Raw genomic sequence first — 57538 nt, forward strand, 5'->3', positions numbered from 1 at the left:
ACGAAGTGCCGAAGTCACGAAGTCCGGGAGCGGCCACACAGCACGCGCGACGACGGGGCAACAGGGACGCCCAGAGCGCAGGAGCACGAGAGCGGCGAGCGGCCACACGTCGGCACAGCAACAGGGCAGGAAAGGGGCGAGGGCACTGTCGGGGGTGATGAGAAGCTGACCGGTGAGGATGAGGTTCGCGGTATCCGCGATGTCCTCGCCCCGGGTGGTGGCGTGTGCCTCGATCAAGAGATAGGCGTCGGCGGGTGCGAGCGCGAGCTGGGCGAGCACGACGCCGGCCGCTTGATGGGTAGCTCGTTGGTGGAACCGGTGTCGGGAGCGGTCGTTGTGGCGGGTAATGACGCGTTGTAGCAGCCATCGGCTGATGGTGCCGGCGAGGACCCTGGCGGCTTCTGCCTGCACCGGGTGCACTTGCAGCGAGCGTTGTGCGTACACGTCGACGGCGCCAAGGAGGAACGGTCCGAACCGGAGGGGCACGGCGAACAATGCTCCGACCCCCGCGTCATTCGCGGCCGGGAGAAACAGGGGCCACCTGTCCGTCGGGTGGTCACGGACGTCCGGCTCGAGAACTGGACGGTTGTTGTGGAGCGCGTCCCAGCAGGGGCCTTCGCCGAGACTGAACTGAAGCTGGTCGATGTGGCATGCGCGGCTGTCGGTGGCCGAGATGGTTTCGTTGCCGGCGAGGTCACCGTACGACGCGACGGAGGCGCCATCACCCGGAACCAGGGTGAGGAACCGGGTTGCAAGCTCCGCCCCGGGCAGGGACGCAGCTGCGGGGACAAGGGTAGATCGTGGTGCATTCATGACGTGCTCTCTGACGCCAACTCACCGGGGCCGGACGGAAACGTCCAGCAACACGCCACGCAACGCGAGCGATGCCCTGACGCTACGTCGCGCACACTCGCCCACGCGCCGTTCATCCCCGATCCGCATACGCGTTACGGCTGGCAGGTTCGCGAACTGTCCCACAGTACAGTCCGACCATGACCAGGTCAGAGGCACATCGAGGTGAGGACCGTTTCGAGCGCCTCTCCAAAGGCCTGAGCAGTGTTCTGAACCCCGACCTCGAGGTCCTCGACGCCATGGACCGCGTGATCACGGCGTGCGTGGAGCTCACCTCAGCAACGGAAGCGGGGATCGTCCTGGCCGATGCGTCCGGGACCCTGCACGTCATCGCTTCGACGAGCGAACGCACGAGCGACGCGGAAGAGGCGCAGCTCGGCACGAACGAGGGCTCCTGCCTGGACTGCTTCCGGACAGGGAAGACGATCGACGTGCCCGACGTCACCACCCACGAGACCGTGTGGCCGACGTTCGCTGAGACGATGCACGAGAGAGGGCTTCGCGGGACATTAGCCGAGCCGATCCGCCTGCGCGATGGGACCATCGGTTCGATGTGTCTGTTCGCCGACCACACCGACGGACACGACGACCGCGACGTGGTTCTGATCCAGCTGCTCGCCGACGCGGCATCCGCCGCGCTCGTGCGGCAACGCGATGCCGGCCGGTTGCGCACCTTCGAGGAACAAATCGACGACGCAATCCAGGCACGAGTACTCGTCGAGCAAGCGAAGGGGGCCTTGGCCTACCGACGCGGCAATGCTCGGCTCCTAGACGCCGCCCTTGGTCAACGCTGACGGCGTTCGTCTTGGAACCGTCCCACTGACTAGTTCTGCTCAGGCACATCCTTGTAGGCAGTGACACGGATCGGTGTTGCAATCAAGCTGCGCACTCGGACGCGGAGATCCAAGACGTGTGACATTGCTTTCAGAACCTCGTACGGATCCACATCGTGAATGAGGAAGCTCGTGACAGGGAGCTCTCCGCCGTGCTGTTCCGCGATGCGCGGGTAGATGATCCCGCCTTCGGGAGCGAGACTTGCGTCGATCGCCAGGACGCGCAGCTCGTGCTCGCCCTCTCCCCCGCCGACGTCAATGCCAACGATCATCCACTCGTCTGCATCAAGTCCAACAAGCTCGTGCAGCGACGCGCCGGTCATGCGTTCGTCGATCTGCACCGAGCCCTGCCAGTCGGGGTATGTGACCTCAGCATCGCCCCAAATGTAATCCGCCATGCAGTGAGGATCGCATAGCTACCCCCGGCCGGCTGCTGTCTCGATAGCCGATCGTCTACCGAGACAGCCTCCTGACCTCTGTACAGCACTTCCGGGGATGACAGTGCGGCCACACCCGCAGAGCGGGTGTGGCCGCACTTGGCACGTTGGAGGTCAGCGGCCGTTGGGCTCGACGTGGTCACGCCAGGTGTGCTCGGGTGCCCAGCCGAGGTCGCGCTTCGCTGCGGCGTTCGAGAGCAACGATCCGAACTCGGCCAGCGTGCCGTTGACGGAGGCGTTCGGGTACCGCTCTGCGATGATCTTGGCGGTGGGGATGGGCATGACGGTGTCGTCGGCGACGATCAGGTACGGGTGGAAGCCGCGCTCGGTCTGGTGCAGGGCCTTCTCGGTGGCGGTTCCGACGTCGCGGCCGTCGATGTAGGACCAGATGTCCCACGCACGGGTGTCGAGGTTGTCGGCGAAGGAGGGGTACTCGTCGTACTCGTCGACGTTCTGCACGTAGGACAGGCGGAGCCCTGTGACGCGCAGCTCGGGGTCGTTGTTGGTGTACTCCTCAGCGAGGTGCTCCATGAACAGCTTCGACAGACCGTAGGCGTTGCGGCCATGGCGGGCGGAGTCGTCGTCCAGTGGGAGGTAGTCGAGGTTGGCGGGGAACGGGACGCCGAGGACGGTCTCGCTGGATGCAAGGACGATGTCTTTCAGGCCGTGGCGGTGGGCCGCCTCGAAGACGTTGTAGCCGGCGATGACGTTGTTCTCGAACGTCTTCGCGTTGCTGTAGAGGCGGGGGTGAGGGACGGCTGCGAGGTGGACGACGACGTCGAAGGCGTTGTCGACGGTGTCGCCGAGGACGTCCCAGCCGACAGAGCCGAGAGCATCGAAGGTCTGGCCGTAGTCGGTGAGGTCGGCGACGATCGAGATGATGTCGGTGCGGGTGGCGGGGGTCTGGTCGATCCCGAAGACCTCGTGCCCGTCCTTGAGGAGCTGGTCGACGACGTGTTGGCCGACTTTGCCGTTGATGCCGGTGACGGCGACGCGCTTCTTCGTGGTGCTCATGGATCAGCCCTCCTGGGACTCGATGGGGCGGGTCAGCTCGGCCTGCTTGGCGGCTTTCTCCGGCTCGGGGATGGTGCGGTTGCTGATGACGATCTGCTTGGTGTCGTCGTCGCCGCCGACGACGTGGTCATCCCCGGCGAGGAGGGCTTCGTAACCCTGCCGGGCGACTTCGGTCTTGTCGTTCTTCTTGAAGTCAGGGCCGAGCTTGGTGTTGTTCATCCCTGCGTGGGCGTGGAAGTCGCTGTCGGTGGCTCCTGGCAGGAGCGCGGTGACGCTGACACCGGTGTCCTTCAGCTCTTCGCGGAGCGACTCGGCGAAGGAGAACCCGAACGCCTTCGAGGGGCCGTACACGGTCTCGAACGGGGTGGGGGTGGTGGCGGAGATCGAGGAGACGATGAGGATGCGGCCGTGACCGTTGGGGACCATGTGCTGCACGACGCGCTTGGCGAGGTGGACGGTGCCCTTAATGTTGATGTCCAAAACGCGGAACTCGTCCTCGAGGGTGTTGTCGACGAACGCGCCGCCGAGGCCGATCCCGACGTTGAGCGCTGCCGCGTCGACGGGGCGGCCGAGGTCTCGGACGAAGGTCCAGAAGCCTTCGACGCCGTCGAAGGTGCTGGCGTCGGCCTGATGCGGATAGGCGTTGACGCCAAGGGCTTCCAAGGTTTCCGCGGCAGTGAAGACGCGGTCGCTGGAACCGGTGAGGGCGACGTCGTAGCCGCCGGTGGCGAACTGCTTCGCGAGCTCGAAGCCGATACCGGATGAGCCGCCCGTGACGAGGGCGAGGGGACGGGTGTCAGTCATGGGATCTGCCTTCCGACGTGATCGTGGTGCGCGTCCGTTCGGTCGTCATTCGGGGGCCGAACGGATGCATGGAACGAGTGGTCCGTGCCGTGAAATGTCGCTCTGGTGTCGGGTAGGTCATCGGTCGGCGCTGCGGCTGACGTGCTCGCGGGCGGCGATGTCGTCACGAACCATGTCGAACTTCTCGAGGATGCCGTCGTAGGCGATGTTCCCGAGAGGCAGACGCTGCGGCGGATTGTCGTCTTGGGCGACGTCCACGATCGCGACGGCGGCCTTCGCGGGGTCGCCGGGCTCCTGGCCGGCACCCCGGCGAGACCCCTGACGATTCGCGCCGGCGGTGCTGGCGTAGTCGGAGATCTCCCGGTCGGGCTTGGTCTCGGCAGCAGAGTTGCCAGCCCAGTCGGTCGCGAAAGGTCCGGGCTCGACCAGCACCACACGGATGCCGAGCGGAGCGACCTCCTGCGCAATGGCTTCCGAGAGGCCCTCGACGGCGAACTTGGACGCGTTGTACCAGGACAGCGCGGGGAACGAGCGAAGGCCTCCGACCGAGGAGACGTTGATGATGGTGCCACTGCGGCGTGCGCGCATGCCGGGCAGGAGCGCCTTCGTGACTGCAGCGAGACCGAACACGTTGATCTCCATCAGGCGACGCTCTTCGGCCTCCTCGCCTTCCTCGAAAGCGGCGAAGTAGCCGATGCCGGCGTTGTTGAACAGGACGTCGATGCCACCGGTGCGCTGCTCCGCTTCCGCCGTGACGGAGCGGATCTGGCCGGCGTCAGCGACGTCGAGCTTCATCGGGATGACGTTGTCTCCGCCCGCGTCGATGATGTCGGAGAGTGCGTCCGTGTTCCGTGCGGTGGCGACGACGGTGTCGCCCCGCCGCAGGGCCTCGAGTGCGACCTCGCGGCCGAATCCGCGCGAAGCGCCAGTGATGAGCCAGGTAGCCATGAAACAGGTGTCCTCTCGATCGGGGCCGGAAGATCTCCGGCGCCCATCCAGGACACCGGGGGCGGGGAAGGTGTGTCAGGGCCGCGGTGTCGTAGGACATGGAGGCCCACCCACCTCCGTGCCGCCGAGAGTGTGTCTCGGGAACAATGAGCACATGGCGAAGAACGAAGCGCTCAGCGAGTTCCTGACGGGCAAGCGGGCCGCCGTCACCCCGGCACAGGTCGGTCTCTCCGCCACGGGTCCTCGACGCGTTCCCGGGCTGCGCCGCGAGGAAATTGCCTTCCTGGCAGGAGTCAGCGTCGATTGGTACATCCGCCTCGAGCAGGGCAGGCAGGTGACGCCTTCGGAGTCGGTGTTGGCGGCGATCGCGAAGATCCTGCTCCTCGACGACGCCGAACACGACTACCTCGTGAACCTCGCCCGGCCCGCGGCCGGGATCACGGGAGGCCCCGCCGAGGCTCCGGTGCGGCCTGGGATCGTGAAGATGTTGCGTTCCTTCGACCGCCAGGCAGCGTTCGTCGTGGGCCCCCGAACCGAGGTCCTCACCGGAAACGACCTGGCTTGGGCGCTCCTGACGGACTTCCCGAGTAGGGAACCCGACGACCGGAATCTGCTGCGCTGGATCCTTCTCGACCCGGATGCCAGAAAGCTCTACGCCGACTGGGCCGTCGTCGCATCAGAGATGGTCGGAGTGCTCCAGCTCGAGGCAAGCTCCTACCCCAACGACCAAGCCATGGCTGCCTTCCTCGGAGAGCTTGCAACCAAGAGCCCGGAGTTTCGAACGTGGTGGAGCATCCCCAACCCACTTGGGCGCACATCGGGCCGCAAGCTGTTCCTGCACCCGGCCGTCGGGGAGATCCTCATCGACTGGGAAGCCTTCGTGGTTCCCGGCCCCGAAGGACAGACGATGTTCGTCAACAGTCCCGCGGACGCAGCCGCAGAAGAATCACTGCACCTGCTTGCCTCATGGTGGGCAACCAAGACCAAGCCGCGCGCAGAGCCACGACCCACTGAGCCGACGACCTTCACGCGACTGTCTCGGTAGCCGATCGCCTACCGAACGAGTCCACTTGCATCCATTGACAAGATCAGGCGGACAATCCGTACCCCTCGGAGTCGTTCCGGTGTCTATTGGGTCATGACGCCGCGCATCCCGAAACTGCCGCTGACAACCACCGTCAACCGCCATGAGCTCCACATCGACTACGTGCCAAGCACCACAGCGCACCGCAGCTGGACCGTCACCGAGCACTTCAGCTCCGTCACCGTCGGTCACCCCTCGCTGCGCTACGAAAACGGCGTGTTCAGCACTGACACCTCAACCGGAGTCGTGTCCGACCCGGACTGGCACGTCGTGCTCGAACATGCCTTCGCTCGCGCCTGACCGATCAGTGAGGCCCGGGGCGAGCTGCTCCGATCAGGTGGCAGCCCGCCCCGCTGACAGCGGGAACCACCCTGCTGCTCCCTCCAGGATGCTCCACAAACAGCCCGGGTACCGTGCCGACGATGACAGCGGCACGATCCCGTCGTCGGAGCATCCGACGCCGGCAACGGCCACCGCGCGGAGCCCGGCGGACGACCTGGTGGGAATGGGCAGGCCTTGGCACCCTGGGCGCCATCGCCATCGCCATCGCCATCGCACTCGGCCTCGGCCTCGGCCTCGGCCTGACCGTCGCAGCACTCATCCTCCGCTGAACCAGGCGACCTCAACTACGTCGCGATAGCCGATCCTCTACCGGCCCCATCGGCCCCCAATCGGCCACGGGCGTTCGCTTCGATCACTCACTTCTGAACGCATCGCAGTCGGTCAGGAGAAGCCCGGCGATGCCAGCGACGTGTGCACGCCTCTGCGGCGCAGTCCAGGGTCGTGCATGACCTTCTCGACTGGAGGCCCCGCCGTCGGCAGAACCATTCCTGGTGTGGAGCATCATCTCGTCGACGCGAGCGGAGTCCGGTGGCACGTCGTCACGGCTGGCGCCGGCCCCGTGGTGGTGCTCGCTGCCGGATTCCCGCAGAGCTGGTGGGCCTGGCGGCACGTCATCCCCCTGCTCGCCCGGCACCACTCGGTCCTCGCGATCGACCTGCCCGGGCAGGGTGACTCCGGTCCGTCCCCGGTGGGCTACGCACCGTGGGATGTGGCCGGCCCCATCGCCGGGCTTCTCGACGCGCTCGGGCTCGCCGAGGTCACGTTCGTCGGTCTCGACGTCGGCGCCTGGGTCGGCTTCGCGCTCGGCTATCGCAGCCCCGATCGGCTCCGCGCACTCGCACTCGTCGACGGCAACATCGCAGGGATCAACCTCAACCTGGACGACGACGACGGTCACGGCGGCTGGCACTTCCTCTTCCAGCGCGTCCCAGAGCTCCCCGAAGCGATGCTGGTCGGGATGCTCGAGTACTACCGGGCCGCCCCACGAACGAGCGTGTCAACACGGCGCTGACGACGCCGATGCCGGTGCCGGTGCCGGTGCCGGTGCCGGTGCTGACGATCAAGGGCGCACGGTCCGGCTCCTCAAAGCTCGCCGAGGGCCTGAGGGACCGCACCGCTCATGCGACCTCGATCGTCCTCACCGACACCGGGCACTACGTCCCCGAGGAGCGACCTGCGGAGGTCGCCGCCGCCATCACCACCCTCGTGAAGTCCGTGGCGGCCACGCCCTGACGCTTCCTACGTCACGAGGCGTTGTTGCGCGTCTTAGACCGTCTCGATAGGCGATGCGTAGCCACGCACGAAGGCCAACCCCACAAACGCAGAACAGCCGGCCACCATGGAGGTGGCCGGCTGTTCTCGTTCACGCCGATACGGCACCATCTTGTCGCGGCCGAGCTCCGCAACTCATCGGTGGCCCATTCAGACCGCGCCTTAGCATGCTCGCCAGACAACACCCACGTGAGTCGACCGAGTTTGCAACGGAACCTAGAACGTCATGCCGGCGCCTGCGTCCGGACAACCTAGTAGGCTCGTCCTGCACAGGATGCAAATATTGGTTGCTCGGCGCGTTTCACGTACCTCAGAATACCCCACTCCGGGTACACCATGCCCAGAGCGACGTATTAGATAAATCAGCGATCAGGACGAGGAGCCATGCCATTGAACACAGCCCATCGAGTTGCTGTAGAGCTGTTCACATACCCCTGACCACCGGCGTACTGGAAACCGAGATAGCACCCTGGTTCAGCATAACTTGTGACCTCATAGGTAATATTGGCAATCAGCTTCACGCTGACAGCGCGATCTGGAGCGTCAACGGCTACGCAGCGCTCGAAAGAACCACGTACCTGCTTGATTTTGATTGCCTTGATCTCCCTAGGGGAATCACCCACCGGTCGGAAGGTGAGTACGACTGAGGGCTTCGTGATCACGGACGGTGACGGAGCAGCCAGGGCCGCCCCGTTCGCAAAACCGCAAGCTCCAGTGACCGCAGCAGCAGAGACCACGGCCAACGCAACGAGGCGATGTCTGATTGATCGTGTGCCAAGCATAATATCTCCCAATCTATTACTTTCTGCGCCCTACCTTTTTGACGCTTCGCTCTCCAGCGGAAACAATCCAATTCGATGAAGTAGGCCACACTCTGCGCGTCTTCCACCCCGCATCCCCCATTTCTGACTGACGAACGCCAGAACTGCACGGAGATGACAATCTAACCCAATGTGCCGTCACTTCAGAGCATAAGGAGCCGGCGGACGCCCAGCGTAAACTGTCCAATGGCTCGACGTGTTACTATTGATGATGCCCCTCGAACCAATATAGAAATTGCCGTCGGGGCAATTCAACTTTGAGAAGCTGTACACATTATAGTCCGTGTCAGGAAGGATCGAATTGGTCACGGGCACCACCTTCCACTGACCCCCCGTACCGGGAACGGAGAACGCATCGAAGTTGTAGCAACGGCCAACATTGCCACCCGGTTCCCTAATCAGGATGGACTTGACGGGGTGTGGATTGTTCCCCCAATAGGTCTGGAATACCATTGGCACGGCCGTACTCATGCTTCCGCGCAAGTCGTAATCTCGAGTCGCTGCCGAGGCCGACCCAGTTCCAGTGCCGACAGTTGTAAGCAAAACAAGCGCAAGGGCAAGAACCGGCAGAAACAGTTTGAATCGGTTGATTGCGTGATACACAGGTAACTCCTTTTTTTCGGCCCCAATGGCCGGGATGTTTCTCGCGGTTTGAAAGAGATCTGGTCAGCTCAAGAGAGCCGCATTGCTAAGAACGTACATATGGACCGAGGCGTGAGAACATGCTGGCTACTTCTGCTGGTAAAGGTGCACGGAAGTGTGCTGCAATTTGCCCGGCTCGAGCCGAATGCCACGCACGACTGCCCGATGCGCCAGCCGATCTCTCACGACAACAATGAATGGGCCGGTTCCTGCTCCCTGAGGAGCGAGCCAATATCCGTACGCAGTTCTGACCAGGGGTTGCAGGTGCGTGGATCGCACGAGTTGCACACTGCTCAGTTCGTTACCGTTGTTGAGGATTTGGAGTGCCATCCACGATGCAGAGGAGCCCTCTTTAACTCGCACTGTCAGACTCGGAACATCGGGATTTCGCACAACGTGGTAGGAGACCTTCACGAGGCCCGCGTTATAATTATCGATCCGTCGAAAGGCCTTGGAACTGAGATCGATGTGTCCCGGCTCGCAGCCAGGACACTGGTCCACGACGATAACTCGGACCTTCCCTCGTGCACCTCGGACTTCGAGGTACTCACCACAAGCCGCTCCATGCTTGTACTCCGACGGGCTCACAGCGACGTATAGATCGCCTGCAGGAACCTCGGGAAAAGAGCAATTCCCGTTGGCGACATGTTGACCAGGTCGTAATGAGTCGCAATTTTGTGCGCTGGTTGAGGTTGCGTTTGGTTCTCAGCTGATCCATTTGTGATGAGAGACAGGATTATTGCTGCACTCCCCGTGAACGCCGCCCCTGACGAATCGACCACATCACACGCACGTCGATGACCGCTGTTCGACCCAATGATGCACCGTCGCAGAACCGGATCCATTGTCTACTTCGATGCCAAACTCGGTTCCTACCAGGCGCAGCGCGGGGTCCGCGCCTTGGCCAGCGGCCAGCCGCATGAATTGCATCAGATCGAGTTGCCCTCTGAGTGCACTGTTGTCCGATACAAAGGAAACGACTGGCCCGCCGAACGCGCCGTCCCCCTTCCAAACTGACCACACCCGGCCAGCTATGCGCGCTTTTCCCACCGGCGAACCAGCCGGAGTGGTTCCTTCGTGCTCTCCCCAAATCATGACCTCAAGGGTTGGGTGGGTTTGCCAAGAGAGGTTTGGCGACGTTGACGCCCATAGGTCATATGCAACGTCGTAGCTGCCAACAGCCTTAACTTCATAGCCTACTTTGCTGCGCAGAGCGCATGACGACGGGCTACTGACATGAATCGGCAGAAGACCGTTATGCAGCTTCGGGGTGTCCCAATGCCACCCTCGCACAATGGACGGATAGCCTTTTACGTTCTTTGTGGTCCCAGGCCAGTTCCACTCAAAGAGCGCTCGCTCTTGACGTTTTCGGATGGTTTGCCTGCCTGCTCCGTCGCTGCCCCACATGTTGTTATAGATGTAACTACCGTCGTTATAGACGGGAATCTTCGCGCCCGCGTCACTACTAGCTTGTGCAGTGCCTGCTACGAGGTTGAGAGCTGAGGCGGCAGTGATGATCAGTGCAACGGTTTTCGTAATCAGCATGAATATCTCCAGGTGAGTCCGAACGTCGGCCTTGTCGGACCCGCACGACCGAACGGTCGGTTTTCGCTAGACGATCGTCTAGGCTGGAAAGCTAGACGCCCTGGGCCGACCTTGTCTAGGGGGCATGGCGCGAAAGGGCCCGCCTGTATGAATTCGCAGAACCTGCAACCTCACTCCACGGGGCAACGACTCGTTGGCACGGCTCGTCGCTCGTCGGAGCGGGAGCGCACCCCGTGAAGCGGGTACTGTGACCGAACAAACGCAGTACAGAAGAAAGGCAACGCTCACTCATCATTGACCGGCGTCCCTGCCCTGTTAACGACCTAGCTGTAGTTCCCGGTGAGGTTGTGGATGCGTTCTTGTGGGGTTTCGCCGCCGAGGCCGGTGTGTGGTCGGTGGTGATTGCAGTGATGCAGCCAGTCCGCGTAGGTCGCGGTCCTGGCTGCATCCCTGTCGTAGTGGCGGGCGTACGCTCACTCCGCCGCGAGGGTTCGGTTGAACCGCTCAACCTTCCCGTTCGTCTGGGGTCGGTAGGGACGTGTGAAGCGGTGCTTGGTCTGACCGAGCGCGGCCGCGGAGGCGTGGGAGCGGTAGCAGGCGCCGTTGTCCGTCACCATCGCGTCGACCTGGATGCCGGCGGCTGTGAAGAACATCTTCGCTCGGTCCCAGAACCCGACCGCGGTGTCGCCGAGCTCGTCGTCGTGGATCTCTGAATACGCCAACCGGGAGTAGCCATCGACCGCGTGGTGCAGGAACCGGAACCCGCGACAACCGCGCATCCCGCCGAGCTGCGCGGTCCCGATTCACGCCAGCGGCGCAGTCCTGCGCTGATCTGCGGCCATGGGCCCGCCACCCGCCACCGTCCGGGATCCGGCATTGCTTCTTGGTGTCGACGTGGACCAGCTTGCCAGGACGGGTTCTTTCGTATCGGACCGGTGCCCGCCGGCGCCCCGCCAATCCGGTGGCCTGGTCGATGTTGCGCAGTAACGGCATTCGGAACCGGGCCAGGACCCGCCCGACCGTTGATCGGGCCAGATGCAGATGAAACGCGATCCGGTGCGGCCCCCCACCGCTGTGTCAGACGCAGCGCGATGATCTGCCGCTCGGTCCGCGACGGCAGCCGGCTCGGACTGCTAAGGGACGTGATGACCGGTCCCGCATCGACAACCCGGCCCGATACCGGCGAGCCCATTTCGCTGCGGTCGCGGGTGAGCACTGGAACCGTTCCGCCGCTCGACGGATCGGCCAACTATCCTCGACGATCAGCCGGGCAAGACGTTCCCTGCCAGTCGGGATGAACGGGGCATTAGCGTGAGTCATGAAGACCTCCGGTGCGACGTGGTGTGTAGTAACTCACATCGCCCCGGAGGTCTCCTTCTCACGTCACCCGATCACAACGTCCCGAGGAACTACACCTAGCGCTGGGTAGCTCAGAGGCGCTGAACACCACGCAACGATCGAGCACCGCATCAAACGGCGCGCAGCCAAGACGACGACCAAGGTTCTCCCGGATCGCCAGCAATGCGGCCGTCTTGAGCGCAATGTACCGTCCCAAACCACGGCAATCACTCGCCCGCCCAGGGCGCCAGGCAACGAGGCCGTCTGCATGGCCCCTTCACCCCGCTGGCCCCCCTCCCCCGTTTGCACGTCCAGCGACGAAGCCACGACACCGACCGCGATGCAACAAGAACACTGAAGCGCCGTTACACAGGGCCCGACTCATGAGTCGACCGACTTGGCGCCTTCAGTTACACCGACGACGCACGACGACACGGTCGGCAGCGCCGGGCACGACCACGACTCGCCGAACCAGACAGAGCCGAGAGCAGCGAACCGTTCAGGGCACGAGATCCCCCGATATGGGTCGAGAAACGGAACCGGAAGGCCAACACGCACCTGAAGCAATCTTCAGAGACGTCGTCCGCAAGTCCGCTATACGATCGTCTGGCGAGCCACGGTAACGACAGCGCTACTTCTTCGTATGCCTCGGAACAGGACGAAAGCGAAAAGGCTTTTGCTTCGCATGTCTCGATGCACGCCTGCGTCTTTGGCGACACCGGGAACATACGTGGACGGCGATACTCACGCGATTGATCGGTTACTGTCAACACTAGACAATTTATGCACCTCCAGCCAAATTAACTGCTCTGAAATACGTCCGGAGCGTTGACAATACCCGCGGGCTCTCCGGCGCCCAGCTCGCCCTTCGGTGACATATCACAATTCATAGGCGGGATTGCGACACGACCAATCCACCATTTCGGCCCGGAACAGATTGAATGCCATGCACAATCCCCTGAAGAGGAACCCGCCGCTTGCACCGAGTATGCGTGGCAAGCGGATAACACTCGCCGTCGCCATTTCACTCGTCGGTGCCATCGTGTTGCCGGTTGCGTGCAGCTCACCCTCCTGGGGTGTTCCCAACGCCCCTCTTCGGGAGACACTGCCGGTGCGTGCCGGCACCGTCCTAACCTTCACGGGGCAGCAGGTCGGTCCGGCATATGTACCTGACAAGTACTGCACGGCTGGGGCAGTCACGCAATGGAACAGTGCACTAGCTCGACTCACCCAGTACGTAGCCGCAATCCGTTATGTGGTCACCGCTGCCCACTGCGCATCACGAGTCGGGCAAACCGTGCAAGTAGCGGGAGAAAGTGTCGGACGCGTCTACTGGATTTCTCATGAATCCGACCTAGCCCTCGTTCGCGTGGAACCGACGCAGATTCGGCGCCTTCAATGCTCCGGGTCCGTGAGCGGTGCTCCACACTGCACAATCGTCTCACACGTCGTGCCCCGGGCAGTCGGACAGATTGTTTTCGGATCAAGCGGTGTTCCAAACTCCGGCGTACTCACCGTAACCGGCTCTAGTATTCCCGCTGATCGCGAGTACTTCTGCATGAGTGGTATCGCCACAGGAACCAACTGCGATCAGATTAACACTACAGTACCCTTCGGCTTGCAGCTACCGCCGCACCAGCAGATAGCGTACTCCACGGGAGTGGTTATCCGAAACGGGGACTCCGGAGCCCCGGTTTTCAGCAGATCGGGAAAGCTGTACGGCATTCTAAGCGCTTCATATAACGACGCCTTCGAACGATACTCGACATACGTTCCCATCGGGCGATTCTTCGACGAGCAACCGGCATACGGCCTGGTACTCGGATGAAGACGGGGCAGCGGCCCGTTCGACACGCAAATTTCTCGGGCAGTTAAAGGACTCGAGGGCCTCGTTACCCGGCCGCAGTCCTCAAACCTATGTGGATGGAACCTTCCATGCTGAAACAAGCTAGAACGAACATTCCCTACAAATCAAAGCGCCGCCCCCGGAGGACAAACAAGGGTCCGAGAAACACTGGTTCAGCTCAGACCAGGCCGGCTGCAATGGTCCGTCTCGGCGCGGCAGCAGTCGTCGGTTCCCTGCTTCTGTTTGGCCTCGAAGTGTCAAACGCTTCTGCCGTCGAACCTACAATCCCACGTAATCCAGATCGTGCCGCCCTACCAATTATCTCCGGAACGAAAGTCGTCGGACCGGAGAGCTATGGGTCTTGCACAGTGGGAGCAGTACTTACACCTTCGAGTTGGTTCTCGAGAATTACACCCTATCAGCAAGCTACTAGATGGATTGTGATTGCGAAGCATTGTGCACCGATGTACGCGAGTATTCACGTAGGAAGCAGAACGGTTGGGAACGTGGTCTGGCAATCCGCAACCTCCGACATCGAGCTCGTCCGAGTTTCGCCACAACCCGAGAATATGCGCGCTGTGTGCGTGGGTTCGAGCCACCCCGAGACCTGCGTGCTGCATCCTCGGTACATGCCACTGGCGAATAATCGAGTCTTCTTTCTTTCTGGTGGACGAGAAAGCCGCATGACCGTAAGCGGCTGGGAAGATGCACCAGATGAACGATTCTGTACCAGCGGGTTTGCAACCGGAGTCAGATGCGAATTCAACAAATTTGAGCTCGGTCCCGGTATGTACGAGGGGCCCTACCAGCACCTGCAGGCAGCAAGTAGCTCCGTCCTCGACAGCGTAGCGCCAGGCGACTCGGGTGGGCCTGTCCTCACCTATAGTCGGAACCTCATTGGGGTCATCTCGAGCGGGTTGAGCGGCCACCTAGCTCGACACTATGGGTTCTACTATACGCCAATGCGGCAAGTTATGACTGAACTTCACTCCTACAGTCTCGGCCCGTCCGAATTTCCGGCGGCTGACGGTGAGTCGAACCCGTTAGTGAAGGCTGACGAATCCGTCGATGCGGGATGGACACTAGCACCGACGGAACCAACGACTCACAATAGTGAGACACGCCCCGTACGGATGCAAACGACCGATAGCTCCATGTATTTCGGTCCTGCAGTTAGTCAGCAACGGACGCGCGCCGAGCGGTAGCAGCAACTATCGCCACGCCGCGAACTATTCAATCAATTGCCGCCACCCGGTCAACTGAACACCGGGAACATCCGTACCCGTTAATGATTACCGATTGGCCCGATCGAAACACTCCCGTGCACCGTCTGATCAAAGACAGACACCCTGACCCCGTCGCTCAATTTAACTTTTTGAAAGGGAAGCTCTAATGAGTGTCACACATTTCTTCACGCAACGCTCGACCCGTGTGATTAACGTCTTCATTTTGCTTACCGCTACAACAGCGATCGCGTCGTCCGCCATGGTTGGCATGACCCCTACAAGCGCAAACGCGGCAACCGTCCATACCTATTCGGCCGAGACACAGCGGAACCAGCCCAACGGATCGAATGCGACAGGTTCGGCGCCCCAGGACACGACCACGGTGACTCCCGGTTCTGCAACTACAAGTGATCCGACGGGGATTGAAGACAGCAAACGATGGGTCGGTGTGAACAGCCACGGCCCGTGGATCAACCTGTCGATTACCGCGCAGAAGGTCATCCTCGCAATGACATCGGCGGCCGTTACATCGGCGGTTTGTCGTCTGCCTGAAGTCGGTTGGGCTTTGTGTGCCCTTTCCGCTGTAGCCTTTACGGGACTGTTCGAGCTGCTGAAGAATCAGCATATTTGCCCGGACGATAAGCCTGTTTTCAAGTGGTACCTCAGCGATCACCCTTCGTACTGTCATTAACTGTATCAATATGGCCAATAGTCGAGTACACCTCGCGTCGTATCGCGAGGAGGGCCCATGATTCCAAGGAGTATTGAGATGGCATTACCGACCAAACGGCGACAGAGCGTTCACCCTATTTCACGATCGCTTATCGCCGCAGTCACCCTACTCGTCCTTTCATCATTAACAGCGTTCATTGCCCCAGCGACTCCGGCACAGGCAGCTGCGCCCAACCGGCAGGGACTTCCTGTGGTCGCGGGAACGCGAATCGATATGCAGTATGGCGGCGAATGCACCGCGGGACTCGTCCTCAGAAAAAGCGGTATACTCGCGTTCCTGTCGATGAAGGAAAGAGCGACCCGCTACATAATCATCGCTGCCCACTGTGTTAACCGCCCTCAAGAAGGGATTCTTGTCGGCGACACTCTGGTCGGCGAGGTCCTGCAGCGTGACCCGGAATACGACATCGCGATTGCACGGGTTGAGCCGGTGGCGCATCAGCAAACATATTGTAGCCGGACTTCATTTGGCGGCGTTTCCTGTACACGTTCGTACACGTACACCCCGAGAGCGGTCGGGCGTGTGATTCTAGCGGACCCCCGGACTCGCGGAGATGGGTCCATCGCGTTGAATGGCACTGGCTCGCCCGCCGGCGACGAAGCCTTTTGCACCAGCGGTTCTTTCAGCGGAGTTAACTGCGAGTTCCGCACAGCAACATACCCACGGGATTCTAGTTGGTTCACTAAAGGTGTTCCAGAGGTCGCAAGGAACGATACGTTCTCACTCATGAGAGGAGATTCCGGCGGACCAGTGGTGTCGCCCTCAGGCAAGTTCTACGGCATCATCACCGATAGTGGGAGCTACTCCTCGGAACCGAGTCTCCTTGGTCTAATGGGGTATGTCGATGCGGCGAAGGTCCTCCGTTTTGCTAACGGCTACTCTATCGCTCCGGCAAGCTAGGAAAGACCCGGCAACGTGAGAAGCAAAAGGACAGTGCATCAGCACTCTATCGGAGCAAAACTATCGAATAAGTCGCATCGTTTTGACCGTCTACCATTGATCAGTATGGCATTGATTGTCGCTGCGGTTTGCCTTGGAACCACAGTTGATATCTCCGCCCCAGCGTCGGCTCAATCGGGCTACCGTGTTTGTGGAGTCTATAATTCTGCACAGACGGAAGGCGCCATTGGAACAGGCCTGGTAGCGAAGATATGGAAGGATGATCGAACGGATACGTGTGCCAAAAAAATCGAATGGATGGCGAACAACTACAAGGCGGCTTGGCCCGGCTCTTACGCTGAGCACCACTACGAGATGATCCCATGTGAAGCTTTTGCCACCCGCTCGGGCATTGCAGGTGACCCATGCGATCTCATGGCCACGAACCAAATCTACCGAAACTATTCAACGTTTGATCTAGTGCACCCCCGGTCGACCGGTTCGGTAATATTCTGGCACCGATAGGTCGAAGGTACCGTCACTCGACTCATACAGACAACCATGAGTCGGAGAGGGACCGGCCGCTTCAAGAAGCCGTCGGTCCCTCTTGGGCCTGGGCATCGGCCGGCGATTCTGCCGAATGCCGATCCACATGGTTCTTTCGGCATCAACTCGGTGTTCGTAGAGACCAGACGACCCCTCTCTTCGATGCCGTCAGGCAGGTTACGAGCACATCGCCTAACCCTGAGTGCTCATTCATCGACACGAGCACTTCGCAGTCATGAAGTCGTCTAGTGACACTTTTACTCGATTTCCGCAGTTAGTTCGATCCGCCCCGATTGCCGTCTCCGACATTCTCACATGACAAACAGTCAGCGAGCATGTTGGGCAGGCGCGTCGCGTGATTACTTAGATGGAGTTAAAAATGCTACTGAGTCGTTCGAAGCTGAGTTGCGGTATTACCTTGGGGGTCCTTCTCGTCGGTGTTTTCGGTGGTCTGGTCTCCCCAAGCGGAGCCTCTGAGGCGCATGCTGGAGAACCCGGTAAAGATGAAGTCATTCATTACCGCCCTTCCAGCGCTGAGATCGCGCAGACTGCATCGTACTGGACTCCGGCTCGCATGCAACAAGCACAGTCTGGAAGCTTCGTCGATCCGGACCCGGACGGAGGTGATCCGCCGCGAGTAGCATCCGCTCTTCCGGCGACTGATGACCGGTTGACCACTCGTCATGAGACGAAGCGAATAGTTCCCCGTACTGACCCGACTAAGCCGACTCCTGGTTTCAAGCCGTCCGACCATCTCGGCGTAGTGTTCTTCCGCTCAAGTGGTCGGGACCAGCGATGCACTGGCAATGTCATTGTGTCCGATTCTGGGAATCTTGTAGCTACAGCTGGACGATGTGTATCGGCCCTCAAGGACCAGTTCGTGGATCGACTTGCCTTTGTTCCGGCCTATAACGGGACAGCTCCGCACGGAGTTTGGCCCGCGGTGATCGTCACCGCACGAACTGGGTGGACCCATCAACGCCTCGTCGACGACGACTCAGCGTTCTTCCAAACCGCGATTGCATTGGGACAGAAGGCTCCTCTTTCGGAAACAGTCGGTGCGTCGGGTGTCAGTTTCAAGGGTCAGGAGGATGACGATGAATTCCGCGCAACGGGCTACTCTCTCGACGCTGGTAGTAATCCCAACGTCCCCATCTCGGTTACGAGTACCGCGGAACCTAACCCGTGGATGAACACGGACTACGCTATTGAAGGGCTAGAATGGGACGCTCGCACGGGAGTGAGCGGCGCTCCGTGGGTGTCAACCGACAGCGATCCAGTTGTCGACGTCCAACGAGGAATGACGACGTTTGCTTACCAGCGATTCGTGCACGCGAGTTTCGGCCCGCAGTGGACGGCTGCCATCGAAGATGAATATCGCGCCGCCGCGATTGCCAAGGGCTAGGCGAGTGGCCTCGTGGAAGTGCCGCACTTCGACGGCGTGGTTATTGATTCGAAGTATTCGCAACACGCGCCTGAGCGCATCCAAAATGGCAACCCTCTCATTCAGCCCGTGGTCCTCAGCAGGCTGGACGCGCCGTTCAACCTATGCCGCGGCCGCCACCGCCGCCTTCCTCTGCACACTTCTCACAGGTAGCGTGCCCGTCATAGCAGCTTCCTCCATCGACGGAACGGCTGGCGCTAATTTCAACGCCCCGGCGGGCTTTCCTAAACCGACGCGCAATCTCCCCCGGGCGGTTCAACCGCTCCGGATTCCTGCCGGGACGACGATCGATTTTCATGACGCCGCCATATCAGGTACAACTTCCGGCTCGAGTGAGTACCAGCTTCCCGTGGTGATCGTCGAGCCTGGTGCCACGGTGAAGAATCTAATCGTCGAAGCGCCAGCTGCGGACGGCGTGCATTGCCAGGCGACCTGCACCCTCGACAGCGTTTGGTTTCCAAACGTAGGAGAAGATGCCGGTACGCTAGAAGACGGCTCATCTGCCAATTCCGTGATGACAATTGACGGTGGCGGCGCAAGACATGCTCACGACAAAGTCTTTCAGATTGACGGCGCGGGCAGCGTTATCGTGCGCAACTTTTCCGCCGATGACGTTGGAACACTTATTCGAAGCTGCGGAAATTGTCTGCACCAGTATCGTCGCCACATTGAGGTGATCAATTCGTTAATTAGGGACGGACATTATCATGTTGGCGGGATAAATATCAATTACGGAGACACGGCGAAGTTTGCGAACATCACCGTCATCGGTAATCGACTTCCGCTCTGCCAAGAGTCGCTGGGTAGCAAGGGCGGGAAGGCAACTTTTCTCCCCTACAAAGGTCCGGATAAATATTGTCAGTACGATCCGGCGACAATAATCAATGCGTACTAGGCCCACGTCGCAACGAAGAACGTTCCGTTTGCGCCTTCAAACTGGTTTGCCGCGGTGAATCTATGGCCGCCATTCGCGGCAAGATCCGCTCCACGAACCATAATTGCCCGCGCCCGGGCTCACGCCGTCGACGGACGACACCGCGTACGACGTCGAGCAGATAAGCATGCCCAGCTCGACCCGCGGCCGAGAAAATCACCGTCCGCGCTGTCACCGGTCAACCGTGACTCAAGCGCTCTGTCCGACCGCAGAGGGTCGGCTGGCCGACGGACGTGAGCTCCACCTCGGCACGCTCCAGCGCTTGCGCTCCACCTCTCGAACTCGAAGTTCGTCGGCGACTACTTCCCCACCGCGGGGCAAGTAGGTACAGCCGACCAAGGCTTCGTCATCGAGAACACCGACACCCCGCACCGTTCGCTGAGCAACCGCGATCACATCGAATCCGGCACAGCGGAACAAGCCCTGACACCAGCGCGAACACCTAACAAGCCTCGCCGGGTCCTGCCACGCGTGTGCTGCAGAGCTCGCCCCAGGCCATCGGCCGCTCAAGTCCGCTATGCGTCGCGCCGAGCGTCGGCGGTTGGATTTTCGCGAGGGCGCCAGCGGTTGCGACCGCCGCATCACAGGCGATGGTCATGTCAGCCGTGGGCGCGCGGAACTTCATCCGGCCACGCACCACTGCCTCGTTCGCCGTGTACAGCACGGCTATCGAACCCGGCGACGAGCTACGCCACGGCGTCCTGCAGACCTCCGAGACGAGTCGACGTCGTGCGCGTCGACGCTAGTGGTGAGCTTGCTCGCGGCGCCGGCAATCCGCCCAGGGCGCGGCATGTCCCGCTCCCTTGTTATCAGTTGCGATCTCATGGTTCCGTGTGCTGGGGGTTGAGTTCGAAGGCAGCGTCGAGCGCTCGAGCGTCGCGCCAGAGGGCGGTGATCCGAGAGAGGATGTCGTCAGCGGTGGCGTCCGCGGCGCCGAGCTCGTCGTAGGTCTCCTGCAAGGTGAGTTGCGCGAACCGGGACGGTTGGCGAACTATCGGTCCGACAGCCTCTCGATCCGTCTCGTGTGCGGTGGCGGCGCGTCTGGTGGGGATGATGCTCGTCATCGACCTGCCGGACAAGGTGACCCCGGTGCGGGCCCAGCCGTGCACGTCTAACGGCAACAGCAGCTGCTCTGCCCTGCGCCACTGCCCCGGCAGGGGCTGTTCGCAGTCATGCTGGTCGAGGTTGCCCTTGGTGGGATCGAGCAGGCCGATGACGTCGCCTCTGAATCCGGCCCAGACCAGGCCCACGATCCGCAACCACCGGGTCACAGCACACGCCGGACACGCTGCCGGGTCATCGGCGGAGGGGACGACCGTGCCGCGGATCCGCACGATGCTCGTCACTGCGACATCGTCCGCCATGATGGCTTGCGCCTGTTGGCGGGTGAGGTGCAGCACGCCGAGGAGGACGATGAGGAACGCGTCGCGGCGGCCGCGGAGACCGATCGGGTACCGGTACTTCGGGATCACCGCCAGCACTTCTCCGACGGCCGTGTGGTCGGGGGCGTCTGGTCGCGGCCATACCCGCGCCGGCACTGTGGGTATCGGGTCCGCCAGGCCCGCGGCGAGGTGGTGCGCACGGATCGCACGCCGGCGCAGCCGCTGCGTCGACGCACCCCCAGGGAACCGAGTCAGGAACTGCGCAACCGTGGCCGGCGCCGCAGGCAACGGCTCCTGCCCTGTGACGCTGCACCACGCGACGAACCGGTCCCAGTGCGCCTCGAGCAGGATCTCCATGTCGGGCTGCGGTTCGGGTGGGGTGTGCGGGGTCATAGCCGCATCCGGGTGACGGCGTTGCGGACCAGCGGCGCGTACTCGCGGTCGTAGATCTGCAAGGTCGCGGCGTTGGTGTGGTGAGTCCGGTTCATGATCTCCACGTCCGTAGCTCCCGCGTTGCGCGCCTCGGTGACAAACCCAGCACGGAGGGAATGCCCGGACCACCCCTCCTCCCCCAGCCCGGCACCCTTTGCGCGGCGGGCGACCGCTTTCCCAACGGTGGTGGGGCTGATGCCGACGCCGCGGAACAGACCCCATATCGACACGGCGCGGAAGAACGGCGCCGCCGACGGCAACCGGTCTGGACCGAGCCCATCCGCACAGACATGCACTGCGAGGCTCGCGCCGGTGAGCGCGGCGAACAGGCCCGCTTCGCCGCGGGCGTCCTGCGCGGCCATGAGCCGGGAGAGCCGGATGAACGCGCACGGGGCGCAGGTGACCGGGTTCGCGCCCCGCTGCAGCACCTTGATGCGGCCGAGGCCGTCCTGGTCCGTCTTCGACCTCCGCACTCGCGCGTAGACACCCTCCCCGTCGACGAGGCGGAGATCTCCGACGGTCAGTGCGGTGAGTTCGGACTCGCGGAACGCGCCGACGAACCCGAACAGCAGCAGCGCCTGATCGCGTGTGCCGAGGGCGCCGGTCCGCAGGTCGGCGATGTCGATCTGCAGCAGGGTCATCTGCAGCGCCTTCAACGTCATCGGTTTCGCCCGCCGCACTGGCACGGACCGGGTCCGACGGATCCCCTTGAGGACGTCGCGGACGATCGGGGTGGTGCCGGGTGGTATGTGGCCGCGGCGGGCGTGTTCCCAGTCGATCGCGGCGACGTAACGACTGATCGTGCCGGGTGCGTACCGCTGCCGACCATCGGGCAGGAGGGCGTTGGCCTTGTCGGCGAGGAACGCCGCCACCTCCGCCGGGTCGACCGGTGCCGTCCTGATCTGCTCGAGCTCGTGGGGCTCGGCGACCTCGTAGTCGAGGAACCCGGCACGCCACCGGGCGAACTGCCGCAGATCCGACCGGTACGCCCGGATCGTGTTCGGCGACAGGGACGCTTCCGCGAACGCTCGCGGCGACGAACAAGAGACATCCCAGAAACGGTCGTATTTGCACATCCACCAAACGCTCCGTCGAAAGCAATTGCTTCTCACATGTCAGTTGGTCGCTCTATTCTGAGAGGGCCGCTGAGTTGCGGTCGGAAGGAGCCGGTCGCAGATGATCGAGGTCGAGTACATACCGGTAGGCGAGAAGACCGACACCGGAGATGCGATCCTGTGCCACTTCACCGAGCCAGGGACGAGCACGAATCGTGTCGTACTGATCGACGGCGGGTTCGCGGCCACTGCCGCGGCGATCGTCGCCCACGTACAGAAGTACTACGGGACCGATCGAATCGACTTGATGATCTGCACACACCCCGACGAGGACCACATCAACGGGCTCTTTGGAGTCCTGGAACAGCTGCACGTGACGCAGCTCGTGATCCACCGCCCATCCGATTACGGATACGCCTCGGATGACGTGGCCTCCGACAAGGTCGATGACCTCATCCGGCTCGCCAAGGCTGAGGGGACCGCGGTCTCAACCAACTACTTCGCAGGAACCTCGTTCTTCTCCGACGCGATCAGGATCGCAGGCCCCTCCGCGTCCTACTACGAGTCGCTGCTCAGCGAGCAAAAGACGGGGACGTCGGCCGCCAGCAAGGCAAGCGGGCTGTTCCGCTCGGTGTACGAAACCATCAGGAACGCTCTCTCGCCGCGTAGCACTGATCCTGGCGAAGGGACCCTCACGGACAACGGCGGCACCACCGCCCGCAACAACACAAGCATCATCCTTGACCTGCAGGTGGACGCATACCGTGTCCTACTCACTGGCGACGCCGGCGCTCCCGCCCTGACCCGAGCCGCAGACTACCTCGACAGTTCCCTCCGAAACGCCATCGGCCTGCCAACCCTCTTCGACGTTCCCCACCACGGTTCCCGACACAACCTGACAACGGACGTCATGAACCGTCTTGCGGGCCCCGTCGAAGGTGCCACACAGTCGAGAAGCGCCTTCGTCAGCGTCGGCAAGCTGGCCGACGAGTTCCCCCGCCCTGAGGTGGCAAACGCCTTCACGCGTCGCGGCTATTCAGTCTGCGCGACGCGCGGTCAGACCATTCGATGGAGCAGGAACGCCGGATCCCGTCAGGGCTGGACCAGCTTGACACCGCTCACGTGGCTCGAACCAGACGAGTGACGTGGCCGATACGTCCTACGAACGCTCTACCCAGCTCATTCCCGCCACAGCTGTTCTTGCACCGCTGAGCATCCTTGCTGTCGTGGTCTTCCGAACGGACGACGTTGTAAGCGTTACCCGCTCGATCCTTGGAATACTGGTCGCAGCTGGCTTCCATGTCGTCGCGATGCGTCTCGTACGCGACCGCGGCAATCGCATCCAAGGGCGCCTCTGGGATAGTTGGGGCGGAAGCACCACCGTGCAGCGCCTCCGATGGGCCGAGCAGCCCCGGCAACGTGTGGAGCGTCTTCACCGCCGTGTCGCACACATGACTGGCGTCCAGCTTCCCGACGCAAGCGCAGAGGCCGCTAGCACAGTGGATGCCGACGACATCTACAAGGATGCTGTCGCACGTCTTCGCGAAATGACCCGTGATCATGAACGCTTCCCGCGAGTTTGGTCCGAGCTCAAGCAGTACGGCGCCGCCCGCAACATGTACGGAGCGAAGCCCGCAGCGCTCGGCGTTGCTGGCCTAACCGTCCTGCTAAGCGCCGGCATGACCGCTGCGAGTTGGCTGTCGCTCTGGAACGTCAGCTGGGTTATGCCCGTCATCGCCGGCGTGCTCGGCATCATGATCGGCCTCGGGTGGCTGTTCATCGTGACGCCGCAATACGTACGCGTTGCATCGGATCGCTACAGCGACGCGCTCCTCGAAGTGCCCAACGAGCAGGGCGCCGCGCCTCAGTAGCCGTCCAGTAACCACTCGACCGCCCGCGGGACGCAGTGACTCGTGGGAACCTAATGGCGTGCTGATCGCCTACGTCGACGAGTCCTACGACCGGGACTACTACTACATCGGCGCCGCTGTCGCGACGATCACGCAATGGGAAGACCTCAGCCGGCGTCTGCAAGAGATCCGCGATCGCACGGCGATGGAGCACGGCGTTCCAGCCTCGATCGAGTTCCACGCACATGAGCTCATGGGTGGATCCGGCGCCTGGAAATTGTTCCGTGGTCGCCACCGCGAAGCTGCCGGCATCTACATCGCAGCACTCCGTGCCGCTCGCGAAGCTGGTGTCCGGTACATCTTTCGAGGCGTGGACGTTGGCCGACTCAATGCTCGTTACAGCTACCCTCGACCACCACACGCAGTGGTCCTGGGTCACCTCCTTGAACGCATCGACGAGTACACCGTCAAGACCGGTCAGCAGGAACAGACGATCGTCGTCGCTGACGAGATCGGCACTCAGGACGACCATCAGCGGGCGTTCGCTGGCTATCAGGCGTACGGCACCGATGGCTACCGTTCCTCGAAGCTCGAGCACATCTCCGCGCCAATCAACTTCGCGTCCTCTGCTGGATCAGACGGCCTACAGGCCGTGGACCTCGCCGTGTACGTCCATTACCGCCGCGAACGTGTCCTGAACGCTCACCCCGCGGCGAAGCGCACGCTTGCGCGGCAGTGGAAGGAGATCGGTCCTGCTGTCGAACACAGCTGGGAGTGGTGGCCGTGAGAAAGAACGAAGGCCCCGCAAGCGGGGCCTTCGGCTGGCAACGTTCCGGTAACCGGCCCGTCGTGAGACAAGCATATCCCTGTGCGCCTGAAGAGCGCCTCCCCCGCCGCGTTTCGCGGGACGTGTCTCGGAACGAGCCGGTCTGATGCGTGCTCACTACGCACTCCACCAACACAGCGTCTTCGCCGGATGAGTTCTGCTGGCCAAGCGGTCGGAGTCACAGAACCCTGTCTCAGTAGCCGATCGGCTACCGCACACGTGGCGGCGATTCGGGAGCCCGCGAAGATCCGGGGATCTCGGTGTCTCAACAGACCCGCCCGGCGATGTGCCCGGTGACGGTTCCCTCCGTGAGACACGGCGGAGCTTCTGGTGGCACGTGCTCCAGGTCAGGGTTCGAGGGTGTCGGTCTCCGTCGTCAGTGCGGCTGCGAGGTCGGCTTCCGAGGGCAGGGCAGCGCGGACCGTTGGCGGGAGGAGGTCGTAGCTGGCGACACCGATGGGGGTCTGCTGCCCCGCGAGGGAGTACCGGACGACGGCGTCGTTCTTGTCCGCAACCAGCAGCAGCCCGACGGTATCGGCGTGCTGAGGCCGGCGGAGCTTGTCGTCGACGAGCGCGACGTAGAAGCCGAGCTGGCCGAGGTACTCCGGCTTGAACTTCCCCGTCTTGAGCTCGATCACGACGTAGCGGAGCTGCTCGACGTGGAAGAACAGCAGATCGACGTAGAAGTCATCCCCGTCGACGTCGAAGTGCACCTGCCGGCCGACGAACGCGAACCCTTCGCCGAGCTCGCGGAGGGTGTCGATGATCCGGTCAACGAGTGCCTGCTCGAGGTGGCGTTCCTTCGCGTCCCCGTCGAGAGCGAGGAAGTCCAGCACGTACGGGTCCTTCGTGATCTGCTGCGCCAGATCCGACTCCCCCGGCGGCAGCACCTCAGCGAAGTTCGTCGGCGCCGCCTGCAACCGCGTATACGCCTCTGACCGGATCTGGTGCTCGAGCACGTTCCGCGACCACCCGTGCGCTGCCGCCTGGCCGGCGTACCAGTTGCGGAGCTCATGGTCATCGAGCCGGTCGAGGAGCACCGTAATGTGCCCCCACGGCAATTGTCCAACAGCCTGTTGGACAACTGCTTCTGCCGACCACTCCCCCGCGAACCGGCGCATGTAGAACAGGTTCGCCCGGGAGAACCCCTTCATCTCGGGGAACTCCGAACGTAGATCCGTCGCGAGCCGGCCGATGACGTTACTGCCCCACCCTTCATCGCCCTGGCGCTGCAGGATGGTCGCGCCGATCCCCCAGTAGAGGCGAATCAGTTCGGTGTTCACGCGGCGCTGCGCGGTAAAGCGGGCCGCGCGGACCTGCTGCTTCAGCTCGGCAAGAGCAGCGGCATACCCGGATGCGGCTGGCGACGAATCAGACATCACCGCTCAGTCTGCCCGACCGTGCACGGCAATAAGAACGAACAAAGCGTTCTCCGGGATCAGTTATGCCAGGGTGGAGACGATCCCCGAGCGAAAGGCGACCTCCACCATGGCGCAGAAAGTCACCACGCACCTCGTCGACGACCTCACCGGCGACACCATCGAAGACGGCCACGGCCGCACCGTGTCCTTCTCTTTCGACGGCGGCCACTACGAAATCGACCTCACCGACGACAACGCCGACACGCTCCGCGAAGCGTTCTCCGACTACATCGCCGCAGCCCGCAAGGTCAACGGCCGCTCCGGGCGCGCTACTGCCGGCAGCGCGCCGAAGCGTGGGAACTCGGAAGAGCTCGCGAAGATCCGCGAATGGGCCAACGCGAACGGCCATGAGGTCTCCTCCCGCGGCCGCATCAGCCAGACCGTCCGCGACGCATACGACACCGCACACTGACGCCACTCCCCGACACAAACAGCCGGCCACCCCTCAGGTGGCCGGCTGTTCTCTCGTTGACAACGACACGGAAGCTGCGGCCGCGACGAGACTGACCCATGCGACTCCTGCCGCTCCGTCGGGCAAGAGGGGCGGCTCGTCCCTCAGGACGCTGGCTCGACTCCGAAAGCTGAGGGGCTCCGGCGGATGGCGTACAGCAGCCCACGGGCCTTCCACGTCCCCGCTCCGACCTCGATCGCGTACTCCCCCTGGGCATCGATCCGGCTGGCGATCGCCCGGTAGTTCCTCTCCGTCACGCCTTCCCAGAGGATGAGTTTCCCGCAGTCATCGGTGGTTACGACAACCCGCGGATTCGGGCCACCGATCCCGCGGTACGACGAGCCGCGCGTGGTCCCCTCGACCAAAGTGACGTGGCAGCGAAGCGTGAGCCGGTGATCGAGGTCGTACGAGCGCAGGACGGCCGGAGCGACGAAGATGACCACGATTAGGAAGACGAGAACACCCATCCCGCCGACGAAGCGGACAACGCCGCGAACCTGCCTACGGTCCGCGGCCGTCATCGGTGCGTTACGCGAGCGGTCGGCTCGATGGCGGCTCACGCGCGTCCTCTCCTCGGGTGACCCATCCATACTGGCCGACCAGCGGCATCATCGGCTGCCCCTCTCGTCCCCTAAGTGCACGCAGCAGCCAAATCGGGCGACGCCAGCACTCGGACTGCTGGCCGCGTTGAATCCTCCGGGCGTGCGGCGTCAGCGATCAAAAGCGCGGGAACTCGAACGCTAACGCCGCTCCTTCGCGCAGAACAGCCGGCCACTCTCGAATTGGCCGGCTGTTCTCGTTCGCGCCGATACGGCGGTTTTATGTCAAGTCGCGATGCTCGAGCGGGCGTGGCACCGCGGAGCTCGTTAGGACGCTGACTTGCCCAGACCGTAGGTGTACTCGCCCGAGTCCCAATTGACGGTGGAGTTGAAGAAGTAGCCCGACTGGGTTCCATCCGCGTTGTCCGTGTTCGCAGCGAAACAGTCAAAGGAGGTGGTGGTATCGGTCAAGTCATCCGTGGAACCGCTGACTGGATTACAGGACACGGAGATGATCGGACCATCGAGCAGACCCTTCGTCACGTTCTCCTCTGCCATGGTCTTTACCGACCCCTCGACCTCCTTCACCGTCTCAGCGCGGGCAGAGCGCTCCGCGTCGTCGGCGTCTTCTTGCGCTGCTCGTTGCGCCTCCCGCTGCTCAGCGCGCGTCCGGGCGGCCGCTTCCTTCTTCTGCTCCGCCTTCTCCTCAGCGGCTGCAACCTGTTGCGCGTGAACCACGGCTACCGCTGTGCCGCCGCCCCCGACGAAGATCACTACGGCAGCGATGACAAGCGCCAGCACCCAGGGGCGCCGTCGCGACCGAGGCTTGCGGCGTCCTCGAGACGGTTCCCGGGCTTCCGCCGCGCCTGCGTCATCATCGACTCCCCGAACCGGGCTGTCCGTCCGGCGGGGGCGAGTGAGGCCAGTCCACTGCTCACCGTCCCAGAGCACCTCGCGCTCTGGGTCCGAGGGATCGGGAAACCAGCCCACAGGCAAACTCATGTGAACAGACTCCCATCTCTTGCGGGCCGCTCGGTAGCACCAAGACAGGGGGCCTCAGCACTGCCCTGAGGCGGCTCTCAGTCGGATACGCTCCTTGTCGCGCTGCCACCCGAGCAACGCTCAGAACCTCAGCCTTCAGGAGAACCCGTGTCCGACACCCCTTACTCGGCAGCAACTCAACAGCCCTCGGCTCCCATGCCGCCGCAACGCGCCGCGGGCAATGGTTTCGGCATCGCTTCCCTAGTCCTTGGGATCCTGACAATGGCGGGGTTCGCCGTCCCGGTCCTCAACTACGTCACGATCGCCACGGGTGTGGTGGGCGTCATCCTGGGGATCGTCGGCCTCGTCATCAAGTTCCGCCCGCGTAAGGCAGCGGTGGCCGGCGTAATCCTGTCGGGCCTCGGGTTGGTCTTGTCGATCATTCTCGTGGTGGTGTACGCCGCTGTCTTTACGGGAGCAGCGGAAGCGATCAGCAAGGAGACGGTTCCTCCGGCCGGCAAGCCTTCGGCATCCGCGCCAGCAGACGCAGCGACCGCCTCGTTCAAGGACGGCGTGCTGCTCACGTCGAAGATGAAGATCGAAATCACGAGCCACCGAGTCATCCCTGTCGGCCAGCCTGGCAACGAGTACGGCGAGAAGCCTGTCATCGCGTTCGTGTACAACACGACGAACCTGACCAACGAATCGCTCGATCCTTCCTTGGCATGGATTGGCACATTCGAGGCCTACCAGGACACGAACCCGAACGCGGTCAACAAGCTCAACGTCGGGTCCACCCCGGGCGACCAGTACCTCGACTCCCAGTCGGAAGCAATCAAGGAAGGTGGCACCGTCGAGAACGCGGTCGCGTACGAGCTCGACGACGAGACGACACCAGTCAAGCTCACCGCGAAGGAAACCCTCATCAGCGATGAACTCGGCTCTGAGATGTACAACCTGAAGTAGCCCCGTCTAGAGCCGCCGGCTCGAGTAGAGGGCATCGCTTCCCCGGGAACGCTCCCCTGAGCCTTCCCGCAGAGCTTCGGCCGGACCGTCACACGCTGACGGCCCGGCCGTTCCTCTTGCCGGGTGCCGATGTCGCGCTCTTATGTCAGCCTGAGAAGATAGCCGACGAGGCATCCTGCACAGCTTGCCGTAGCGCAGATTTCCGATCGTCAGTTAATACACCCAGCAGATGTCGTTCAAGAAGCGCCAAGGACACCGCTTCCACGGCACCAAGTTGCACGCTCGAAACTGCATCCTGCTTACCGTGAACAAGCCTGCTCCGAAGGCCGTGCAAACGCCCTATTGCTGCTGCAACGGGAACAGAATCGTCACCGGTTAAAGACTGGACCACCTGCTTCACAGGAGCAATGTTCGGACCGTCCATCTCCAGCGCCTCAATCACAAGCCAGAAAGCAATAAACTTCTGGACTGGATCCGTTTCGGCGTCAGCCCGCCAGTACCACTGTGAAGCAATGCGGAGTCGCGACCGATGCTCGAGTGATCGACCTGCGTTCGCCTCGAAGATGGCACGAATCTGACCCAGGCCTGCTTGAGCCTCAATGAAAGCCAGGTCGGCTTGCGCTTCTAGGGCGACTGTTGGCCCATCGAGGCGCCGGTTCCAATGCCAGTCATCGAAGACCTCACCTATCTCCTCGGTAATCCGCACCCCTAAGAGACGGGCACCAAACGTCAAGTCTAGGGAGGCCAAAAGCGGCGCAACAGCCGCTTGCGCTGCGCTTAGTTTGCCGTAGTGATCCTTACTCGCCACGTCATCGTTCAGGACGTAAAGGATCTCCACGTAATTCATGGGAGCGCTCGTTTCTTGGTGAGCCTCCATATGGACCGTGTTGTCCTCACTCCTCACGTATCGGAGGGGATTGTAGTAGACCCGCCCCCAGTCGGGTATCAGGTACCTATTCGGACGACGCCAAGGAAGCGCACGGCCAAATCTAGGTTCTCCCCAGCTCACAGTCCCATTCATCAAGGACACGCGACAATTTGGTGATTCCACAGCAACGGGGCCAGTAGGTACTGTGCGGAGGGTCTTGTAGATCACCCTATACCCCGGTCTCCCATTGCCAACGGGGTGTTCGTCATCGCTTTCCTGCCACCCCTGAAAGCGGACTTCAGGTGGAAGCTCGAAGCGCGACTGCATGGCTTCAAGAAATTCGTCGGCGCCGGTCATGTCCTCCCGAGGTATGAGCCTACGTTCTCCGGTCAATCTATTTGTTATGTAAGCACGCGGGTCGAATTGGTCGCCGTTCATTGCCTACCTTCCGTCCGGGGGCAACAGACTAGCGGCGGCTGCGTGGCTCTGGGGTATACCCCAGCGCTACATGCCCTCACCCGGTCGAAACGCGTGGTTCTAGGGTGCTGTTTCGTACTTCTGCGACAGGAATGTGCGAGGGTCTAGGGGTGGTGCAGCATAAGACGCAGATCGTCGCCTACGTCCGGGTGAGCTCGATCGATCAGAATCTCGACCGGCAGCTCGAAACCATCGGCGAGGTCGACCGTGTGTTCGAGGAGAAGATCTCCGGCGGCGCACGCACCGACCGGTTGGCCCTGGCCGACTGCATCGGATACGTCCGTGACGGCGACGTCGTCCGAGTCGCATCCATGGACCGGCTCGCCCGCTCCCTCGGTGATCTACGCGATATCGTCGACGAGATCACCACTAAGGGCGCCTCGGTCGAGTTCGTGAAGGAACAGCAGACCTACAGCCGGGACACCGACGACGCTATCGGTCGGCTCATGCTCAACCTCCTCGGCGCGTTCGCCGAGTTCGAACGCACACTCATCCGCGAACGGCAACGCGAGGGCATCCGTATCGCTAAGGCTGCCGGCAAGTACAAGGGCCGCAACCGCAAGCTCACCGACGACCAGATTGCCGAAGCACGCCGACTCCTTAGCACCGGGGTGCCGAAGACCACTGTCGCTCGAGGGCTCGGCATCGATCGCAGCACCCTGTATCGGATGCTCGCGACACCCCTCTCCCCTGTCAGCCCGGACACACCCGTCGGCGGCGTCGCTGGTGTGTAGCGCTTAGCGCCGCTTTACCGGGCTTTTTTAGGCGATCACGACGACGGCTGCGCTAAGGGCCCACATGACCCGGTGATTGATACCGCGGAAGCGGCCGGCTCGCCGCCGGACACCCGCGAAGCGCTTCTCGGCGGCAGTAGCGATACCCACACCCCCAACCTCGGACTCCTTGCTGTCGGACACCTTGTGTCCGTGCGCGGTGCGGTCGGCGGCGTCGGGATCGGCGTTGCTGAGGGCGGCAAGAGCGCTTCGCGCGCGGGCCGCGTCGGCAGGCGTCGATGCGGACCCCCAGGCGACGGGCAGCTGCTCACTTCGGTGAGTGGTTCATACGCTCCGTAGCCCCTCGCGGGCACGTCGGTAGATGCCGTCGCATCAGCTGGGTTGGGGCTCGAGTGGTGGTCGGCGGTGCTGCCGATTCCCGAACCTGGCAGCACCGCCGCGGACTCACACTGATGGTGACCCCTGGCCCAGGAGCATGCTCGAACCGGGTTGCGGGAACGCTAACCCCGAACGTGATCAAAAATCGAGGACTTCCGGCAGAGTGCGGTAGCGGGACATGTCAGTGGGGAACGCGAAGCGTTCGGGTCGCTCCGCGTCCCCCCTGAGCGGCCCCAGGCGCATGGAGGCGTGCCGCCCCCTTAGGCATCCGGCACGCAGCCGGGGCTGGCCCCATAGTTGCAACCGACCATTCGGTCAGCGCACATGGTCAGCCGAGCAACACCGTACCGAGACTCCACATCCACGTCGAAGATCGGTCATAAATTGATCCACATAGCAGCAGACAGGTCGGCGAGGCCGTCGCGGAAATGCGGGGTGCCGGCTCTGATCCAGAGCCGGCACCCCGGTTTGCGTGATCAGACCCGAACTGATCACGCAACTCTTACCTTGCCGGAGTGGCTGAACTCGCGCAAGACGGCTGAAGTGAGGACATCGACAGGGGCGGAACAGCCGCATACTGGTTGTGCTCCGGCTGGTTACCGGGGAAGAGCCGCGCCGTGCTCTCTGATCGCACGGAGGGGTTCGGGCGGTACCCGTGGTCCGCCGATCCGGATCCGGGTGCTGCTTCCCTATCGAGGGTCAGCGACGGGGATGTCCCAGAAGGACGGCTGCTCGTACTGCTCGGACCAGCCGCGGCGCATCCGAGTTGCTGCGCGGTCGAACGCGTCCACGAGGTCAGTGTCCGCCGTCAGCAGCGACTGCAGGCGGAGCCCGTCGTAGAGGGCGAGAAGCTGCTGCGCGCCCCGGATCGGATCCATCGTCGCCGGCTCCCGTCCCTCCCGAACATCCGAAGTGAGTCCGTCACGGATCATCTGCCGGAATCGGCGGTAGGTGGAGCGGTAGTAGTCCGCTCCGTCGACGGTCGCGTCGGCGGCGGTCGCGAGGCTGGCTGCGAGGAGTTCCATCAGCGCCGGCTCCTCCGCGTGCGCTGTCAGGAGTGCGTGCATGAACGCGACGGTGCCCTTCTCCGCGATCAACGGCGCCAACGGCTCGGAGATCGCCTGGGTCCACCGCTCGACCGTCGCAGCCAGCAACGCGCGATCCGTCGGGAACACCTCGAGCACTTCAGCCACGCTCATCCCCGCGTGCGTCGCGGCGACCTCGAGGCTGAACCGAGTCACTCCCCCGTCGTGCAGGGCGATGATCGCCCCATTGATCGCACGCGTGCGGGGCGCTTCATCCTCGTCCGCGGTCTTGCTGGTCAACGGCGCCAGCGGGTGCCGCCGGAACCAGTCCAGCAGCCCCCGAGCACGCGTCATGCCGAAATCCGGATCCGATGGCTGGCCGGGGGCGAACAAGTCGCTGAACCCAGGAACCTGCTGCATCAGCGGGTCCAGGGGCTGGAACGCCATCGACCAGTCCGGGAACGCCCGCTGCCCGATGGGCTCGTCCAGCAGGACACGCACGTTGGTGTGGCGAGGATCACGGCGAACCTGGTCGAAACGGGCACCCACGACCTCGTCATCGCCCTCGAGGATCCCCAAGCAGTTGTCACCCTTGTGCGCGAGGACCCCGGTCACCCCCAGGGCGGTGTTCTTCTCCCGCCCCACCGCGAGGATCTGTGCGAGTTCGGTGTCCGTGATCGGACGGGTCTGCGTGCTGGTGTAGACGATCGAACGCATCAGTGCTGGTCTCCCTTACCGCCGGAACTCGGTGCACCTTCGAGTGAACCGCCCCATCGAGATGCTCACAACCCCCGACCGACTGGAGACAGACGCATCGCGCTCACGAAGATCGCGCGGACCAGTGTCGATGAAGCAGGTTCGAAGCGATACCGAACAGCCACGGCAGCGGCTCCTGCCGGTCCGGGTCGAACGATCCCCACCGGACGAGTGCGGTGACGAACGTCTCGCCCAGGATGTCCTCGGCGCTCTGCAGGTCAGTTCGGCGCGCGAGGTAGAGCAGGATGCGGCGGCCGTGCTGGTCGAACTGACGACCGAGCTAAGCAGCGGCTTCAGGCGGGGGGTGATGACTAGGCACAGTAGGTATTGCCCGATCCTGCCGGAAGAGTTCCGTTTTCGTCGGTGGCTGCCGCGATAGCTACGGCTCGCATGCCCACTCAAGGCGACGAAGATGTCCCGTTGGCCGATCGGCTACCGGTCGATCCGCGCGAGCCAGTCGCGGACCAGAGCGGCGGTGATCCCGGGTCGCTCGAGGTGCACGTTGTGTCCAGCACCGTCGAGGACGACGAAGCTGCCACGCGGGTAGTGGTCCCGGAGCGCGAGCCCGTCCTCGTACCCGACGACGTCGTCCTGCCGACCAAACAGGTGCAGGGCCGGAGCGGTGAACGGTTCCGGGTGGAGCTCCTCCGGCACCGCGTCCAGTGCGTAGTCGGCGGCGATGCGGTCCATCACAGCAGGGTCGGCGCCACGGAGACCGGGCAGCACGTACCGCTCGAACGCCGTGAACGCGGCGGCGTCCTGGATAACGCTGACCTCCTCGAATGCTTCTCGCGCGTCGCCAGCGGCTTCGAGGACGGACGGTTCGGTGTACAGCACGGTGCGCTTGGGGACGTCACGGTCTGCGTGGGCAGGATGCACGACACCCGCCAAGGTCGCGACGCCGAGCACCTGGTCTCGGCGTTCGTGCGCGACGTGTCGGGCGATCATGCCGCCGAAAGAGTTCCCGATGACGGCGAAGGGCTCGTCCCCGAGGTGGGCGTCGATGTCGACGAGTACCTCGTCGGCCACGTCGACCGCGCTCTTCGCGGTCGCGGTCGCCGCGGCGGCTCCGGCCCACGGCAGGTCGAGGAACACCAGCCGCCAAGGCAGGTCCTGCACCGCGTCCGCCAGCGGCAGCATGATCCGGTGGTCGACACCAAACCCGTGAAGGGCGACGAGCGGGCGACCAGAACCAAGAACTTGCGCGATCACCCAGCAAGCCTATGAGCTGCCCGTACCGATCGGCTATCGAGACGCAGAAGAGCCTCGGCGCAGGTGCTGCGCCGGGCGGACGACGTTCTGCGCCGCCCACAGGATGCGGAACTCATCGCTCCGGGTAGACAGTTCCCCGACGAGGCCGCTCACGGCCCGGTCGTAGGGGTTCCGGCCGGCCTCGTCGCGGAGCATGGCGACCATGTCGGCTGCGGTGTTGTCCCACTCGGGGTAGAAGCGGTGCGACCGGTGGTCGAGGAAGATGAACCGGGCGTGGTTCACCGGCCGTGCCGGCTGCACGTACATCTCGGAGAACAGGGCCCGGCCGAGCTCGTTCGTGGCGAGGATGTCACCGCGTCCGTTGCGGATCACCGCGGGAACGTTGGTGACGTTGTCCAGCCCTGCCGCGATGAGCGCGCCGAGCACGATCTGCGCGCAATACGGCGATGCTGTGGCGGGAGACACAACCGACACCAGCTCGGCTTCGAATCTACGGTGCAAGCCGGATCTGATCGGCCCGGCCCGCTGCTCTTCGAGTGAGTGCTGGCCGGATTCCGGGCACCAACGCAACCCGTCGCTTGCCAGAAGCTCCCGCAACCCCTCTCCTCCGGTAAGCAACATCCTGGCGTTGCGGGGGTATGAGCGTGGGCCGCTCCGCATGGAATCGGAACGGCCCACTGTCCGGGTCGGTCACCACTTCGGTATTGACAAGCAGCAGCTCATCCGTGATTCGCCCGTTCAGGGAAGGGCGAACATCACGCTCGGTGGTTAGTTCGAGCGGCCGTTGAGGTCGCGTCGGTCGTCGTCGTTCCAGTCGGGCTTGCGCACACCGGACTTCGCGATGCCACGGCTGACGACGTAGGCGGCCGTCACGATCGCGACGTACAGCCAGGCCTGGTCCGCGCCGAAGCCGGTGTGGCCCTCGTCCGCGTTGTCCACGACGGCCGACGCGACAAGGATCGCGATGGACACGACCAGCCAGGCGTAGAACTCCGTGGTCTTGAGCGCGGACTTGGTCTCGTTCCAGGTGGCACGCACGACCGAGTCGTGGCGTGCGGTGTTTCCTGCCGTGTTCGACATGGGGCTCCTTCTGATCTCCGCCACCGAGCATCGGTGACGTCATGACTCGAAGCGTTGTCTCGCTCGGCTGGTTACTCGCCCAGTTTGAGTTCTCAGGTGCGCCGGGAAGGATGGCATTATCCACGGAACGATGGACGGAGCGCGGCGGACATGAGCAACGAGAGTCACCCAGGTAGCACGCCTGCCTTCTTCCCTGAGCCGCCTCGGACTACCGAGGGCGCTGCTGCGATCGCGAGCCTGCAGGCGTTGCGCGACAGCGTCCACGATGCCGACGGTGAGGCCCTTCGCGAGCTTGGGATGTTGCCGATCGATGCCCTTGCCCTGCGGCACCTCATCGTTGAGCGGCGGGAGGGTCGGCTCGTGAACGCGACGCAGCTGGCGCGAGCATTGCGTCTCTCTACGGCCGGGATTACGAAGCTCATCGATCGGCTCGTGCGCGACGGGCGGGCGGAACGACAGCCGAACCCGAAGGATCGCCGCGGCATCATCATCGCCACCACTGGTGCTGCTGAAGATGAACTCGCGCGTGCCTACGGGCATATTCACGCGCCGCTGCTTGCCGCCATCAACGCGCTCAGCGCCGAGGAAGCAGTTGCAGTGCAACGCTTCGCATCCCGTCTCGCTGAAGCGTTGCGCGCTGAGCTGTCAACGATCGGCACCCGGACCGTCGTCTAACAGGTGTGACGTTGGGCTCTTGAGCCGCGTCTGCCAGCTCCGTAGGTGCTGGCCCGTCCCCGCCGTGACGCGAGCTACCCGCGCTATGCGGTGCGACTCGTGACTTGCGTTCGGACGGGGACAGTGCCAGATATCGTCCACCGTATTGCCGCCACCAACGCGGTGCCGCGGTTCCGAGGGACGGATTGCGCGGATCCCGAAACCACACACAGTCGCTGAGTAGCGTGGAATCACCGGCCGAGTTGGCAGTCCGTCGCCTTGATAGCTTCCGCGTTCTGCGGGACCCTCGGCACACAGCGGACCGGTCGGCAGCCAGAGGCATCCATCGCCTCATGGAAGTAGGTCTTCGTGACCACCGAAACACGCACCTGCATCGCGGCAGCGCCGCACATTCTCGAAACGAACTGCGCGACGCGGCGTCGACCGTCGTTCGTCCTTCGCGACAAGCTGGTCTTCCGGGCCAGAGGTCTCGACACGATCGCGGGGCAGCTGTGACTGAGGACTGCACCTCGTCTGCACTTCTGCAGCCGCTGGTCGCAGTGTCCGGCCGTGACACCGACACCGCGATTGCCTCTTTGGCGGGCATGTATGCCGGCAAGACGTGGTACTCCCGTCCCGTCGACCAGGACTACTGGTACAAGTACGTCGCCGTGGGCGATGAGCAGCTCAGCATCCGCCGCTCACAGATGCACGGCTACCTCCGCGGCGACGTCGCGGTCGAAGGCGAGATCGTTGTGCAGTGGTTAGAGCAGGGCAGTGCCCGCGTTGACATCGGCCGGGACGAGATCCAGATGCGGCCAGGGGTGCCCACCATGTTCCCCGTTGAGCGTCGCTTCGAGATGGAATATGAGGACTGGGACCAACGGCTGGTCCACCTCAGTCGCGATCTTGTGCTCGACGTTGCGTCGGAGGGTTACGTCGTTGACGGCTCGCTCGCGTTCCAGTCTGCCGCTGCCCAGGACGATGCCAGCGCGATAGCGCGGTGGCGCGGCGCGGTGACGGATGCAATGCGCGTCCTGCGGGGAAGCGGCGTGAGCTCGCTGCCCTGGCACGAGGCGCAACGTGACGTCGCTCGGGCTCTCCTGCAGCTGTATCCGCTGCAGGCCAACAGGTTCCCGATCGGGTCTACGCGCACCAGCAGCCGGCGCCTCCGGACCGCGATCGAATACATCCAGACGCACGCTCAGGAACCGCTGACCGTCGTCGACATCGCTCGGGCTTGCGATCTCAGCGTCCGCGGCGTGCAGGAAACGTTCCAACGCTCCCTCGGGACAACCCCGATGGGGTATCTCCGCGACACGCGCCTCCGCCGCACGCACGAGGAGCTGCAGGCCGCGGTACAACACGACGGCGTTTTCGTCGCAGCTGTCGCAGAGCGGTGGGGCTTCCACCACATGGGACGCTTCTCTGCCTCCTACATCGCTGAGTTCGGCGAGTATCCCAGGCAGACGCTCCGCGCTGCACGCGCACGCGTTCGCTGACCGCTGCATCCGTACGACGGGGGCTCATCTCGCGAGTGCAGCTCGCATCCGATCCGTGAGGTTCGCCATGAAGCCGCGTCTCCTCCTCAAGCTCGTCATCCGGCACACGCATCGCGAGCATCCGTACACCGGGCCTCCGGAAGGAGCGACGCGCACCTGGGGCCGCCCTCGTTTTCGTCCGTTGGGACATCCACGACCTTGCCGGCTCGCCCCACCGCAAGCGCTGCGACGTGACGCATCAGGGCGTCCGCGGACGGCAGCGGAACGCACCCGGTATGGAGTCACGGCGCTGGGAAAGCACGAACGTGGCGCCGCTAGCCGCTCTCCGCAGCACGCCGGACGATCGCCGTGGTGCGGAATATGATCACCTCTGCTGCACCACGGTCCCTAGCCTGTGGTCACTCGGCCGGGCCGAGTGGGTCATCGTCTTCACCTTCAGCGTTGAACCCGACGACGCCGTAGCTGCGGGCGTCTGTCCCCGACCCGAACCAGCGACAGGCGCCCGCTTACTTTGACTCAACGCCTGATCCGTATGGACCGCGTATTGCTGCGCCGGGCGGACAAAGCGGTCTACTGCCCAGCGGTCAACTTTCGCTGTGGCCCAAGATGGGCATCCGCTGGCTCGGCGACTCAGCCTGCGTGCGGGTGCATCGGTTACCGTCGTCGCAGGAAGCGCCGTCGTGTCAATTCGGGTTTGACGCGGGGGCGCTTCTGCACTCTGCCAGCGCAGGCGTTTGGCTACACCCGCGGGGCCTGTCGTCTTTGGCGGGATCGGTCGGACTCGTCCTCGTACTGGTGGTAGGAGCGCTCAGCGACGGCTCTCTTCGTGAGGTGACCGCATCCAGCAGCGCACCGGCGGCCGGTGCGCTCGATCGTGCACCATGGCGGGGCGCGGCAGCAGCGTTGGTCGTCGTCGGAATTGGCCTCGTCCGCCCTGCATTCGGAGTGAGTTTGCTTGACGCCCTCGTGTGACGTTCTACACACGGCCTAGCGGGCCGGCGGCTCACCACGGATGACTAGGAAGGCAACGCCGGACGCGGGCGCACGTGCAACATCGCTTCCTCGCGGCCGGGAGACGTCGCCGCGTCGAGCTGCAGACTGATCAGTCGTGCTCGCGCACGTCATCAGTAGGCTGAGGACGTCGACGGAGTTGCGGCGACTGCGGCGCTGATCAGCACCAGGGAGAGGACAGTGATGATCTCACCCGATCGATGGAACTCTCGGATGGACTCTGGACGCCAGATCTCGGATGAGGATTTCGTGTGGGTCTGTGAAGGAATCGTGGACTCTGACCGGAAGGACCTTTCGCCTTCACGTGAAGATGGCTACCTTCGAGGTGCGGATTCGGTTTGAGCGAGCTCCTGGGTTCGAACTTGCCATCGTTGATGGTGGGGACTGCGGTGGCGATGTTGGCGCCTAAGGGGGGCTTGCATCGCCATCGCGGCCCGCTGTTCCGGGCCCATCAGCGCTGACTGCATTCCTCTGGCTAAGTTCACTCGGGGCTGGTGACAGTTCTCAAGGCGCTCGCGTCGAGGCGTGAGGGGTGTGGCCGCGGTCAGGGGTTCGGGTCCGCAGTGGCGTACGGTGCGGGTGATGACAGCGAAACGTTCGGGCCAACGGTCGCGCCGACGGCGGCGGTCTCCGAGCGGGGCGCGGCGTCTCATGTCCTGGGAATGGGCAGGTCTGGTCGTGTTGGCCGCTGTTGCGCTCGGTCTCACCGGTGCCGCGTTGATCTTCCGCTGAGCCGACGTTCTGCGCTCAGTTGCGTGCTGACCCTTCGGCCTTGATGTGGATCGGAGACCAGGCACGGGCGTGGTTTCGTGGCTAAGTTGCGGCTGCGCGAGGGGGAGGAAGTCGCCCCCTGGAGGCGGGCTGCGAGCGACGCAAAACGGCGTGCGTATCTTCGGGTCACGCGCAGGTGGTGTGCGGACGACGGAGGAGATGAGTATGGGACTCGACGACAAGATCAAGAATGCCGCGCAGGATGTCGCTGGCAAGGCGAAGGAAGCCGTTGGCGATCACAAGGGCGATGACAGCCTGAAGGCTGAGGGGCAGAAGGACCAGGCGGCTGCGTCGACGAAGAAGGTCGGCGAAGACGTCAAGGACGTGTTCAAGTAGCACCGCGCACCAACTGATGGCCCGTCCTCGAACAGGAGGCGGGCCATCAGCGTTTCGCTCTTTGACGTCCACTGCCGCAGCCGGCTCTCTCGGTGGTGTTGAGCCGGTCGAAACGGACTCGCCTCGCAAGCCACGTGTAGAGGACGCGAGCGCCCGCGGGCCCTCGAGACAGCGTGTGTGCGTCGCTCCCCAGTCGTGCAAATCGTTGGAATCGGGTCGCGGGCCAGGGGCAACACTGCCGCTCAGACGCGCACCCTGCACGCTTCCTGAATCGTGCAGGGGTCGGGACGGTCGAGATGCCCCGGCGTGCGGTCACGCTGTCGAGGTTGGGTGCATACTGATCATTTCGTCAGACCCGGCAGTGGGGCTTGCCGGACCCAACCTCGACACTCGTCGACAACAGTCCCTATCTCAGCTGGTCGCGCTTCTGCGCGCCTGAGGTAGGGAGACGACATGGAACAAGCAGCATCAGCTGGCGCGGTCGTTGTCGGTGTGCAGGCAGGGCGAGTGCGCGACATTGTGACGGTCGCAGCGGAAATCGCAGAACGCTTCAAGGTTCCCCTCGTTTGCGTGATGGTCGACCCCGCGCTGCTGTCTGCCGGGAGTCGGGCGGACGGGTCCGAGATCATCGAACCGATCGATCCGGACACGCCGGACGCCCGGCCGGTGGACCTCCCTGACGCTGATCGGGCCGTCATCGATGAGATCGCCTCGGCCCGGTCAGTCCAGGCCTCGGTACTGACGAAGGCGGGCGATCCCGCGCGCGCGCTGGCCTCAGTTGCAGAGGAGCGCGGCGCGGTGCCGGTCGCGGTCCTCGGCACCGGGGTGATGGGCGGCTACACCACGTTCAGCACCGCCAGCTTCGAAACCGTCCGCCTCGCCCGCAGCGGCCGGATCACCGCCGCAGCCGCCAACGGTCTCGGGATGCTCATCGTCTCCGTCGCCGCAGCGACCGCCGGCGTTCTCCTCGGCGGCACCCTATGACCACCACACCAGCTCCCCACCCGGAGGCTCCCATGCAGTTCGACGTCACGATCGAGATCCCGCGCGGCAGCGGCAACAAGTACGAAGTCGACCACACCACCGGTCGCATCCGCCTCGACCGGGCCGTGTTCACCAGCATGGTGTTCCCCCAGGACTACGGCTCCATCGACAACACCCTCGACGACGACGGCGACCCCCTCGTGCTCCTGCCCTGCCCGACGTTCCCCGGCGTCGTGATCGACGTCCGTCCGGTGGGGATGCTGCGCATGGTCGACGAGAACGGCGGCGACGACAAGATCCTCACGGTCCCCGCCAACGATGACCGGTTCGCTGCCGTGCAGGACATCGGCGACGTGCCCAAGCACACTCTCGCGGAGATCGAGCACTTCTTCGCCCACTACAAGGAACTCGAGCACGGCAAGCACGTCACCACCAACGGGTGGGCCGACCGGACCGCCGCCGAAGCCGCCATCCGGAGCGCGCAAGAAGCCCACACACCACACCCCTAGGCCACGCGCCAGGGTGTCCCATAGACCGCCGCGGGGAGGCACTGGCGCTGAGTGATCGCCAGCAGGTCGTCCCCTCCGCCTCCCCGCGGCTCTTCCCCTCCCAACCACGGAGCCCATCAGGGCGAATACATTGCCCACTACGACCACCCCGTCGTCACCGACGCCGTGCACGGTGCCCGCATCCTCGATTCCCGCGGCTCCCCCGGCTGTCCAAGTCACTATCGAGCTCGCCTTCGAACGCAGCTCATTGCCCATGCGCGCCGCATCGCAGTCGTACCGCACGGACGATGGCAGCGACACGGTCCCGTCGTCGACGCGCCCGCCTCCGGCGGATCACTTCTACAAGTTGTAGAGTGCCTTCTGTCGTGCACCGTGCGCGATCTTGAACCAGCGCGAGGACTCGATGACCGCCGTAGACGATCGTCCCGTCAACCCGTCGACTGCGACACCGATTCGACCCGGACGGGAGGCGTCCCGGGGTTGGTTCATGCAGCTCCTGCTGCGGCTGCACTTCACCGCAGGGCTGTTCATCGGACCGTTCATCCTGATCGCCGCGCTCTCCGGTGCCGCGTACGCCCTCGGCCCCTCGATCGAGCAGATCGTCGACAAGCATGAGCTGACGGCACCCTCGAGCGCCGCACCGCTCCCGCTCGCAGACCAGATCGATGCCGCGCAGGCGTACATCAACCGCCACCACCCGGAAGACTCGCTGTCCGCTGTTCGACCGGCACCGGCACCGGGAGCAACGACGCGTGTGATGTACGCCGAGGACGGGCTCCTCGAATCGCAGTCGCGTGCGATCTTCATCGATTCCGGCACGGCCGAGGTGCGTGGTGACCTCCTCGTCTACGGGACCTCTGGTGCGCTGCCGTTCCGAACATGGGTGGACACGTTCCACCGGTCGCTGTTCTTGGGCGATGCCGGTCGCCTCTACAGCGAGACCGCAGCATCGTGGTTGGGCGTCGTCGCCCTGGCCGGGCTCGGGCTGTGGATCGCCCGGATCCGGCGAGCACGCGCGAAGCGAGATCTCGTCCGTCCCGCCCGCGGTGTCCGCGGGTACCGCCGGCTCTTCTCTTGGCATGCGTCGACCGGAATCTGGCTGCTGCTCGGCGCCCTGTTCCTGTCCGCAACGGGGATCACCTGGTCACAGTTCGGCGGGGCGAACGTCGATTCGCTCCGAGCGGCGTGGGGTTGGGGCACCCCGTCGTTGACGACGACCCTGTCTGAACATCCCACCACGCCTGGAGGCGAGCACAGCGCCCACCACGGCGGCGCGGAGGTCGCGGGCAACACCGGTCCTGCGACGGTCACTGCGTCGCTTTTCGACGAGGTCCTCGCCAAGGCCAGGACGGTCAACATCCATGCCGGGGAGGTCCAGATCACCGCGCCCGCAACCGCGGACCAGGCCTGGACTGTCGCCGAGATCAAACGGTCATACCCCACCGCGGTGTCCTCCGTCGCGATCGATCCGAACGACATGTCCGTGGTGTCCCGCACCGACTTCAGCTCCTACTCGATCCCCGCAAAGCTTGCTCGGTGGGGCATCGACACCCACATGGGCACCATGTGGGGACTGCCGAACCAGATCCTGCTCTTCGGCACCGCGCTCGGGATCGCGGCCATGGTCGTCTTCGGCTACGCCATGTGGTGGAAGCGTCTACCGGCAGGTAGCCGCTTCGGCCGCGCCCCGGCTGCCGGCGCCCTCGCACGGGCACCATGGTGGGGAACGGCTGCAGTGATCGTCGTCGCCGTCGAGATCAGCCTCGTCCTCCCAACGTTCGGCGTGAGCCTGCTCGCATTCGTGGTCGTCGACGCCCTCATGGTGACGTACCACGCCCGACGCAGCTGAGGCCACTGAAGGATCCGGCGACTGCCACCTCGAGGCCCTCAACTCATGAGGACGGAGCCTTCCGCGTGCGTCTTCAGACGGTCGAGGCGACTGTCCAGAACTCCGGCCCAGGCTTGCTGATCAGCCGCTGGTCCGTGAACGAGCCGTCAGCAAAGGTGAACCGCGCAACGGGAACACCACCCTGCGCCGTCTTGCCGGTATCGACGATCGAGGCCACTTGTGACCGCGGAACAGTCACGAGGTGCTCGGCCGGCAGCTGGTTCCCCGTCATCCCAAGATCCCACATCGACAGGTTCTGCTCGCTGATGACCAAGAGGTACGGCCCGGCCTCGTTCGGCAGACTCCGTGCCGTCGAGCCGTCTTCGCCGCCGATGTGCTGCGACCGCGACACGGCCGTCTCGACCGCCGACGTCACCAGATTCATCAGCCGGCCGTCGACGCCGACGCCACCCCGCCGCGCTTGAAACCACTCGGGATCACCTGGCAGTAGACCAGCACACGGTCCCCGTCAGGGAGCAACCTGCCGATTTCGGACGCGACGTCAATCGCTGGCCCCGTGAAGAGCGCCTTGTACTTGTCCATCAGCCCCATGGGTCCTACCCTCGCCGTGTCGGGGAGCACGCTCCCCGCGCTCCATCGCGACGAGGGTAACGGCTCGCCCTTTGTGAATGGAAGCGCTTACAAAATGCGGCGGCGGCTGCCGAGATCGAATTTTGAGACGGTTCACGCAATAAATAGATATGAGATACGGTCCTGGCCGTGACTTTTCAGCAGCCCACCACCCAGCACCCCTCAGCCGCCCCGTACTCCGCTGCGCCGCGGACGAACACGCTCGCGATCGTGTCGCTCGTCCTGGCCTTCGTCGCCCCACTCATCGGCTTCGTCTTGGGCTTCATCGCACTGTCGCAGGTGAAGTCTCGTGGCGAGAACGGCCGGGGGCTCGCGTTGGGAGCGGTGATCGTCGGTGGAATCATCACGGCGCTGTACGTGATCCTGATCATCGCCCTCGCCGTGGCCGGATCGTCGACGCCGACCACGTACTGATCGCCGCCAATGAGCACCACTGATCCGTCCGCCGCGAAACGGGACCGCGCTGCTCGCCTTCGCGGCAGCACCACTGCTCTGATGATGACGCTGGTCGGCGCGGTCCTCGTCCTCGGAGCAGGTTCCGTCTCCGGCTACGCGATCGGATCGTTCACCGGAGTGTTCCGGGAGATGCACCTCAACAGTGTCTTCTCGCACTCCCCTGACCCGGACCATCCCTGGTGGGCAGCACCGACAGCCATCTTCGGATCCATGATCGCTACAGCGATCTACTCGAGATGGAACCACCGCTTCACCGGCAGGTCAGCTGACTTCGCCGGCATCGGTCCGGGAAGCCTCTGGCTGATCGGTGCCGCGGCTGGACTGTGGTGGACAACCACCGCGCTCTGGCCCGCACCCGACCGCGTCGGTACCGCCGTCGACCCGGAGTTCGGCCAAGACACGGCATGGGGATTCGGCGCATGGGTCTGGTACGCGTCGGCCTGGTGGCTCCCCGCCTTGTTCACCATGCTGGCAATCGCTGCACTGCTACTCGGCGCCACCGGCCGCCGCGGGCAACGCGACCGACGTGGCCGCGTTACCGAACTCCTCTCCGCTGGACGCCGAACCCCGGGCACCGTGACCGCTGTGAGCGGTACAACAACCCCGGATGCAGCGCTCACACTCATCCGGTGGACCTTCACCTTCACCGACAGCGCCGGCCAGACGCGATGGGTCGAGCGCACCAACGGATTCCCACACGGGTCGGCCCCGACGATCGGTGCGACCATCACCGTCCTCTACGACCCCACGCACCCAGCGGATAAGAAGTCGATCTTCGCGGCCGTGACCGGTGGCGACAACCCGGACGATTACCTCCGGCCCGGGATGTGACGACATGCAGCACACACCTCATCCGCCGCTCCCGACCTACTGCAGAGTTCGTGCCGATCACTCGGTTCCGGAGCGAGCCCCGCACCGGTTCGAGGTCGGGGACACCATCACGGTCGGGACCCGAGACACCGAATGGCCAGCGTTCGTGTTCGTCACCGCCGACCGGGGACGTGGGTGGGTTCCCGCCCGCCACGTCGATACGACCAGCTCACCGCCCACGATGCGGACGGCGTACGACACCCAGGAGCTCCCCGCTTCCGAAGGGGAAACGGTCCAACTCGTTGTGGACGATCCGGAGAGCGGCTGGGCGTGGTGTCGCAACGCCGACGGGCGCGAGGGGTGGCTCCCCCACCGGGCACTCACCCTCGACTGACGCATGCGACGTCACCAACGCCTCCCGCCAACAGTGCCGTTCGCACAGTTGCCAGGAATGCGGACAGCACGCGCCGGCTCGTGCGAGGCTGCAGACATGAACAGTCCCGACACCGTCGTCGCGCCGGAAGTCCGTGGCACGTTCTACCGGGCAATCGACCCGCGCTTTCGCCAGTTCGCACTCGCCGGGTCACGCACCGCCGGCCGTTACTCACGAGCGGATGAACCCACCCTGTACCTGAGTTCCTCGGTCGAAGGCGTCGACGCAGCGCTGATCGCCCACAGGAACGCCAGGGCAAGCGCACTCGAGATCGTCGAGATCGATGTCAAAGCAGTCGGCATCGTCGACCTTCGAGACCCGACCGCCCTCGCGAAGCTCGGCATCGACCTCGCCGACGCGATGGCGCCCTGGCAGCACGTCGCTGCAGCCGGTGGGACGCCGTCGTCATGGTCGGTGCGCGACCGTCTCGTCCAGGCCGGCGCGAACGGTCTGATCGATCCCTCGCGGAGACGACCCGACCTCTGGCACCTCGTCCTCTTCCGCTGGAACGCACCGGACTCCCCCACCGCGCACCTTCGAGACCGCAGTCAGTAACTGACGGCACCGAGCACGTCCCGCCGGGAGCAATGACGGGACGGCACCGAGCGCGGCGCCGGAAATCCGCCCTGGGTCGGCGGTCAGACAGCCGAGGAGTTCATCATCCTCAGCATTGCCGGTGAGCACGCGCACATCGCGCTTTGATCTCTAGTAGCACACCGATCGCGGATCGGGTGCACCGCTGGTGGTCAGTGACTCGTTACGAGACCGCGGTGGTCCTGCCGCGCCGGATGATCGCGCAGATGACGAGAGCGATGACCGCTCCCAGGACCGCTCCGACGGAGTTCATGAACCAATCGTTCGTGTCGCACCGGCGACCGAGAACGGGCGCGAGGGCCTGAACGAGTTCGATGACTGCGGAGAGGGCGACCGCACCGGCGAGGACGGTAAGCGGCCGGTTCGTCGCCGTCCCGAGGAAGAGCACGAGCGGCAGCAGCATCGCAACGTTGGCGAGCGTGTCGATGCCCTGGAACGGGACGCTGAACTGCGCGGTGCAGGTGGCACCGCCGGGCCGAGCCCCATCGGGCAGCAGGGTCAGGACGAGCACCGCAACGAGTGCGACAGCCGAGAGGCAGAGGAGGACACGCCGAAGCCGGAACCAGTGCAGGACCCAGGCGAGCACGGTAGCGGCCGCGACGGCGACCCAGAAGCCGATGCGGACGAGGGTCGCGTGTTCGACGAGGAACGTGGAGATCACCGGAGGCCGTCACTTTCTCGGTCGAGGCGCATGGGCCAGACATTCATCAGTGCGGACTCCGCGGGGAGGAGCAAGTTGTGTGCGCGAGGACAGCGGCGCCAGCACTGCGCGCGGCTGCCGTGTCGGTTCCGATAATAATCATTCTCGGAACATCTCGGCAGGGGTGGAAGTAGCGGCGATCCGAAGTGTCGCCGGCCGAATAACTTGTCTCTGTCGTCCGCCAGCTAACTTGTCCGACTGCCACGCAACGTGTCCGAAATACCGATAAGGACAGGTGGTTTGGCAGCGACGACGTGTCCGGTCGCACTCGCGGGCCGTGCCGAGTGTCCGGGCTGCACGACCGGTCGGCTTCCGTCGCCCGCGGCCAATCCGCCATCGACCCGCGGGACCACGAGAGACGACTTCGACCTGTAGCACTTAGGGCACCTTCACCGGGCATTTTTGCGGGACAGGTATACGGGAATCCCCAGGTCAAGCAGCACACGGGCAAGTTGTCGTGGTTGTCGGCGCAAGCCGCGTATCGGTGGACGACCGGCTAATGGGACAGCCCTCGCCCCCTGTATAGGGGTGCCGTGCGGCGGGAGATAGGACGGTTCCTCAACTAGCCTGAGACCGATCTAGGAGGACCAGTGGAGTTCGAAGAACGCCTCGCTGCGCTGGCGACCAAGGTGCAGAACCAGCGCGAGGCCATCCAGACCGAAGAAGCAACGAAGAACGCGTTCGTCATGCCGTTCATCTCGACGATCCTCGGCTACGACGTCTTCAACCCGCTGGAGGTCGTCCCCGAGTTCACCGCCGACGTCGGCGTGAAGCGCGGCGAGAAGGTCGACTACGCGATCATGCGCGACGGCGAGGTGCAGATCCTCATCGAGTGCAAGAAGTCGACCGAGCCGCTGAAGATCGAGCACGCGTCGCAGCTGTTCCGCTACTTCTCCGTCACGAACGCCCGGATCGCTGTCCTGACGAACGGCGAGGTCTACAACTTCTACACGGACCTCGACGCACCGAACAAGATGGACGATCGTCCGTTCCTCGTGCTGGACCTCGCCGACATCGACGAGACCCTGCTCCCCGAACTGAGCAAGCTCACGAAGGACGTCTTCGACCTCGACTCAGTCATCAGCGCCGCTGAGGAACTGAAGTACGTCGGCTCGATCAAGCGAGCGATCGCCGCGCAGTTCCGCGAGCCGGAAGAGGACTTCGTGCGGCTCTTCACGTCACGTGTCTACGACGGCCGGTTCACGCAGGAGGCGCGGACCCAGTTCACGGCGCTCGTTGCGAAGGCCTCGAAGCAGTTCCTCAACGAGCAGGTCAACGACCGGTTGAAGACTGCCCTCGGTGCTTCGTACAGCGCGCCCATCGGTGCTGAGGCGCCGGCAGAGACGGTCCCGAGCGCGGCTGTGGCCGAGGAGGACCTCGACCGCGACACCGAGATCGAGACAACACTCGAGGAGCTCGAGGGCTACCAGATCGTCAAGGCCATCGCCTGCAGTGAGGTCAAGCCGGATCGGATCGCGCATCGCGACCAGAAGTCGTACTTCGCCGTGCTGCTCGACGACAACAACCGCAAGCCGATCGCCCGCCTGTGGTTCAACGGCAAGAAGCAGAAGTACCTCGGCCTGTTCAACGAAAACAAGGTCGAGACGAAACACCCCATCGATGGCATGGACAGCATCTACGAACACGCGGAAGCAATCCGTGCCACGGTGCGCCAACACGCCGGGTAACTCCAGTGCCTACCGACCTGCCGAAACCGCCAGACCTCAGCGGCCCCACCCAAGGTAAAGGCTCGCCCGGATGCGGCGTGATCGCCGGGCTCGGCTGCGGCGGGATCGTGCTGCTCGCCGCTCTAATCGGAGTGCTCTCTTCCTTCGGCAGCAGTCCCGATGACGATGCTGCTGACACCAGCGTGTCCAAGTACACACAGACCTGGAGCAAGCAGTACTCAGATACGAGCTGTGCCGAGTGGAACACCAAACTGACCGCGCAACAACAGTTCGCTGCGGCAGCGGACATGCTCACTTCAGCGCGCAACAAGATTGACGACGGCACCGGGCTCCCCGCCGACTCGCTCATCCACGAGTTCGAACGCGGGATCACCAATGTCTGCGTGGAACCCACCATGACTCTGGCCGACGCAGCGGTCGGCCTCTACGCAACGGAGCCTCGCTTCCACCCCTAATCGAGTCCGTTCTCCCCGTAGCCGATTGGCTACTGCGTCAGCTGCGCGGCCGCGCGGTACTGCGGTCTGCAGGGCCGTGGGACGCAACGCGCGGTGTCACTGGCAGCTGTGCTTCCTGTCCTGGTCACACCGCCTGGGTCTGCTGCACGGATAGGTGACATCTGATCTGGCTTGCCCGGTGGGGTGGGCCTGGAAGGATGCACTCGTGCCCGAGCCCTATCCGCAGGAGTTCCGCGACGACGTCGTCCGCGTCGCTCGGAACCGTGAAGCGGGCGTGACGATCGAGCAGATCGCCGCCGACTTCGGTGTCCACCCGATGACGTTGACGAAGTGGATGCGTCGCGCCGCCGTCGACGACGGGGAACGTCCCGGAACCGCCCGTCCTGAGTCGGAGGAGGTCCGTGAGTTGCGGCGGCGGAACCGGCTCCTCGAGCAGGAAGTCGAGGTGCTCCGGCGTGCTGCTGCGTATCTGTCGCAGGCGAACCTGCCGGGAAAAGGCTCTACCCGCTCGTGAGCGAGCTCGCCGCCGACGGGATCCCCGTCGCGGTGACGTGCCGGGTTCTCAAGCTCGCCCGCCAGCCGTACTACCGGTGGCTGGCAGATCCCGTTTCGCAGAGCGAGGTGGTGCGGGCGTATCGGGCGAACGCGCTGTTCGACGCGCACACGGAGGATCCCGAGTTCGGATATCGACTCCTCGTCGACGAGGCCCGCGACGCCGGCGAACCGATGGCCGATCGGACCGCGTGGACGATCACGTCGCAGAACGGCTGGTGGAGCGCGTTCGGCAAGAAGCGCGGCAAGAACGGGAAGAAGCCCGGCCCCGCGGTCCACGACGACCTCTGCACCGTCACCGACGAGCACGGCCGGACCCGGCACATGTTCACTGCCGAGGCGCCGAACCGGCTGTGGTTGACCGACATCACCGAGCACACCACCGGCGAGGGCAAGCTCTACCTCTGCGCGATCAAGGACGTCTACTCCGGCCGGATCGTGGGCTACTCGATCGACTCCCGCATGACATCCAAGCTCGCCGTGACCGCGTTGGAGAACGCGGTCCGGATTCTGGCGACGTAGCCGGCTGCATCCTGCACTCGGATCGGGGCTCGCAATTTCGAAGCCGGAAACTGCGGCAGGCACTGACCCGTCACAACATGGTCGGCTCGATGGGCAGGGTCGCGTCCTGTGGCGACAACGCGGCGATGGAGAGCTTCTTCGCGCTCCTGCAGAAGAACGTCCTCAACCGGCGCTCGTTGGCCACGCGAGAAGACCTGCGCATCGCGATCGTGACCTGGATCGAGCGGACCTACCACCGGCGACGCCGCCAAGCCCGCCTCGGCCGATTGACGCCAATCGAGTTCGAAACCATCATGAGGACCAACGTCGCTCTCGCGGCGTGACTTCAACTGTCACCTATCCGTGCAGCAGACCCCACAAACTCGGATACCCAACCCCGGTCAACCAGCGAAAATTGCGTACATGAGTACATGTACGCAGGTAGCAACCACAGGCCACAGGGACTGACAACTAAACATCACCCAGGGGTGACTCAACCGCCACCCTCAAGTCGGCATACCCTCCAAGTCCGTCGCTACTAGGGGCGCTCGCCGCATCCTGCCGTAGAATCACTCCACAGGACGCCCGGCCAAGGTTCGATCTGACAGTTGTTCCTTTCAGGCCGGGCGTTCCTTGCGTCTACGGACTTGTAGGTTCCGCGGGAACTCGTCACTTGCGACAAGTTCCGCGGACGGAGACCGGATCATAATCGGGTCGACCGAGGACGTATACGGCCGATGCCTGCTCGTCCCCAGCGCTATCATCTGCGGGGCCGTTAACATCACGCTCCGCGACGCGGGAGTCGCTGAGCGAAGTGAGGATCTGGTGGAGCTGCTTCTTCCGACGCCGCTTGCGCTTCTGGAGTTCCTCCCACACTGCTCCGGGGATCTCCCGGTCTCGCCGATGACCTCGACGCTGACACCGGCGGTGTTCTTCGTCAGGTTACGGATGCCGGTGACGAGCTGCTTCGTGTTGTCGTCAATCGGTCAGCCGGCGGGGATCACGGTCAGGAGTGCGGCGTCGCATGCCTTGTCGAGCTAGCCGGGGATGACCGCCTCGACGTGGTCGAGGTTCTCGATGGTGTCTTCAACGCCGCCGAGGTTCGCCTGCAGCTTTCGGCCCCGAGAGAGAGTTGTACCGCTCGGAGGCGGCGACGCCGAGGTTGTGGAGCATGCGGCCGCCGAGGGAACGCCACTTCCCGTCGACGCCCTGCACCTTCGTCTCGACGGCGACGCGGGTGTGTAGGTCAGGATCCCCGGTACGGGAGTCACGGTGCTCGAACGCGGCCAGCAGCAGGCCGTTGGTCTTCATCTGCGCGACGCCGCCGGCACCGGCACGGGTGTACGCGGCCTCCTGCTCGAACCACGTCATCGCACCCTCCCAGGCAGCCTCGTGTGCGGCGTGGACCTCGCGGGCGATGTGCGCCTCGCGGGGGTCGTTTCGGTCGGCCAGCGCCCACAGAACGAACGCGGACTTCACCGGGCTGAACACCCGTCGTAGCCCGAGACGAACCGCCGTGCGGGCGCGCCACGCTCGGTGAGGAAACCCTGCGATCTCGCCAGGTGGTGGTGTCACGGCCGAGCAATGCGCGGAGGTGTACTCAGCCCCGCTGTAGGGCGAAGCCGGGGAACTGGGCTAGCGCTTCGTGCATCGAGACGTAATACATGGCGCGTGGTTCTTGCCTGCCTCTGGCCGACACGATTCCGTACAGGGTTCCGTTTCGGGTCACCACCGGACCTCCGGAGTCCCCCTGCTGGAGCATCCAGCTATAACTCATAGCCTTTTGGTCGTATCCGTTGGTGCGCAGAGTCGCCTCGATCGGTCGCGTGTGGAATCCGCAGAACCAGCCTGAGAAAGAGCCGCTCGCGCAGAAATCCTCATCAGGGGTCGGGGCTCCGGCGCCGAGAACGTTGATGGGGATTGCAAACGGAACGGCGGTTCCTCCGACCAGCACCATCCCGCGTGCACGAGGGGCGTAGTCAGTAACGGTCGTGCAGAAGGGTCCACCGCTGTGGGTCACCGAGCACTGCTGCCGCAAGAAGGGGGCCGGCGGAACGGCGATGAGCGAGACGTCGAAATCGTCAGAAGTCCTAACGACGTGTCCGACAACCGCCCCATTAACGTAGACGGTGCTGCCGACGTCTCCGCAGTGCTTCGCGGTGATGATATAGCGGGTCGCCCGTTGCGCCTGCGTGATGCGTCCGAACAGACTCGATCGGTAGAGAACCGCCCCTGCAGTGCAGGAAGTATTGTCGACGAGCAGCCTCGTTCCGGCAACGATTGGGAGCTGCAGTCGCTCGGAAATCCGGGGCTTCTGGTCGGCAATCGACCCTGAGGCGGGTGGCGTCGCCTGGATAACGGGAAGCTGCTGCGAAGTCGTCGCTGCCAGATCCGATGGGGCGGCGCTCGCGCTATCGGCTGGCGCGAACGCCCCGGCGAACGCAACCCCGATGACAGCGCAGAGAGCGCCTACCTGCAACGAACGATGGGTCATCCTACGGCCTTTGTGAGGAAAGGTCATTACAGACCTCAGTTTCTGTCTTGGAGTTGTCTAGACGATCGTCTAATTGCGGCGATTTTACGGGCGCGGGGAGCATAGGCGCACCAACAGCGGAACAAATTGTTCCTGAAGGTACCCCAACGTCCTGGGGAGGGGTAATTGTATGGAACAAGTGACTCCGTAAGAGATTGCCATTCGAACGAACGGGAAAAGCGCTATGTCACAGATAATCGCTGAGGAAGGTCGAAGCTCTGTCTGCTCAAGAAGTCACCTTGCCACCAAGTTCGCGTACAATCTGTCGCCGGAATTCGGCAATGAGCGGCCGTCGCTCTCCGCCAGACGCGCCACATAGCAATATCATTGCACAGTAGGTCGCCGCGCTGAGATTGAGCCTGGCGTATAGCCACAAAGTATTACAAAGTCATAGCCCCTGTGGGAGGCACGCGAACGATCGCCGAATTTCCGACGAGCGTTCACACGCCTCAGCATTTCTTTCCCGGGAAAGGATTATCGTGCCGCTATTGATTTAGCGGTAGGTCACCATACGGCAAGCGCGTCAACGTCGATTCTGTCGTGGAAGTGCATTGCATCGCCACCCCTGAGAACGACGGGGAATTCCTGACGATAGCTACCGGGCCTTGCTTCGGCCAAAAATGCTAAAGCGCCAGAAAGCAGCGGTCGTCGGGCGAAGTTCCGCGGTCGTCGATCTTCGCTTCCGGACGTCGGTCGCGACGAACTCCCTCCCGTGCAGAACACGCCAACGAAGCTGGACAGGATGAGGTCGTCCGGGGCGGTGATGGGCCTCGCGCTGGAACTGCGTGATGTCGATCGCGCGCGGTGTGCGCTGCTGAAGCTTCAGCGATGCAGTACGCAGGACCGGCGGTGGGGTCTCACGACGGTCACTCTGCATCGTGTCGCGGACCCGCGAGTGCTTCCCGGGCGGATCGAAGTGACAGCGCTCGTGGTCTCAGTTGGCCGAGGGGAAGTACTGCGCAATCGTCTACGGGGCGCATTGACGCTCCGGTGCTACCTCGGAAGTAGCCTCCGGCGCGAGGAAGCCCGCGATCTCCCCCGGCGTCCTCGGCGCCGTATGCCTGGGCTGTCGGCGGGGTCGTGAATCTCGTCGTCCGTTGATTCCCGTCGCCATCGAGCGCGGGAAGTCCAACATGTGTGGACCCTTAGGGATCTGCTGCAACAGATCCGACTCCCCCGACGCGACGACCGCTACGAAGGTCGTCGGCCCCGCCCGCAGCCGCGTGTGGGGCTCGGAGCGGATCTGTGCTCAAGCATGCTTCGCGCCCACCAATGCCCAGCGGCCCGGCTGGCGTATCAGTCTCGAAGCTCGTGGTCGCCAAGCCGGTCGAGGAGAACGGTGGGGAGCTCATCCGTTGTGCCTGAGTGGGATCGATGTGCCTGCGTGGACCACCGGTACCGGTGTCGGTGGTCCACGCAGGCACCGGTGGAAGCGGAGACCACGGAGATCCCGCCGCCGCGAGATCTCTGCGTCAACCCTTGACGGCCGAACCGGCGATACTCTGGATGAAGAACCGCTGGAACACGAGGAAGACGATCAAGACCGGGAGCACCAGCAGGGTCCCGAAGGCGAACGTCTGTCCCCAGTCGACCGGCGTCTGGCCGGAGAACACGCTCATCTCGAGTGGGAGCGGGCGGGCGGTCGGGTCGGACGTCACGATCGACGGCCAAAGGTACGACCCCCAGGAGCTGAGGAACGTGAGGATGGCCACGGTCGCGAAGACCGGTCTGGCGTTCGGGACGACGACCCGGGCGAACGTGCCAAAGGCCCCGAGACCGTCCAGGCGCGCGGCCTCCTCGATGCTCTTCGGCAGGTTGAGGAAGAACGTGTAGAACAAGAAGATCGAGAACGCGTTCGCCACGAACGGGATCATCTGTACGAACAGGGTGTCGCGCTGGCCGTTCAGCAGGAACAGCAGCGGGACCGCGACGGACTCGAACGGCACGATGATCAGCAGGACGACGATGACGAACACCGCGTTCTTACCGCGCCACTGCAGGCGCGCGAAGGAGTAGCCCGCCATCGAGTTTACGACGAGCCCGCCGAGCACGATGACCAGCGAGATGGCGACGGAGTTGCCCATGAACCGCCAGAAGTACCCCGTCGCGTCCGAGTCGAGGGCCTTGAAGACCCCGAGGTAGTTCTGGAGCGACAGGTGGATGGGGAGGAAGCCGGTGAAGCCGTCGAGGACCTCGGAGCTCGGCTTGAAGCTGCCGATCAGCAGGTAGTAGATCGGCGAGAACATGACCGCCGACATCACGATGAGGATGGTGTAGGAGCCGGCCTTCGAGAGTCGCTTGCGGGTGGGTCGGATGGTGCTCAACTTTCGCTCCTCTGGCGCAGGACGGCTCGCTGGACGAGGGTGATGATGACGATGATCAGGAAGAGGACCACCGAGATGGCGGCGGCCTGACCGACGCTGTTCTCGGCGAGGATCGCGTTCGTCGCCTGGTACAGGACAGTGCGCAGGGCGTTCTCGTTCCCCCCGGCGGTGATGATCAGGATGTACACCTGGTCGTAGACCCGGAAGGCGAAGATCGTCGTGAGCAGCACGACGAAGATCAGGGTGTTCCGGACGCCGGGCACGGTGATGTAGCGGAACTGCTGGAAGACGTTCGCTCGGTCGAGTCGTGCGGCCTCGTAGCGCTCCTCGGGGATCTCCTGCAACGCCGCGAGGATGATCACCATCTGGAAGCCGACGCCCTGCCAGACCGACAGGACGATGACGGAGAGCATCGCCGTGTTGCCGGAGCCGAGCCAGTTGTGCGCGCCGACGGTCCCGCCGGTCACGGTCTCGACCGCGCTGTTCAGCAGACCGTCCCCGCTGCGGTCGAGGATGACGCGCCAGATGACGGCGACGAGCGCCATGGGGAAGACGACGGGCATGAAGAAGAACGTGCGGAAGAACTTGATGCCCTTGAGCTGCTGGTTGAGCAGGACGGCGAACACGAGCGCCAGCCCGGTCTGCACCGGGATGACGACCGCGGCGAAGAAGAGGTTGTTGCCGAGAGCGCGGAAGAACTGCGGCGCCTCGACGGGGTCGGTGAAGAGGCGCACGTACTGCGTGAACCCGAGGAACGTCGGCGGACGCGGCGACCCGATCTGGACGTTGAAGAACGACAGCCCGATCGCAGCGACGAAGGGTACTGCGATGAACAGGACGATGCCGCTCATCGCGGGGAGGGCCATCAGCGGACCGGCGAAGGTGCCGCTCCGCTGCTTGCGCAGTTGTCGGGGATCGCGGCGCTCCCGCGCCCTGGATGGCATCGGCGGGGCATCCGACTGGGGACTGGTCGTGCTGGTCACTGGTGCTCCTGGTCGTCCTGTTCGGGGGCGGTGCCGGTGGAGACGTCGGGCAGGCCGACGTCTCCACCGCCGATCACTTGTAGTCGTTGCTGTCGGAGAAGGCCTGGTCGATGGACTGGGCCGCGGTGGTCAGCTGCTCCTTCGCGTCGGCGCCGCCCCAGACCGCGGAGAGCGCACTGGCGAACTTCGAGGTGATGACCGGGTAGCCCGGGGTCACCGGTCGGTAGACCGCGATACAGGAGTCCGTGATCGCCGTGGCGGGGCAGGACTGCTCGAGCTGTTGCCCCCAGAGGGCGAGGGCACCACCGGGCTGGTAGTCGGCCTGCTTGTCGAACACGGACTTCGTCGCTGCCGGAGCACCGTTCGCGTCCGTGATCGCCTTGACGCTGGTGTCGTTGAGCAGGTAGTCCATGAAGGCACCTGCGGCCTTGCCGTTCTTGGTGGCCGAGCTCATGCCCCAGGTCCAGGACCCGGCGCCGACCTTCTCGCCATTACCGAAGTTCGGCAGCGGCAGGGCCACGAGGTTGCTGCCGACCGCCTTCGAGTAGGCCGGGTAGTTCCAGTGTCCGCTGAGGCTCAGCGCGACGCGGCCGTTCTGGAAGGCGTTGCCGTCCGTGTTCGCGTCGACGTAGGGCTTCCAGGACGCGATGTCCTCGAGGGCCTTGACCGAGGCGGCGGAGTTCAGCACACCGGTGGCCTTGTCACCCTGGACGAGGTTGCCCCCGGCAGACTGGACCATCGGCGAGAAGCCGTACGTGCCCCACTCGGCGTTCAGCGACGCTTCGGTGAGGTCGAGCGCTTTCCCTGAGGAGTTCGCCGCGGCGAGCTTCTTCAGCGCCGCCGAGAACTGTTCCGGCGTCCACGCAGTGGACGGCGAAGTCGGGAGCTGAACACCGGCGGCCTTGAGGAGCTTCTTGTTGCCGTAGAGGCCCATCGCCGAGCTGTACTGCGCGAGGCCGTAGAGCTTGCCGTTGTCGGTACCCTCGGCGATCGAGCCGCTCGTGGCGTTGCTGACGGTGGACTTCGACACGTAGTCGCTGAGCGGAGTGAGCTTGCCGTTGTAGACGTAGCTCGCGAGCGTCGGGCCGTCGATCTCGAGCACATCCGGCAACTTGTTCGTCGGGGTGTTCGTCACGGTGCTGGTGTAGGTGTCGCCGGAGATGAGCTTCAGGGTCGCCTTCACCTTCTTCTGCGACGCGTTGAAGCCCTTGACGGCGTTCTGGATGGCCGCGACCTCGGAGTCCTGGCCTTGGTGGCCCCAGACGACGATGCTGCCGGTCCCGCTGCCAG

At 63.9% G+C, this 57538-nt stretch carries 56 protein-coding genes and 4 pseudogenes (1 of these 60 cut by a window edge); 32 read left to right on the plus strand and 28 right to left on the minus strand.

The window, feature by feature from the left end; translation table 11 throughout:
- A partial coding sequence (locus tag HP445_RS00690; protein WP_175330758.1) for a GAF domain-containing protein occupies positions 1 to 813 on the minus strand: 813 nt, incomplete at its 3' end.
- A 179-nt stretch (positions 814 to 992) separates the two neighbouring features.
- Here HP445_RS00690 and HP445_RS00695 point away from each other — a divergent pair.
- Complete coding sequence (locus HP445_RS00695; RefSeq protein WP_128781649.1) at positions 993 to 1646, plus strand: GAF domain-containing protein; 654 nt, start codon at positions 993 to 995, stop codon at positions 1644 to 1646.
- 29 nt (positions 1647 to 1675) lie between these two features.
- Here HP445_RS00695 and HP445_RS00700 read toward each other — a convergent pair whose 3' ends face one another.
- From HP445_RS00700 to HP445_RS00715, 4 genes are all read right to left on the minus strand, one after another.
- Complete coding sequence (locus HP445_RS00700; protein ID WP_128781650.1) at positions 1676 to 2083, minus strand: hypothetical protein; 408 nt, start codon at positions 2081 to 2083, stop codon at positions 1676 to 1678.
- A 153-nt stretch (positions 2084 to 2236) separates the two neighbouring features.
- Positions 2237 to 3136, minus strand: a complete 900-nt coding sequence (locus tag HP445_RS00705; protein ID WP_128781651.1) for an NAD-dependent epimerase/dehydratase family protein — start codon at positions 3134 to 3136, stop codon at positions 2237 to 2239.
- 3 nt (positions 3137 to 3139) lie between these two features.
- Positions 3140 to 3940, minus strand: a complete 801-nt coding sequence (locus HP445_RS00710; protein ID WP_128781652.1) for an SDR family NAD(P)-dependent oxidoreductase — start codon at positions 3938 to 3940, stop codon at positions 3140 to 3142.
- Positions 3941 to 4057: 117 nt separating this feature from the next.
- The gene (locus HP445_RS00715; RefSeq protein ID WP_128781653.1) at positions 4058 to 4888 is read right to left on the minus strand and encodes an oxidoreductase; all 831 of its coding nucleotides are present in this window, start codon (positions 4886 to 4888) and stop codon (positions 4058 to 4060) included.
- A 154-nt stretch (positions 4889 to 5042) separates the two neighbouring features.
- Between HP445_RS00715 and HP445_RS00720 the strand changes: the two genes are divergently transcribed.
- The 5 genes from HP445_RS00720 (at position 5043) to HP445_RS00740 (ending at position 7547) form a co-directional block, all read left to right on the plus strand.
- Positions 5043 to 5933 carry a helix-turn-helix transcriptional regulator gene (locus tag HP445_RS00720; protein WP_128781654.1) on the plus strand — a complete coding sequence of 297 codons (891 nt, stop codon included), beginning with the start codon at positions 5043 to 5045 and terminating at the stop codon, positions 5931 to 5933.
- A gap of 93 nt (positions 5934 to 6026) precedes the next feature.
- Complete coding sequence (locus tag HP445_RS00725) at positions 6027 to 6272, plus strand: hypothetical protein (protein WP_128781655.1); 246 nt, start codon at positions 6027 to 6029, stop codon at positions 6270 to 6272.
- 122 nt (positions 6273 to 6394) lie between these two features.
- A complete protein-coding gene (locus HP445_RS00730) occupies positions 6395 to 6583 on the plus strand; it encodes a hypothetical protein (RefSeq protein ID WP_175330759.1) in 189 nt (62 codons plus the stop codon).
- A gap of 224 nt (positions 6584 to 6807) precedes the next feature.
- Positions 6808 to 7326: an alpha/beta fold hydrolase gene (locus tag HP445_RS00735; RefSeq protein WP_164941291.1), complete on the plus strand. Its 519-nt coding sequence runs from the start codon at positions 6808 to 6810 to the stop codon at positions 7324 to 7326.
- Positions 7327 to 7334: 8 nt separating this feature from the next.
- Positions 7335 to 7547 (plus strand): alpha/beta fold hydrolase, encoded by a 213-nt coding sequence (locus HP445_RS00740; RefSeq protein ID WP_128781658.1) that lies wholly within the window; start codon positions 7335 to 7337, stop codon positions 7545 to 7547.
- Positions 7548 to 9136: 1589 nt separating this feature from the next.
- Here HP445_RS00740 and HP445_RS19265 read toward each other — a convergent pair.
- From HP445_RS19265 to HP445_RS00755, 3 genes and pseudogenes are all read right to left on the minus strand, one after another.
- Positions 9137 to 9682, minus strand: a pseudogene (locus tag HP445_RS19265) (expansin EXLX1 family cellulose-binding protein); the annotation flags it as partial.
- A gap of 150 nt (positions 9683 to 9832) precedes the next feature.
- Positions 9833 to 10594: a GH12 family glycosyl hydrolase domain-containing protein gene (locus tag HP445_RS00750; protein WP_128781660.1), complete on the minus strand. Its 762-nt coding sequence runs from the start codon at positions 10592 to 10594 to the stop codon at positions 9833 to 9835.
- Between the two features lie 323 nt (positions 10595 to 10917).
- Positions 10918 to 11914: pseudogene (locus HP445_RS00755) on the minus strand (IS481 family transposase).
- A gap of 1006 nt (positions 11915 to 12920) precedes the next feature.
- On the opposite strand from HP445_RS00755, the gene HP445_RS19270 reads away from it, so the two are divergent.
- The 6 genes from HP445_RS19270 to HP445_RS00785 all read left to right on the plus strand — a co-directional run bounded on the left by HP445_RS19270 (position 12921) and on the right by HP445_RS00785 (position 19501).
- Positions 12921 to 13760, plus strand: a complete 840-nt coding sequence (locus HP445_RS19270) for a trypsin-like serine protease (protein ID WP_367575531.1) — start codon at positions 12921 to 12923, stop codon at positions 13758 to 13760.
- A gap of 806 nt (positions 13761 to 14566) precedes the next feature.
- Positions 14567 to 14983, plus strand: coding sequence for a trypsin-like serine protease (locus tag HP445_RS19275; protein WP_232536692.1), 417 nt, complete (start codon positions 14567 to 14569; stop codon positions 14981 to 14983).
- 187 nt (positions 14984 to 15170) lie between these two features.
- Positions 15171 to 15695 (plus strand): hypothetical protein, encoded by a 525-nt coding sequence (locus HP445_RS00770; RefSeq protein ID WP_128781663.1) that lies wholly within the window; start codon positions 15171 to 15173, stop codon positions 15693 to 15695.
- 324 nt (positions 15696 to 16019) lie between these two features.
- Complete coding sequence (locus HP445_RS19280) at positions 16020 to 16637, plus strand: trypsin-like peptidase domain-containing protein (protein WP_367575532.1); 618 nt, start codon at positions 16020 to 16022, stop codon at positions 16635 to 16637.
- 1405 nt (positions 16638 to 18042) lie between these two features.
- Positions 18043 to 18567 carry a hypothetical protein gene (locus tag HP445_RS18335; RefSeq protein ID WP_206647638.1) on the plus strand — a complete coding sequence of 175 codons (525 nt, stop codon included), beginning with the start codon at positions 18043 to 18045 and terminating at the stop codon, positions 18565 to 18567.
- 4 nt (positions 18568 to 18571) lie between these two features.
- The gene (locus HP445_RS00785; protein WP_164941293.1) at positions 18572 to 19501 is read left to right on the plus strand and encodes a pectate lyase; all 930 of its coding nucleotides are present in this window, start codon (positions 18572 to 18574) and stop codon (positions 19499 to 19501) included.
- A gap of 860 nt (positions 19502 to 20361) precedes the next feature.
- On the opposite strand, the gene HP445_RS00790 is transcribed toward HP445_RS00785, so the two are convergent.
- Both HP445_RS00790 and HP445_RS19040 read right to left on the minus strand, forming a co-directional pair.
- A complete protein-coding gene (locus tag HP445_RS00790) occupies positions 20362 to 21315 on the minus strand; it encodes a hypothetical protein (RefSeq protein WP_128781666.1) in 954 nt (317 codons plus the stop codon).
- Positions 21312 to 22466 (minus strand): site-specific integrase, encoded by a 1155-nt coding sequence (locus HP445_RS19040; protein WP_128781667.1) that lies wholly within the window; start codon positions 22464 to 22466, stop codon positions 21312 to 21314. The genes HP445_RS00790 and HP445_RS19040 overlap by 4 nt, the downstream gene beginning before the upstream one ends.
- Positions 22467 to 22530: 64 nt before the next feature.
- Here HP445_RS19040 and HP445_RS00800 point away from each other — a divergent pair, with 64 nt between their 5' ends.
- Genes HP445_RS00800 through HP445_RS00810 form a run of 3 tightly spaced genes read left to right on the plus strand, consistent with a single transcriptional unit; the run spans position 22531 to position 25046 of the window.
- Entirely contained in the window at positions 22531 to 23553 is a 1023-nt protein-coding gene (locus tag HP445_RS00800; protein WP_128781668.1) for a ComEC/Rec2 family competence protein, read from the plus strand.
- A gap of 1 nt (position 23554) precedes the next feature.
- Positions 23555 to 24280: a hypothetical protein gene (locus tag HP445_RS00805; RefSeq protein ID WP_128781669.1), complete on the plus strand. Its 726-nt coding sequence runs from the start codon at positions 23555 to 23557 to the stop codon at positions 24278 to 24280.
- A gap of 58 nt (positions 24281 to 24338) precedes the next feature.
- Complete coding sequence (locus HP445_RS00810) at positions 24339 to 25046, plus strand: DUF3800 domain-containing protein (protein WP_163343930.1); 708 nt, start codon at positions 24339 to 24341, stop codon at positions 25044 to 25046.
- Positions 25047 to 25432: 386 nt separating this feature from the next.
- Here HP445_RS00810 and HP445_RS00815 read toward each other — a convergent pair whose 3' ends face one another.
- Complete coding sequence (locus tag HP445_RS00815) at positions 25433 to 26464, minus strand: PDDEXK nuclease domain-containing protein (RefSeq protein ID WP_164941294.1); 1032 nt, start codon at positions 26462 to 26464, stop codon at positions 25433 to 25435.
- 109 nt (positions 26465 to 26573) lie between these two features.
- Between HP445_RS00815 and HP445_RS00820 the strand changes: the two genes are divergently transcribed.
- Positions 26574 to 26918, plus strand: coding sequence for a histone-like nucleoid-structuring protein Lsr2 (locus HP445_RS00820; RefSeq protein WP_128781670.1), 345 nt, complete (start codon positions 26574 to 26576; stop codon positions 26916 to 26918).
- A gap of 143 nt (positions 26919 to 27061) precedes the next feature.
- On the opposite strand, the gene HP445_RS00825 is transcribed toward HP445_RS00820, so the two are convergent.
- The 3 genes and pseudogenes from HP445_RS00825 to HP445_RS19285 all read right to left on the minus strand — a co-directional run.
- A complete protein-coding gene (locus HP445_RS00825; protein WP_128781671.1) occupies positions 27062 to 27517 on the minus strand; it encodes a hypothetical protein in 456 nt (151 codons plus the stop codon).
- Positions 27518 to 27823: 306 nt separating this feature from the next.
- A complete protein-coding gene (locus HP445_RS00830; RefSeq protein WP_232536696.1) occupies positions 27824 to 28270 on the minus strand; it encodes a hypothetical protein in 447 nt (148 codons plus the stop codon).
- A 135-nt stretch (positions 28271 to 28405) separates the two neighbouring features.
- A pseudogene (locus HP445_RS19285) lies at positions 28406 to 28498 on the minus strand (DUF2510 domain-containing protein); the annotation flags it as partial.
- A gap of 147 nt (positions 28499 to 28645) precedes the next feature.
- On the opposite strand from HP445_RS19285, the gene HP445_RS00835 reads away from it, so the two are divergent.
- Complete coding sequence (locus tag HP445_RS00835; RefSeq protein WP_206647639.1) at positions 28646 to 29443, plus strand: DUF5067 domain-containing protein; 798 nt, start codon at positions 28646 to 28648, stop codon at positions 29441 to 29443.
- A 145-nt stretch (positions 29444 to 29588) separates the two neighbouring features.
- Here HP445_RS00835 and HP445_RS00840 read toward each other — a convergent pair whose 3' ends face one another.
- A complete protein-coding gene (locus HP445_RS00840; RefSeq protein WP_128781673.1) occupies positions 29589 to 30290 on the minus strand; it encodes a hypothetical protein in 702 nt (233 codons plus the stop codon).
- Between the two features lie 608 nt (positions 30291 to 30898).
- Here HP445_RS00840 and HP445_RS00845 point away from each other — a divergent pair.
- The gene (locus HP445_RS00845) at positions 30899 to 31522 is read left to right on the plus strand and encodes a recombinase family protein (protein ID WP_232536683.1); all 624 of its coding nucleotides are present in this window, start codon (positions 30899 to 30901) and stop codon (positions 31520 to 31522) included.
- A gap of 1067 nt (positions 31523 to 32589) precedes the next feature.
- Here HP445_RS00845 and HP445_RS00850 read toward each other — a convergent pair.
- The 5 genes from HP445_RS00850 to HP445_RS00870 all read right to left on the minus strand — a co-directional run bounded on the left by HP445_RS00850 (position 32590) and on the right by HP445_RS00870 (position 35973).
- Complete coding sequence (locus HP445_RS00850) at positions 32590 to 33642, minus strand: BLUF domain-containing protein (protein ID WP_128781674.1); 1053 nt, start codon at positions 33640 to 33642, stop codon at positions 32590 to 32592.
- Between the two features lie 103 nt (positions 33643 to 33745).
- On the minus strand, positions 33746 to 33928 hold the full coding sequence (locus HP445_RS19290; protein WP_128781750.1) for an RNA polymerase sigma factor: 183 nt from the start codon (positions 33926 to 33928) through the stop codon (positions 33746 to 33748).
- Positions 33929 to 34113: 185 nt separating this feature from the next.
- Complete coding sequence (locus tag HP445_RS00860; RefSeq protein WP_128781675.1) at positions 34114 to 34893, minus strand: alpha/beta fold hydrolase; 780 nt, start codon at positions 34891 to 34893, stop codon at positions 34114 to 34116.
- Between the two features lie 33 nt (positions 34894 to 34926).
- Positions 34927 to 35553, minus strand: coding sequence for an MmyB family transcriptional regulator (locus HP445_RS00865; RefSeq protein WP_164941299.1), 627 nt, complete (start codon positions 35551 to 35553; stop codon positions 34927 to 34929).
- 108 nt (positions 35554 to 35661) lie between these two features.
- Positions 35662 to 35973, minus strand: a complete 312-nt coding sequence (locus tag HP445_RS00870) for a hypothetical protein (RefSeq protein ID WP_128781677.1) — start codon at positions 35971 to 35973, stop codon at positions 35662 to 35664.
- A 150-nt stretch (positions 35974 to 36123) separates the two neighbouring features.
- On the opposite strand from HP445_RS00870, the gene HP445_RS00875 reads away from it, so the two are divergent.
- The 7 genes from HP445_RS00875 (at position 36124) to HP445_RS00905 (ending at position 43589) form a co-directional block, all read left to right on the plus strand.
- The gene (locus HP445_RS00875) at positions 36124 to 36648 is read left to right on the plus strand and encodes a MarR family winged helix-turn-helix transcriptional regulator (protein ID WP_128781678.1); all 525 of its coding nucleotides are present in this window, start codon (positions 36124 to 36126) and stop codon (positions 36646 to 36648) included.
- Between the two features lie 348 nt (positions 36649 to 36996).
- Positions 36997 to 37143, plus strand: coding sequence for a hypothetical protein (locus tag HP445_RS00880; protein ID WP_163343932.1), 147 nt, complete (start codon positions 36997 to 36999; stop codon positions 37141 to 37143).
- Positions 37140 to 38129, plus strand: coding sequence for a helix-turn-helix transcriptional regulator (locus tag HP445_RS19045; protein ID WP_164941295.1), 990 nt, complete (start codon positions 37140 to 37142; stop codon positions 38127 to 38129). The genes HP445_RS00880 and HP445_RS19045 overlap by 4 nt, the downstream gene beginning before the upstream one ends.
- 1947 nt (positions 38130 to 40076) lie before the next feature.
- Positions 40077 to 40247: a CsbD family protein gene (locus HP445_RS00890; protein WP_128781680.1), complete on the plus strand. Its 171-nt coding sequence runs from the start codon at positions 40077 to 40079 to the stop codon at positions 40245 to 40247.
- Between the two features lie 453 nt (positions 40248 to 40700).
- Entirely contained in the window at positions 40701 to 41231 is a 531-nt protein-coding gene (locus HP445_RS19330; RefSeq protein ID WP_232536685.1) for a fluoride efflux transporter FluC, read from the plus strand.
- Positions 41232 to 41263: 32 nt separating this feature from the next.
- Positions 41264 to 41740, plus strand: a complete 477-nt coding sequence (locus HP445_RS00900; protein ID WP_128781681.1) for an inorganic diphosphatase — start codon at positions 41264 to 41266, stop codon at positions 41738 to 41740.
- 487 nt (positions 41741 to 42227) lie between these two features.
- Positions 42228 to 43589 carry a PepSY-associated TM helix domain-containing protein gene (locus tag HP445_RS00905; RefSeq protein WP_232536686.1) on the plus strand — a complete coding sequence of 454 codons (1362 nt, stop codon included), beginning with the start codon at positions 42228 to 42230 and terminating at the stop codon, positions 43587 to 43589.
- Between the two features lie 73 nt (positions 43590 to 43662).
- Here HP445_RS00905 and HP445_RS00910 read toward each other — a convergent pair whose 3' ends face one another.
- Both HP445_RS00910 and HP445_RS00915 read right to left on the minus strand, forming a co-directional pair.
- A complete protein-coding gene (locus tag HP445_RS00910; RefSeq protein WP_128781683.1) occupies positions 43663 to 44013 on the minus strand; it encodes a hypothetical protein in 351 nt (116 codons plus the stop codon).
- On the minus strand, positions 44013 to 44171 hold the full coding sequence (locus HP445_RS00915) for a hypothetical protein (protein ID WP_163343934.1): 159 nt from the start codon (positions 44169 to 44171) through the stop codon (positions 44013 to 44015). Before HP445_RS00915 ends, HP445_RS00910 begins: the two co-directional genes overlap by 1 nt.
- A 177-nt stretch (positions 44172 to 44348) precedes the next feature.
- Between HP445_RS00915 and HP445_RS18810 the strand changes: the two genes are divergently transcribed.
- The 4 genes from HP445_RS18810 (at position 44349) to HP445_RS00935 (ending at position 46473) form a co-directional block, all read left to right on the plus strand.
- Positions 44349 to 44633: a DUF4190 domain-containing protein gene (locus HP445_RS18810; protein ID WP_128781684.1), complete on the plus strand. Its 285-nt coding sequence runs from the start codon at positions 44349 to 44351 to the stop codon at positions 44631 to 44633.
- 9 nt (positions 44634 to 44642) lie between these two features.
- Positions 44643 to 45506, plus strand: coding sequence for a DUF3592 domain-containing protein (locus HP445_RS00925; protein ID WP_128781685.1), 864 nt, complete (start codon positions 44643 to 44645; stop codon positions 45504 to 45506).
- Positions 45507 to 45726: 220 nt separating this feature from the next.
- Complete coding sequence (locus tag HP445_RS18410) at positions 45727 to 45879, plus strand: SH3 domain-containing protein (protein WP_232536693.1); 153 nt, start codon at positions 45727 to 45729, stop codon at positions 45877 to 45879.
- A gap of 33 nt (positions 45880 to 45912) precedes the next feature.
- Complete coding sequence (locus HP445_RS00935) at positions 45913 to 46473, plus strand: RES family NAD+ phosphorylase (protein ID WP_241660493.1); 561 nt, start codon at positions 45913 to 45915, stop codon at positions 46471 to 46473.
- 202 nt (positions 46474 to 46675) lie between these two features.
- Here HP445_RS00935 and HP445_RS00940 read toward each other — a convergent pair whose 3' ends face one another.
- The gene (locus HP445_RS00940; RefSeq protein ID WP_128781687.1) at positions 46676 to 47173 is read right to left on the minus strand and encodes a VanZ family protein; all 498 of its coding nucleotides are present in this window, start codon (positions 47171 to 47173) and stop codon (positions 46676 to 46678) included.
- 629 nt (positions 47174 to 47802) lie between these two features.
- On the opposite strand from HP445_RS00940, the gene HP445_RS00945 reads away from it, so the two are divergent.
- From HP445_RS00945 to HP445_RS00955, 3 genes and pseudogenes are all read left to right on the plus strand, one after another.
- Positions 47803 to 48900: a type I restriction endonuclease gene (locus HP445_RS00945; protein ID WP_128781688.1), complete on the plus strand. Its 1098-nt coding sequence runs from the start codon at positions 47803 to 47805 to the stop codon at positions 48898 to 48900.
- Between the two features lie 77 nt (positions 48901 to 48977).
- Positions 48978 to 49355 (plus strand): hypothetical protein, encoded by a 378-nt coding sequence (locus HP445_RS00950; RefSeq protein WP_128781689.1) that lies wholly within the window; start codon positions 48978 to 48980, stop codon positions 49353 to 49355.
- A 205-nt stretch (positions 49356 to 49560) separates the two neighbouring features.
- Positions 49561 to 50752 (plus strand): annotated as a pseudogene (locus tag HP445_RS00955) (IS3 family transposase).
- Positions 50753 to 51494: 742 nt separating this feature from the next.
- Here HP445_RS00955 and mobF read toward each other — a convergent pair.
- From mobF to HP445_RS00980, 5 genes are all read right to left on the minus strand, one after another.
- On the minus strand, positions 51495 to 51983 hold the full coding sequence (gene mobF / locus HP445_RS00960) for a MobF family relaxase (protein ID WP_128781690.1): 489 nt from the start codon (positions 51981 to 51983) through the stop codon (positions 51495 to 51497).
- A 25-nt stretch (positions 51984 to 52008) separates the two neighbouring features.
- A complete protein-coding gene (locus HP445_RS00965) occupies positions 52009 to 52902 on the minus strand; it encodes a trypsin-like serine protease (protein ID WP_163343935.1) in 894 nt (297 codons plus the stop codon).
- 1511 nt (positions 52903 to 54413) lie between these two features.
- Positions 54414 to 55265 (minus strand): carbohydrate ABC transporter permease, encoded by an 852-nt coding sequence (locus tag HP445_RS00970; RefSeq protein ID WP_128781692.1) that lies wholly within the window; start codon positions 55263 to 55265, stop codon positions 54414 to 54416.
- Positions 55262 to 56248: a carbohydrate ABC transporter permease gene (locus HP445_RS00975; protein WP_232536687.1), complete on the minus strand. Its 987-nt coding sequence runs from the start codon at positions 56246 to 56248 to the stop codon at positions 55262 to 55264. The genes HP445_RS00970 and HP445_RS00975 overlap by 4 nt, the downstream gene beginning before the upstream one ends.
- A gap of 73 nt (positions 56249 to 56321) precedes the next feature.
- Positions 56322 to 57538, minus strand: partial view of a sugar ABC transporter substrate-binding protein gene (locus tag HP445_RS00980; RefSeq protein ID WP_128781693.1) — the 3' portion only. It continues 109 nt past the right edge of the window; the window shows 1217 of its 1326 coding nt (coding positions 110-1326); its start codon lies beyond the right edge, outside the window; the stop codon is at positions 56322 to 56324.

Origin of the sequence: Curtobacterium flaccumfaciens (genome assembly GCF_013359815.1) — a bacterium.
GTDB classification, from domain to species: domain Bacteria; phylum Actinomycetota; class Actinomycetes; order Actinomycetales; family Microbacteriaceae; genus Curtobacterium; species Curtobacterium flaccumfaciens.

Bases quoted from the DNA above. Each gene is read 5' to 3' on its own strand.
- HP445_RS00695 (WP_128781649.1), top strand. From the start codon at position 993: ATGACCAGGTCAGAGGCACATCGAGGTGAGGACCGTTTCGAGCGCCTC.
- HP445_RS00700 (WP_128781650.1), bottom strand. From the start codon at position 2,083: ATGGCGGATTACATTTGGGGCGATGCTGAGGTCACATACCCCGACTGG.
- HP445_RS00705 (WP_128781651.1), bottom strand. From the start codon at position 3,136: ATGAGCACCACGAAGAAGCGCGTCGCCGTCACCGGCATCAACGGCAAA.
- HP445_RS00710 (WP_128781652.1), bottom strand. From the start codon at position 3,940: ATGACTGACACCCGTCCCCTCGCCCTCGTCACGGGCGGCTCATCCGGT.
- HP445_RS00715 (WP_128781653.1), bottom strand. From the start codon at position 4,888: ATGGCTACCTGGCTCATCACTGGCGCTTCGCGCGGATTCGGCCGCGAG.
- HP445_RS00720 (WP_128781654.1), top strand. From the start codon at position 5,043: ATGGCGAAGAACGAAGCGCTCAGCGAGTTCCTGACGGGCAAGCGGGCC.
- HP445_RS00725 (WP_128781655.1), top strand. From the start codon at position 6,027: ATGACGCCGCGCATCCCGAAACTGCCGCTGACAACCACCGTCAACCGC.
- HP445_RS00730 (WP_175330759.1), top strand. From the start codon at position 6,395: ATGACAGCGGCACGATCCCGTCGTCGGAGCATCCGACGCCGGCAACGG.
- HP445_RS00740 (WP_128781658.1), top strand. From the start codon at position 7,335: ATGCCGGTGCCGGTGCCGGTGCCGGTGCCGGTGCTGACGATCAAGGGC.
- HP445_RS00750 (WP_128781660.1), bottom strand. From the start codon at position 10,594: ATGCTGATTACGAAAACCGTTGCACTGATCATCACTGCCGCCTCAGCT.
- HP445_RS19270 (WP_367575531.1), top strand. From the start codon at position 12,921: ATGCGTGGCAAGCGGATAACACTCGCCGTCGCCATTTCACTCGTCGGT.
- HP445_RS19275 (WP_232536692.1), top strand. From the start codon at position 14,567: ATGTACGAGGGGCCCTACCAGCACCTGCAGGCAGCAAGTAGCTCCGTC.
- HP445_RS00770 (WP_128781663.1), top strand. From the start codon at position 15,171: ATGAGTGTCACACATTTCTTCACGCAACGCTCGACCCGTGTGATTAAC.
- HP445_RS19280 (WP_367575532.1), top strand. From the start codon at position 16,020: ATGAAGGAAAGAGCGACCCGCTACATAATCATCGCTGCCCACTGTGTT.
- HP445_RS00790 (WP_128781666.1), bottom strand. From the start codon at position 21,315: ATGACCCCGCACACCCCACCCGAACCGCAGCCCGACATGGAGATCCTG.
- HP445_RS00800 (WP_128781668.1), top strand. From the start codon at position 22,531: ATGATCGAGGTCGAGTACATACCGGTAGGCGAGAAGACCGACACCGGA.
- HP445_RS00815 (WP_164941294.1), bottom strand. From the start codon at position 26,464: ATGTCTGATTCGTCGCCAGCCGCATCCGGGTATGCCGCTGCTCTTGCC.
- HP445_RS00820 (WP_128781670.1), top strand. From the start codon at position 26,574: ATGGCGCAGAAAGTCACCACGCACCTCGTCGACGACCTCACCGGCGAC.
- HP445_RS00840 (WP_128781673.1), bottom strand. From the start codon at position 30,290: ATGAATTACGTGGAGATCCTTTACGTCCTGAACGATGACGTGGCGAGT.
- HP445_RS00850 (WP_128781674.1), bottom strand. From the start codon at position 33,642: ATGCGTTCGATCGTCTACACCAGCACGCAGACCCGTCCGATCACGGAC.
- HP445_RS00865 (WP_164941299.1), bottom strand. From the start codon at position 35,553: ATGCGGAGCGGCCCACGCTCATACCCCCGCAACGCCAGGATGTTGCTT.
- HP445_RS00870 (WP_128781677.1), bottom strand. From the start codon at position 35,973: ATGTCGAACACGGCAGGAAACACCGCACGCCACGACTCGGTCGTGCGT.
- HP445_RS00875 (WP_128781678.1), top strand. From the start codon at position 36,124: ATGAGCAACGAGAGTCACCCAGGTAGCACGCCTGCCTTCTTCCCTGAG.
- HP445_RS00890 (WP_128781680.1), top strand. From the start codon at position 40,077: ATGGGACTCGACGACAAGATCAAGAATGCCGCGCAGGATGTCGCTGGC.
- HP445_RS19330 (WP_232536685.1), top strand. From the start codon at position 40,701: ATGGAACAAGCAGCATCAGCTGGCGCGGTCGTTGTCGGTGTGCAGGCA.
- HP445_RS00900 (WP_128781681.1), top strand. From the start codon at position 41,264: ATGCAGTTCGACGTCACGATCGAGATCCCGCGCGGCAGCGGCAACAAG.
- HP445_RS00905 (WP_232536686.1), top strand. From the start codon at position 42,228: ATGCAGCTCCTGCTGCGGCTGCACTTCACCGCAGGGCTGTTCATCGGA.
- HP445_RS00910 (WP_128781683.1), bottom strand. From the start codon at position 44,013: ATGAATCTGGTGACGTCGGCGGTCGAGACGGCCGTGTCGCGGTCGCAG.
- HP445_RS00915 (WP_163343934.1), bottom strand. From the start codon at position 44,171: ATGGACAAGTACAAGGCGCTCTTCACGGGGCCAGCGATTGACGTCGCG.
- HP445_RS00925 (WP_128781685.1), top strand. From the start codon at position 44,643: ATGAGCACCACTGATCCGTCCGCCGCGAAACGGGACCGCGCTGCTCGC.
- HP445_RS18410 (WP_232536693.1), top strand. From the start codon at position 45,727: ATGCGGACGGCGTACGACACCCAGGAGCTCCCCGCTTCCGAAGGGGAA.
- HP445_RS00965 (WP_163343935.1), bottom strand. From the start codon at position 52,902: ATGACCCATCGTTCGTTGCAGGTAGGCGCTCTCTGCGCTGTCATCGGG.